At 44.4% G+C, this 48,993-nt stretch carries 40 protein-coding genes and 4 pseudogenes; 27 read left to right on the top strand and 17 right to left on the bottom strand.

What is annotated here, in order from left to right:
- Positions 1–162: 162 nt before the first annotated feature.
- On the bottom strand, positions 163–1,314 hold the full coding sequence (locus ACTXGE_RS11545; RefSeq protein WP_443543495.1) for a catalase family protein: 1,152 nt from the start codon (positions 1,312–1,314) through the stop codon (positions 163–165).
- Positions 1,315–1,717: 403 nt separating this feature from the next.
- On the opposite strand from ACTXGE_RS11545, the gene ACTXGE_RS11540 reads away from it, so the two are divergent.
- From ACTXGE_RS11540 to ACTXGE_RS11530, 3 genes are all read left to right on the top strand, one after another.
- Positions 1,718–2,377, top strand: coding sequence for a hypothetical protein (locus ACTXGE_RS11540; protein WP_443543497.1), 660 nt, complete (start codon positions 1,718–1,720; stop codon positions 2,375–2,377).
- A 91-nt stretch (positions 2,378–2,468) separates the two neighbouring features.
- Positions 2,469–3,212, top strand: a complete 744-nt coding sequence (locus tag ACTXGE_RS11535; RefSeq protein ID WP_443543499.1) for a hypothetical protein — start codon at positions 2,469–2,471, stop codon at positions 3,210–3,212.
- 132 nt (positions 3,213–3,344) lie between these two features.
- Entirely contained in the window at positions 3,345–4,274 is a 930-nt protein-coding gene (locus ACTXGE_RS11530; RefSeq protein WP_443543500.1) for a putative phage abortive infection protein, read from the top strand.
- Between the two features lie 34 nt (positions 4,275–4,308).
- Here the strand turns inward: ACTXGE_RS11530 and ACTXGE_RS11525 are convergent, their stop codons facing one another.
- From ACTXGE_RS11525 to ACTXGE_RS11515, 3 genes are all read right to left on the bottom strand, one after another.
- Positions 4,309–4,521, bottom strand: coding sequence for a DUF1289 domain-containing protein (locus ACTXGE_RS11525; RefSeq protein WP_443543502.1), 213 nt, complete (start codon positions 4,519–4,521; stop codon positions 4,309–4,311).
- A 60-nt stretch (positions 4,522–4,581) separates the two neighbouring features.
- Positions 4,582–5,475, bottom strand: a complete 894-nt coding sequence (locus ACTXGE_RS11520) for a pirin family protein (protein ID WP_443543504.1) — start codon at positions 5,473–5,475, stop codon at positions 4,582–4,584.
- A 156-nt stretch (positions 5,476–5,631) separates the two neighbouring features.
- Complete coding sequence (locus ACTXGE_RS11515; protein ID WP_435949876.1) at positions 5,632–5,892, bottom strand: DUF1289 domain-containing protein; 261 nt, start codon at positions 5,890–5,892, stop codon at positions 5,632–5,634.
- A gap of 174 nt (positions 5,893–6,066) precedes the next feature.
- Between ACTXGE_RS11515 and ACTXGE_RS11510 the strand changes: the two genes are divergently transcribed.
- From ACTXGE_RS11510 to ACTXGE_RS11500, 3 genes are all read left to right on the top strand, one after another.
- Positions 6,067–6,711, top strand: coding sequence for a YqiA/YcfP family alpha/beta fold hydrolase (locus ACTXGE_RS11510; RefSeq protein WP_435949875.1), 645 nt, complete (start codon positions 6,067–6,069; stop codon positions 6,709–6,711).
- 127 nt (positions 6,712–6,838) lie between these two features.
- Positions 6,839–8,728 (top strand): DNA topoisomerase IV subunit B, encoded by a 1,890-nt coding sequence (gene parE / locus ACTXGE_RS11505; RefSeq protein WP_435949874.1) that lies wholly within the window; start codon positions 6,839–6,841, stop codon positions 8,726–8,728.
- A 148-nt stretch (positions 8,729–8,876) separates the two neighbouring features.
- Positions 8,877–9,560 carry a lysophospholipid acyltransferase family protein gene (locus ACTXGE_RS11500; protein WP_443543506.1) on the top strand — a complete coding sequence of 228 codons (684 nt, stop codon included), beginning with the start codon at positions 8,877–8,879 and terminating at the stop codon, positions 9,558–9,560.
- Between the two features lie 79 nt (positions 9,561–9,639).
- On the opposite strand, the gene budC is transcribed toward ACTXGE_RS11500, so the two are convergent.
- Positions 9,640–10,422, bottom strand: a complete 783-nt coding sequence (gene budC, locus ACTXGE_RS11495) for a meso-2,3-butanediol dehydrogenase (RefSeq protein WP_317200782.1) — start codon at positions 10,420–10,422, stop codon at positions 9,640–9,642.
- 244 nt (positions 10,423–10,666) lie between these two features.
- Here budC and ACTXGE_RS11490 point away from each other — a divergent pair, with 244 nt between their 5' ends.
- Positions 10,667–12,148 carry a hypothetical protein gene (locus ACTXGE_RS11490; protein WP_443543508.1) on the top strand — a complete coding sequence of 494 codons (1,482 nt, stop codon included), beginning with the start codon at positions 10,667–10,669 and terminating at the stop codon, positions 12,146–12,148.
- A gap of 100 nt (positions 12,149–12,248) precedes the next feature.
- On the opposite strand, the gene ACTXGE_RS11485 is transcribed toward ACTXGE_RS11490, so the two are convergent.
- Entirely contained in the window at positions 12,249–13,994 is a 1,746-nt protein-coding gene (locus ACTXGE_RS11485) for a mechanosensitive ion channel (protein WP_443543510.1), read from the bottom strand.
- Positions 13,995–14,475: 481 nt separating this feature from the next.
- Between ACTXGE_RS11485 and ACTXGE_RS11480 the strand changes: the two genes are divergently transcribed.
- Positions 14,476–15,204, top strand: coding sequence for an FKBP-type peptidyl-prolyl cis-trans isomerase (locus ACTXGE_RS11480; protein ID WP_443543511.1), 729 nt, complete (start codon positions 14,476–14,478; stop codon positions 15,202–15,204).
- 90 nt (positions 15,205–15,294) lie between these two features.
- On the opposite strand, the gene argA is transcribed toward ACTXGE_RS11480, so the two are convergent.
- Positions 15,295–16,617, bottom strand: a complete 1,323-nt coding sequence (gene argA, locus ACTXGE_RS11475; RefSeq protein WP_317200786.1) for an amino-acid N-acetyltransferase — start codon at positions 16,615–16,617, stop codon at positions 15,295–15,297.
- Positions 16,618–16,916: 299 nt separating this feature from the next.
- Here argA and ACTXGE_RS11470 point away from each other — a divergent pair, with 299 nt between their 5' ends.
- Positions 16,917–17,489, top strand: a complete 573-nt coding sequence (locus ACTXGE_RS11470) for a hypothetical protein (RefSeq protein ID WP_435949870.1) — start codon at positions 16,917–16,919, stop codon at positions 17,487–17,489.
- Between the two features lie 101 nt (positions 17,490–17,590).
- On the opposite strand, the gene ACTXGE_RS11465 is transcribed toward ACTXGE_RS11470, so the two are convergent.
- Positions 17,591–18,586, bottom strand: a complete 996-nt coding sequence (locus tag ACTXGE_RS11465; protein ID WP_443543513.1) for a patatin-like phospholipase family protein — start codon at positions 18,584–18,586, stop codon at positions 17,591–17,593.
- A 97-nt stretch (positions 18,587–18,683) separates the two neighbouring features.
- Between ACTXGE_RS11465 and recG the strand changes: the two genes are divergently transcribed.
- A complete protein-coding gene (gene recG, locus ACTXGE_RS11460; protein WP_443543515.1) occupies positions 18,684–21,035 on the top strand; it encodes an ATP-dependent DNA helicase RecG in 2,352 nt (783 codons plus the stop codon).
- A gap of 127 nt (positions 21,036–21,162) precedes the next feature.
- Here the strand turns inward: recG and ACTXGE_RS11455 are convergent, their stop codons facing one another.
- On the bottom strand, positions 21,163–21,327 hold the full coding sequence (locus ACTXGE_RS11455; protein WP_317200790.1) for a hypothetical protein: 165 nt from the start codon (positions 21,325–21,327) through the stop codon (positions 21,163–21,165).
- A gap of 376 nt (positions 21,328–21,703) precedes the next feature.
- On the opposite strand from ACTXGE_RS11455, the gene ACTXGE_RS11450 reads away from it, so the two are divergent.
- The 4 genes from ACTXGE_RS11450 (at position 21,704) to ACTXGE_RS11435 (ending at position 28,516) form a co-directional block, all read left to right on the top strand.
- A complete protein-coding gene (locus ACTXGE_RS11450) occupies positions 21,704–23,053 on the top strand; it encodes an NAD(P)/FAD-dependent oxidoreductase (RefSeq protein ID WP_443543516.1) in 1,350 nt (449 codons plus the stop codon).
- A 287-nt stretch (positions 23,054–23,340) separates the two neighbouring features.
- On the top strand, positions 23,341–24,660 hold the full coding sequence (locus ACTXGE_RS11445) for an efflux RND transporter periplasmic adaptor subunit (protein WP_443543518.1): 1,320 nt from the start codon (positions 23,341–23,343) through the stop codon (positions 24,658–24,660).
- Positions 24,657–27,788, top strand: a complete 3,132-nt coding sequence (locus ACTXGE_RS11440; RefSeq protein ID WP_443543520.1) for an efflux RND transporter permease subunit — start codon at positions 24,657–24,659, stop codon at positions 27,786–27,788. Before ACTXGE_RS11445 ends, ACTXGE_RS11440 begins: the two co-directional genes overlap by 4 nt.
- Positions 27,789–27,895: 107 nt before the next feature.
- Positions 27,896–28,516 (top strand): YceI family protein, encoded by a 621-nt coding sequence (locus ACTXGE_RS11435; protein ID WP_443543522.1) that lies wholly within the window; start codon positions 27,896–27,898, stop codon positions 28,514–28,516.
- Positions 28,517–28,662: 146 nt separating this feature from the next.
- Here the strand turns inward: ACTXGE_RS11435 and ACTXGE_RS11430 are convergent, their stop codons facing one another.
- The gene (locus ACTXGE_RS11430; protein ID WP_443543524.1) at positions 28,663–29,268 is read right to left on the bottom strand and encodes a YceI family protein; all 606 of its coding nucleotides are present in this window, start codon (positions 29,266–29,268) and stop codon (positions 28,663–28,665) included.
- Between the two features lie 572 nt (positions 29,269–29,840).
- On the opposite strand from ACTXGE_RS11430, the gene ACTXGE_RS11425 reads away from it, so the two are divergent.
- Positions 29,841–30,773 carry a DMT family transporter gene (locus ACTXGE_RS11425; protein ID WP_443543526.1) on the top strand — a complete coding sequence of 311 codons (933 nt, stop codon included), beginning with the start codon at positions 29,841–29,843 and terminating at the stop codon, positions 30,771–30,773.
- Positions 30,774–30,820: 47 nt separating this feature from the next.
- Here ACTXGE_RS11425 and ACTXGE_RS11420 read toward each other — a convergent pair whose 3' ends face one another.
- From ACTXGE_RS11420 to ACTXGE_RS11405, 4 genes are all read right to left on the bottom strand, one after another.
- Complete coding sequence (locus tag ACTXGE_RS11420) at positions 30,821–32,086, bottom strand: amidohydrolase family protein (RefSeq protein WP_443543528.1); 1,266 nt, start codon at positions 32,084–32,086, stop codon at positions 30,821–30,823.
- Positions 32,087–32,591: 505 nt separating this feature from the next.
- Positions 32,592–33,395: an SDR family NAD(P)-dependent oxidoreductase gene (locus tag ACTXGE_RS11415; protein WP_443543530.1), complete on the bottom strand. Its 804-nt coding sequence runs from the start codon at positions 33,393–33,395 to the stop codon at positions 32,592–32,594.
- Positions 33,395–34,525 carry an MBL fold metallo-hydrolase gene (locus ACTXGE_RS11410; protein ID WP_443543531.1) on the bottom strand — a complete coding sequence of 377 codons (1,131 nt, stop codon included), beginning with the start codon at positions 34,523–34,525 and terminating at the stop codon, positions 33,395–33,397. Before ACTXGE_RS11410 ends, ACTXGE_RS11415 begins: the two co-directional genes overlap by 1 nt.
- Positions 34,526–34,625: 100 nt before the next feature.
- Positions 34,626–35,531, bottom strand: a complete 906-nt coding sequence (locus ACTXGE_RS11405) for a LysR family transcriptional regulator (protein ID WP_443543533.1) — start codon at positions 35,529–35,531, stop codon at positions 34,626–34,628.
- Between the two features lie 217 nt (positions 35,532–35,748).
- Here ACTXGE_RS11405 and ACTXGE_RS11400 point away from each other — a divergent pair, with 217 nt between their 5' ends.
- The 6 genes and pseudogenes from ACTXGE_RS11400 to ACTXGE_RS11375 form a co-directional block, all read left to right on the top strand.
- On the top strand, positions 35,749–36,150 hold the full coding sequence (locus tag ACTXGE_RS11400; protein ID WP_443543535.1) for a DoxX family protein: 402 nt from the start codon (positions 35,749–35,751) through the stop codon (positions 36,148–36,150).
- A gap of 101 nt (positions 36,151–36,251) precedes the next feature.
- Positions 36,252–36,800, top strand: a pseudogene (locus ACTXGE_RS11395) (NADPH-dependent FMN reductase).
- Positions 36,763–37,545, top strand: coding sequence for a YoaK family protein (locus tag ACTXGE_RS11390; protein ID WP_317200803.1), 783 nt, complete (start codon positions 36,763–36,765; stop codon positions 37,543–37,545). The pseudogene ACTXGE_RS11395 and the gene ACTXGE_RS11390 overlap by 38 nt, the downstream one beginning before the upstream one ends.
- Positions 37,546–38,106: 561 nt before the next feature.
- Positions 38,107–38,763, top strand: a complete 657-nt coding sequence (locus ACTXGE_RS11385; RefSeq protein ID WP_443543537.1) for a YoaK family protein — start codon at positions 38,107–38,109, stop codon at positions 38,761–38,763.
- A gap of 347 nt (positions 38,764–39,110) precedes the next feature.
- Positions 39,111–39,251 carry a hypothetical protein gene (locus tag ACTXGE_RS11380; protein WP_443543539.1) on the top strand — a complete coding sequence of 47 codons (141 nt, stop codon included), beginning with the start codon at positions 39,111–39,113 and terminating at the stop codon, positions 39,249–39,251.
- A 30-nt stretch (positions 39,252–39,281) separates the two neighbouring features.
- Positions 39,282–39,683 (top strand): annotated as a pseudogene (locus ACTXGE_RS11375) (isochorismatase family protein); the annotation flags it as partial.
- 109 nt (positions 39,684–39,792) lie between these two features.
- Here the strand turns inward: ACTXGE_RS11375 and ACTXGE_RS11370 are convergent.
- On the bottom strand, positions 39,793–40,119 hold the full coding sequence (locus ACTXGE_RS11370; RefSeq protein ID WP_443543541.1) for a GNAT family N-acetyltransferase: 327 nt from the start codon (positions 40,117–40,119) through the stop codon (positions 39,793–39,795).
- A gap of 331 nt (positions 40,120–40,450) precedes the next feature.
- On the opposite strand from ACTXGE_RS11370, the gene ACTXGE_RS11365 reads away from it, so the two are divergent.
- The 6 genes and pseudogenes from ACTXGE_RS11365 to ACTXGE_RS11340 all read left to right on the top strand — a co-directional run bounded on the left by ACTXGE_RS11365 (position 40,451) and on the right by ACTXGE_RS11340 (position 46,375).
- The gene (locus tag ACTXGE_RS11365; RefSeq protein WP_443543543.1) at positions 40,451–41,152 is read left to right on the top strand and encodes a hydrolase; all 702 of its coding nucleotides are present in this window, start codon (positions 40,451–40,453) and stop codon (positions 41,150–41,152) included.
- A gap of 120 nt (positions 41,153–41,272) precedes the next feature.
- Positions 41,273–41,434: pseudogene (locus ACTXGE_RS11360) on the top strand (DUF1427 family protein); the annotation flags it as partial.
- Positions 41,435–41,615: 181 nt separating this feature from the next.
- Positions 41,616–43,484, top strand: a pseudogene (locus ACTXGE_RS11355) (amidohydrolase).
- 190 nt (positions 43,485–43,674) lie between these two features.
- Positions 43,675–44,382 (top strand): pirin family protein, encoded by a 708-nt coding sequence (locus ACTXGE_RS11350; protein ID WP_443543544.1) that lies wholly within the window; start codon positions 43,675–43,677, stop codon positions 44,380–44,382.
- A 220-nt stretch (positions 44,383–44,602) separates the two neighbouring features.
- On the top strand, positions 44,603–45,541 hold the full coding sequence (locus ACTXGE_RS11345; RefSeq protein ID WP_435949856.1) for a pirin family protein: 939 nt from the start codon (positions 44,603–44,605) through the stop codon (positions 45,539–45,541).
- A 222-nt stretch (positions 45,542–45,763) separates the two neighbouring features.
- Positions 45,764–46,375, top strand: a complete 612-nt coding sequence (locus ACTXGE_RS11340; RefSeq protein WP_435949855.1) for a nitroreductase family protein — start codon at positions 45,764–45,766, stop codon at positions 46,373–46,375.
- A gap of 149 nt (positions 46,376–46,524) precedes the next feature.
- Here the strand turns inward: ACTXGE_RS11340 and ACTXGE_RS11335 are convergent, their stop codons facing one another.
- Together ACTXGE_RS11335 and ACTXGE_RS11330 are read right to left on the bottom strand one after the other, a co-directional pair.
- Entirely contained in the window at positions 46,525–47,925 is a 1,401-nt protein-coding gene (locus tag ACTXGE_RS11335; RefSeq protein WP_443560310.1) for a surface lipoprotein assembly modifier, read from the bottom strand.
- Positions 47,926–48,015: 90 nt separating this feature from the next.
- On the bottom strand, positions 48,016–48,993 hold a 978-nt coding region (locus tag ACTXGE_RS11330; RefSeq protein ID WP_443543549.1), incomplete at its 5' end, for a Slam-dependent surface lipoprotein.

The raw sequence follows: 48,993 nt of genomic DNA, 5'->3' as shown, positions 1-48,993 counted from the left end.
GTGAAACATCGTCGCGCCAATGGTAGTGTGGCTCCGGCCATGTGAGAGTAGGTCATCGTCAGCTCTCTATTCTAAGACTAGCCCAATCCTATTTATTCAGGATTGGGCTTTTCTTTGTCTCCTGTTTTTTTGTTTGCTCAAATTATTACTATAAACACTAAATTACTTAGTAGTTGGTTTATCGAACACCTCTTTTAAACTGCTAGGCTCTCTGCGTTTCACGTTGTTGTGCTCGTGACGGGTATCAGAAGAGGTCTTGTATGCCTGCAAACGCGAGGTTTGAATGACTCCGATAGGACGATTCTCTTCTAAGCATCTAAAGGTGGTAAAGCTCAGATTCTCTATCGCTTCAACATTGCCATCGTCTGGTACGTCCTGACAAGGTACGGTTAAAGTTGCCACGGTAACAAAAGGCGCATCAGATGCTTTCCATTCTTTGGTTAATGTCTCAATAGGTTGCTTTTTTAGATTACGGCATAACTGGATTTGCACATTGAACTGATAGTCGTGCTCTTGTATCTCTTGAATGATAGCGGGGCGGATAGCTTCATCTTCTGTAAATAAGTGAATGTCCTCTCGTTTGATTTTGGCGGTAGAGGCCTTGGTAGGCGTCACTCTAATCTTTGCCATATAGTCGCCATGACGGCACACACCTTGTGAGAAGTAATCATATAGCCAAGCGTTCTTTGGTGGAATGGTAGCCAGCTTTCTAAAGGCATTTAGAGTCTTTACGCCTTCTACATTAGGAAATGCTTTGCCGTATTTGGTCAGCCAGTCAAATACCAGTTTGCCTTTACCGAGTAAGCCATCGCCTAAGTAGCTGTTTAGCTCAAAATTTAATTTGGACAGATAAGCATAATCTTTTAGACTGTTGGTAAAGAAGATAGGCCCATTCACTAGCGCATAATCAAAGGTGGTACAGTCCTCTTCACCAGGGGTGAGCTTTTTGCCCGGCACATCAAATATCTTGATCGCTAGCCCTTGTCCTAACCCCAGCCTTCTATCTGCATCTACACCTGCCGCAGCATTTGAGAATCGAATCACCGCATCGTGAATACCTGCGTTTGCATACAGTCCTTGAGCGTACTCTTCTGGCAAATTATCTAGAATCTCAAACTTGGCCTTGAGTCCGCAGTAGGTCTTGGCATGGACGGCGCGGGTGTGATGATCAAGTTTATTGGCTTCTTTGCTCTTTTGCACGTAGTCACGGATATCAGCAGTGATCATCTTCATCGTCTGCTGATCTTCTGCACTTAGGGTGGTGTACTTTTTATCGAACTTGACATATTTTGGTTTAAACAACTTCTTCAGCATAATCAGCTACCTACTGTTGGGAATTTAAGATTTGAAATCCTAGTTATTTTACAAAAGTTTGGTCGTTAATATTGATGATAAGTATTGGTGATGTGTAAAGGTGAGCAAGGAATAACGACTGTTTGGGAAATAGTTGTCCGCAGCTACGCCTGTAGATAGCTCTTGCGCTGCTTAAAGTTGACATACAATTTTACGGCGCTTTGGTCATCGTCAGATCTCTATTACTAAAAGCCCCCTTTACTTATGTAGAGGAGGCTTTCTTTATAACCTAAATAAACCTATTATTTTTGAGTCTATAATCTTAAAGTTATATTTTCCTAAGTTTATATGAGAATCTTTGAATTAAAGTCTGCTAAAATTAGACTCTGAATGTTAATTATCTATTCTTCTATAGGGAAAGTATATGCCTAGTCCAGAACTTATTGCATGGATAACATTAGCTAAAGAGTCGCTACTTGGGTTGGCTGCGTTAGTTGCAATTGGTATAGGAATATATGGTATAAGAGCATGGAAGAGAGACCTTGTTGGTAAGGAAGTGTATACAGCGGCAAAAAATCTTGTAAAAGAGAGCCACCTTGTAAGTAGAGCTGCTTTGATGCTACGTGAACCTTTACATCCGAATGAAAAACGGCGTTTTACTAATGAAGAAATTTTCCACACTACAGAATTAGAACGTTGGTGTATACCTGAAATCGATGGCTATAAATTACGAATTAATGAATTCTCAACGGTGCAAGAAAGTTATCGTTTAGCTAAACTTGATTTAAGAGTTTTAATTGGGTCTAAAATTTATGAAGGCTTTTTACCATTTGATCTTCTTCTTATAGACTCAGTAAATCGCGTAAATAATTATCTAGAATTGCTTAATGATTATGAACATGTTGCAACTCCTGAATCGCCTGAAATAGTTAATGCGCAATTTATAATGTATCCGTCTGAAAATCTTAATGATGAGTTAACAAATGATCTTGCAGACGCGCGGGAAGAGGGAGAAAAATCAATTCTTAAGTATCTACACCGTAACAGTATCCGTGGCTACAAAGTGATTCAAGAGACGTCTTAACTATTACCTATTTTCATACTATAAAAGTCTCATTGTTTCAAACGTTCCTCAACCTAATTATTAATAATATAAGCAAAGAGATATTTATACGATGACCTTTAATATTACTACGGATTGGAAATTTTGGTCTGCCTTGATTGCTTTACTGGCATTAATACTTTCTCAACTTCCACCTATCCATGTTTTCATACGCAGGGCTAAGCTTGATTTAGAAGTGCATTCTAGGATATTTATTACTCATAAAGTTGGTAATCCTAACTTACAAATTCATCTCATATTGCGCAATGTCGGTGGACGGGTTATCCGTATAAAAAAGATGAATGCCAATATATTGAGAGATAACAAGAAAGTTATGTCTTTACCTGCCCAAACTTATGTTGCAAGTCCAAAAGATAACCAACTGATATTACTAACAAGCTTTGATTTAAAACCTCAGACCGAATGGAGTCATCTGGTAAGCTTTCTTAATTACTTTGATCGAAGTGATGAAAAATTATACCGCGAAGCAGAAATTAAACTTAAGAACGAAATCTCACGTCGAATAGATGAGTTTGGAGAAAAGAATCCTGTAGTGGCTCCTCCTGAAATAGTTGAACCGTTTAATAAATTATTAGAAAGTAATTTCAAATGGTTTGCAGGTGATTACCTTTTGGAGATTGTTATAGAAACCGATACTCTAAGAGCAAATGTATCTAGAAAATATCGATTTACTATATTTGAATCACAAACTGAAAGCCTTATGGATCATAAAAAAGGTTATCCCAGTGGTGATGCTATCTTCTGGGAATCTGCATACTATGTTGGACAATCAATAGAAGTCGAAGAAAAGACGTAGTATATGGCAAAAGTTATGTCTCACTTATATTTTTCGGCACTTAAACTTCATAATATATATCTAGTTTTATTTTTTAAGGGTTTTTTTCAAGACATTTCATCTATAATCATACAATTTTTTTAAGAGAATAAAATGGTTAGGTTAAATATTATTTTAAAATACATATTCATAATTTTCTCTATCTCTCTATTAGTGATTTTACCTTTTATAATTTTCAATAGAGCTTATTTCAATTGGAGCTTCAATGTTGATACTGATTTGGCATCTAGATTTGGCGATTTTTTTGGTGGATTTATAGGTACGCTTTTTTCTATTCTTAGCGTTCTTTTGCTTATATACACAATTACCTCCCAATACATAGAAACATCTAAGAATAAAGTGAAAGACCACTTCTTTAAAATGTTGGATTATCATACTGAAAATGTAAGAAGTACTAAGGTAGGTAGCATAGAGGCTACTAAAGCAGATATCGTTGAAGAAGGTAGACGAGCGTTTGTAGTATATAAAATACAACTCAAAAGACTTTTGCAGGCTGTTAATAGCATCAACGAAACCTTAGATCTTAATCTCAGCTCTAGTGAAAAAATCGATGTGGCATACATATGCTTCTTTTACGGTCAAAGTGAAACTTGGGTTGACTTCATAAAAGGAAAATTGTCAATTCATAGGAGTGGCTCTTTAATAGCTACTGAAATGCTGAAAAAAGTACAAGAAAATGAGAGTTTGAAATTAGGAAGAACTAATCAAACTGAATTGAGCAGTTATTTCCGAAATATGTATAATGCTATCAAGTTGGTAGATAATGATAAATATCTTTCTCAAGAAGAAAAAGTTGACCTTATAAAAATATATAGGGCACAGCTTTCTAATCCAGAGTTATATATCTTATTTTTTAACTTAGTTTCTAGGTTTGGTACTAAATGGCATATGAGTAATTATATTACAAAGTATGAGCTTCTGACTAACCTGCCTCATGACTACTGTGATGGATATGATCCAAAAGATTATTTTGACATTTCATACGAAGAAGATGAAATTGGTCTCTGGATAGAAAGTACTTAAAAATAAAGTCTATTAGATACAGTTTTTCTATCTATCAAAACAACTCCCCAACCTCAACCACCTCATCGAAATCAAATCCTAGCTGTTGACCTTTAAGCTGACGCATCTGCTCAATACGCTGTTTACGTCCTACGATTAACCTTAATACTTCTCGGCGCTGTTCGGTGTTCATACTTAACCACAATTGACGTTCGGGGCGACTGCGTAGACAACCAAAGCAATACTTTTTCCCACAAAAAAAGCCCATATTAGCGAACTAATACGGGCTTTAACATTTAATAGAGTACTTAACAAACTAGGCTAACCACTAAGCACCTTCACCAAATTTACCACTTTGGAAGTCAGTGACCGCTTGCATGATCTCGTGCTGACTGTTCATCACAAACGGACCGTATTGCACAATCGGTTCACGTAATGGACGTCCAGTGATTAAGATCACTTTGGTGTCCTCACTACTATCGGCTTTAATGGTAACGCCATCAGTATCAGTGTCGTTTTTGAGGATAGCCATGTTTTTAGTCGGTACCGTATCCCCTTCAATATCTACCGTACCGCGATACACAAAGGCAAACGCATTGTGATCAGCTGGAATGGCCTGACTAAAGCTAGTGCCTGCGGGTAGATGAATATCTAAATACGTCGGCTCAGTGATATCGCGCGTGACTGCGCCTTCTACCCCGTGCGATGTCCCCGCAATGACAGTAACATCCACGCCATCTTCTGTGGTGTATTTAGGCAAGTCCTCACTTTGGAAATCTTTATACCAAGGATCATTCATTTTATCTTTGGCAGGTAGATTGAGCCACAGCTGGAAGCCTTCCATCGCGCCATCTTCTTGCTCAGGCAGTTCTGAATGGATGACACCGCTCGCCGCCGTCATCCACTGCACACCGCCGTTTTGTAATAATCCTTCGTTGCCCGCGCTGTCGCGATGACGCATACGGCCAGTGATCATATAAGTAATCGTTTCAAAGCCGCGATGTGGATGATTGGGGAAGCCGGCGACATAATCATCTGGATTATCGCTTTTGAAGTTATCCAGCATCAAGTAAGGGTCAAGGCGCTCTTGTAATTGCTGCGTGAGCACGCGAGTCAACTTAACGCCAGCACCATCTTGGGTGTCTACCCCAGCATAGAGGTGCTCAATTTGGCGAGATTGGGTGACTGTTTCTTTTACGCTATTTGCTACCGTGTTATTCATGGTTCTCTCCCATTTTATGATTGTGAATAATGGACTTCTTTTATTCATATTCAGCCATATATTTGGGGTAAGGGGTTGTAGATTTCAATACTTTATTGTGTAGTAAATGTAAATAAGAGATTGAACTTTTTAAGTATAAGTTAATTTATTACAAGGTTAAAACAACTCACCCGTCTCAATCACTTCTTCAAAATCAAAGCCTAGTTGCTCGCCTTTACGCTGCCGCATTTGTTCAATACGCTGCCTGCGACCTACGATTAACCTTAATACTTCTCGGCGCTGCTCGGTGTTCATACTCAGCCACAACTGGCGCTCAGGACGGCTACGCAGACAGCCAAAACAGTAGCCTTTTTTATTGCTCGTGCATACGCCGACACAAGGATTGTCGATGTCAAACAGTTCGATCTGCTCACTCATGACGTCTCCTTTTATTGGGTTAGAATGCACTGATAGACTGCATTAAATCGTTTAGTTTTTGATTAAAGACTATCGCTGTGCCGTTTTGTCATTATTGCTGACAATGAAGCTGTGATAGGCTTATGATAATTGAATTATTCACTATAATAGCTGACATAACAAGAGAGACGACACGTGAACCTCGTTTATATTCATGGCTTAGACAGTACGGCAAACTCCGTTAAGGGTCAATTACTAGAGCGCTACTGCGCCAGACATCATCCTGACATTAGCGTACATCGTCCTGATCTAAACCAGTCACCTGAGCGAGTCTTTGGCTATTTGACTGATGTAGTGGCTGAGTTAAGTACGGACGCCAAAACCGTTTTGGTCGGCAGCTCCTTGGGTGGTTATTTTGCCAGTATAGTGAGTAATCATATGGGCTGCGGCGCGCTACTATTGAATCCAAGTACCCAGCCGCATGTCACTCTGCAACGTTTTCAGGATAATGCTCATGCAGATACTCTAGAGTCTGCTAGTAAAAATAACAGTGACAGTAACAGTGATGAGACGCTTTATACCACGACTGGTGGCTGGGTAATGACTCGAGCTGACTTGACGTGGTTTGCCGATCATCAGCTAACCGCTATTCATTGTCCTGACAAAGTCGCTGCGCTGATCAAAGACGGTGATGAGTTATTAGACGCTCAAATCTCCAAGCAGTTTTATCAAGCAAAAGGCGCGACTGTTATCATGCAAGAGGGCGGCGATCATCGCTTTAGTGATTTTGCGAAGCACCTGCCTTTAGTGATAGATATTGTGCAGCAACTATCATCTTAAAATACTATATTTTGCACGCGCTAGAATAAACGACATTATATGACGTAAGCCTGTAACTATCAGCCTTTAACGTGCGGTTTTTGGTTATAATAAGGACATAGAGTTTGTAGATATTAAGGAAAGCATTTTGAGTCAATATAATGCGCAATCGTTAGAGATTTTAGAAGGCCTTGAGCCTGTCCGCCGCCGTCCTGGCATGTATACCGATACCACCCGTCCCAATCATTTAGCGCAAGAAGTCATCGATAACTCGGTTGATGAAGCGCTGGCGGGCTATGCCAAAACCATAAAAGTCAGGCTTCATGAGGATGGTTCGTTATCGGTCGAAGATGATGGCCGCGGTATGCCAACAGATATCCATCCTGAATTTGGTCAGTCGGGTATTGAAATTATCTTAACTCGCTTGCACGCCGGTGGTAAGTTTTCGACCTCAAACTATGAGGTGTCAGGCGGTTTGCACGGCGTTGGCATCTCTGTCGTCAATGCCTTGTCTACACGTGTGGAAGTGACGGTGTGGCGTGATAGTACTCAATTCGACATGGCATTTGAGAACGGTGCGCCAGTGACGCCATTGACCGAATCGGTCAGTCCAAACAAGCGCAAACGTGGTACTAGAGTACGGTTTTGGTCAGATAGTACCTTCTTTGATACACCTAAGTTCAATATCAAACAGCTCAAGCACACCTTAAAGGCCAAGGCGGTGTTGGCCGCTGGACTCACTATTGAGTTCACAGATGAGATCAATGATGAAAAGATTGTTTGGCAATTTACCGATGGGGTGGTTGAGTATCTAACCGAGCAATTAGATGGGCTTGAGACCCTACCGCCAGAGCCTTTTTATTATAATTATGAAGCGACAGGTAGCGAGCGCGCCGGCATCACCTTTGCACTGTCTTGGTTACCTGAGGGCGGCGTGCCCATTCAAGAGAGTTATGTCAATCTCATTCCAACCGCTCAAGGCGGCACCCACGTAAATGGGCTGCGTACGGGTATTTTAGAAGCGCTGCGTGAGTTTTGTGATATTCACAATCTATTGCCGCGTAACGTCAAGCTTACCGGTGAGGATGTCTGGGATGGGATTAATTATATCTTGTCGCTCAAATTCTCTGAGCCGCAGTTCTCAGGTCAGACCAAAGAGCGTCTCTCAAGCCGAGAAGCGGCGGGGGCGGTACAAACGCTTGCCAAAGATGCGTTTAGCTTATGGCTCAATCAGCACGCAGATTTAGGCGCTCAGATTGCAGAATTAGCGATTAATAAAGCAGGACGCCGCCTAAAATCTGCTAAAAAAGTCGCACGTAAAAAAATCACTCAAGGTCCAGCGCTACCGGGTAAACTGGCCGACTGCCGAGGTGATCTGCGTGATGGGGCAGAGCTGTTTTTGGTAGAAGGCGACTCCGCTGGCGGTAGTGCTAAGCAAGCACGTGATCGTCACTATCAGGCGATATTGCCGCTACGTGGTAAGATTCTAAATACGTGGGAGGTCTCCTCAGATACCGTGCTCTCAAGCCAAGAGATTCATGATATTGCTATCGCTATCGGTGTCGATCCAGCATCAGATGACTTATCAGAGCTACGTTATGACAAGATATGTATCCTAGCCGATGCTGACTCTGATGGCTTGCACATTGCCACTTTGATCTGTGCACTGTTCGTCAAGCATTTTCCAGCACTTGTCGATGCAGGTCATCTGTTTGTTGCGATGCCGCCGCTTTACCGCGTCGATGTGGGTCGTGAGGTACATTACGCGTTAGATGAGTCTGAGCTTAAGCATATATTGGCGAGCGTGCAAGGTAACAAAAAAGCCCAGATTACCCGATTTAAGGGTCTAGGGGAGATGAGTGCTGAGCAGCTACGCGAGACAACAATGAACCGCGATACAAGGCGCTTGGTGCAATTAGATATGGACGATATGGCACTGACTAATAGCATTATGGATATGCTACTTGCCAAAAAACGCTCGTCTGATCGCAAGTCATGGCTTGAGGATAAAGGTAACTTGGCAGATATACCCGTTTAGTTTTGGCTGATATGCCGATTTAGCAATAGTCATTAGTCATATTAGAGCGAACTGCACAGCAACAAATATCTATAAAAGTCGGCTTATTTGGCTAAGTTTTCATAAGTTAATGGTATGATAAGGGTATCTTTTATTATGCGATGCCCCTATGAAATCTGAGACAATTGATAAATCAAAGCCCATAAAAACCAGCAGATTACCTAAGCTTAATAGAAAAGATTTAGGCGCTAAGATACCTAAACGCGGTAATAAGTTTACGCCAACGATTGCCTTAGTAATGGTAAAGGCTATGGGGTGGCGCAGCGTTGGCGAGATTCCGAACATCTCGCAAGCAGTGGTACTGGCATTGCCGCATACCTCTAATGTCGACGGTGTCTATGCTTTGCCCAATCTGTTTGCACTTGATCTAAAAATCAGCATCATGGGCAAACATACTTTATTCAAAGTACCTGTACTCTCGCAGCTGCTACGTTGGATGGGTATTATTCCTATTGATCGCGGTCAAAAAGGTTCGGTTTTGCAGGCGAGTATTGATAAGTTTAAAAGTGGTGAGCCGCTATTTTTGGGATTATCGCCTGAGGGTACACGCGACTATACCGATAAGTGGAAAACAGGATTTTATTACTTAGCAGTCGGCGCTAACGTGCCAATTCTGCCGGTAGCTTTAGATTACAAAACTAAAGAAGTGCGGTTTTTGTCGCCCGTTTATCCTACTGGTGACATCGATGCTGATTTGCCAAAGATATATGAGCAGTACCGAGGGGTGGTGCCGCGATATCCTAAGCGCTTATCTAAGCCGCTACAGGATATGAACAATAAAGAGCCTGAATAATAAAAAAATAGATAGCACCGAGCGGCGCTATCTATTTTTGTTTTACAGTGACAAATAATTCTAGGATAAGTAGTTTTAATTAAAAGTGCGGTTGTCCATTAGAGGCACTCACGCCGCCATCGACAGGTAAGTTAACGCCAGTAATCATTAAAGCATCATCACTTGCCAAAAAGGTAATGGCTCCTGCGATATCTTCAGGCGTCACAAAACGTCCTAGAGGGCAGCGCGCTAGGAATTTATCCACCTTTTCTTGATCCTCTCGCATGTCTTTAGTCATACTGGTTTTGGTCGCAGTAGGGTTGACCGCGTTAACACGGACGCCGTCTGCACCATGATCGAGCGCTAAGGTACGCGTAAGATTGGTCACGCCTGCCTTAGCTGCATTGTAAGCCGCCATATTCCAGTCGCCACCGATACCAGATAGCGATGAGACGTTGACGATATTGCCTTTGGTTTTGATTAAGTGTGGCAGGGCAGCTTGGCAAACATAAAAAGTGCCATTTAAATTGACGTCCATAGCCGATTGCCAGTCCTCGGCGGATAAGTCTATGATTTTGCCCTGCATGCCTTTGCCTGCATTGTTTACGACGATATCTAAGTGCTCAAACTTGTCTATAACGCGCTTAATCATCTCCTGTACTTGACCTTGGTCGCTAATATCGCAAACGACAACCATATAATTGTCTGAATGAATCCACGTTTTGTCCTGTGGAAATTCGCCTGCGGTCTCCTCCAAAGTCTCAGCAGTACGCCCCACTAGCACAACATTAGCACCTTCATTGGCAAAACGGATAGCGGTTGCACGCCCCATGCCTGAACCTGCACCAGTGACGATCACGGTTTTTTCTTTAAAACGTTTCATAATTTTGAATCCTTGTTATTATAAGTGGTAAGTGCGCCGTAGATATAACTGAACATGGCTAAAATAATTGACAGAACATCAGTTTGTTTGTAGCTATTTTAGTCATCATAACAACTCATCGCTATGAAAGCGATTGTGTATAATTATTCTTATGTATAGTATTTTTTATCGTACTAGAGAATAAGATTGCACTTATGCTGTTTATTTAAAGATTATTTTGATTTACCAATGAAAGGGTCAGATTTTGTCTAAAACCCCAAAGAGCACGCCGCCTTTTTTAGCAAAAGATTTAGCCTGCTACTTATCAGTACGGCCTGTTGAGGTTGCGCTTCCAGTACCACTAGGTACAAATAGCGCACAGCATCATGCCACTTTATACCGCTATCAGTTGCCTTTGGGTGGGATTAATATATTAGCATTCACCCTTTACTTGCCAGCTCACAGTAGTCGTAGCGTCATAGAAAGCGAGCGCATGGCTATGATTAAGGGAGCGTTGGCATGGCATAAACTGTTTTTGACACAGAATGCTGAGGATTTAAAAAGTCACAATCTATTAACCTTTGATATTCAGCTCCACAATCATAACGATCTAAGTCAAGCGTTTAGTCTTTTAGATATACAAAATGCTCAAAGCCACGCTTTTGAGCACAGCTTTGGCGCGCGCTACTTTATGGAGGATCTGGTCGTTGATATGAGCGAAAACGTTCAGCAGCTACAAATTTTTAGTCGACAGGACTGGCACGCTATACTTACAGCAGTACAGACGCCTTGTGAGTTATGGCGGTTTTTGGAGTATCATTTAGCGTATTTGCAGCGCTCAGCGCTTGATGACGGTGTAGACTTTGATTCAGAGCAAGAGGTGCTCGATGCCTTTATGAGTGATGATATGTTATTCACTCAAGCCATCACTATCGACAATGCTTTGATGAATTATGAGATGCAAGATAAGCCCAATTCTGCACTGATTACGATGAAGCTTGCGCAAAAAAGTAAAAGCAAAACATCGCCTATGTATCAGCGTCATATGCAACAGGCATCAACTCTATGGTCGCAGCTGATTGCACAGATGATGACGACCGTCGATACCAAGCAGCAGGCGGATAAAAGAGGCTATCGTAAGGAACCAAGATCGATACAGTGGCAAAAGCAGCTACTAGATGAGTCACTGTTCTCTCGTCATGAGCTCGTTCGTACTATATATAAGCACCCCAAACAAGAACACGCTTTGCAGCAAAGTGGCTACGTGGTGCATCAGCACTCTTATGAGCACTTGGGTCGACATTATGTTTTGGTATTCTACGGTCAAGTAAAGGGCGCTCAGCAAAGCAAGGCAGTTATTCAGCCTAAGCTTAGCGATATCGCGCAGGAGGTAGCAACGCGCTTACCGCTTGCAGAGCTGCATCATGTAATCGTAATGGGCATCGACTTTATTACAGATCAAGATGATACCTTTATCGATATCGATCTATGGATTCAGCCCATTGATGCGACGACTCAAAAAGAGCGGCAACTCACCAAACAAATTCAGCAGCTAAAACCACAAACCTCTAGGCTAAAAGAGGACAGTCAGCAAACAAGTAACCCTCAAGTCACTAGCGAAATCCGAGCTAAGAGTGCACAGGTATCTAGCGCTCCAAAGCACAAGGATATAGAAAAAGGGAAATTTAAAAAGCTGCCTAGTATGCAATTAAACTTGTCAATTCCTGCGCGCAAAGACAAGCCTTAGACAGTCTCAACTTTGCTAAGTCCTATAAGTTTAAACTCAAACAGTAGCCATAAAAAAAGACAGCCTAGGCTGTCTTTTTGGTGCTTAAGAGTAATCTAGCTTATTTGTTGTCATTATTTAGATCGTTGTTTAGACCTTGATCAGACAACAAGTTCGAGCGGGTGTTGCTTTCGACATCAGTAGTGTCAACAGACTCAGACCCAAGCTTACTCGTATCGACAGTATCTGTACTAAAGTCGTTCGTAGTAGTACTTGTGGTTGTAGGCGTAGTGGCAGTTACCGAAGTATTGGTAGCATCAGCAGTAGCAGCGCTTGGCGTGTTTTCGCGTACCGCGTCCGCAACTTTGTCCTGCGTGCTGCTATTAGGCGTCACAGCAGATTTTGCTTTTGCTTTGTCGCTTTCTTTGTCCATCTTGTCCTGCATCTTACGTAAGAAGCGAGCGGCGGCTTCTTGACCACCAAGACCGAATGAAAGGGCAAAGGCTACGGCAACAGCGCCTAGTGTTAGACCAAATGCTAGGTTAACGATAGAATCTGCAATACCCATAGCTTTTAGACCCATGGCTAATACTAAGCCCATGATCAATACGCGTACGATGTTCGCTAAGAACTGCGATCCTTGCTCAGAGCGCTCAACGACACCGGCGATGATATTGGCAAGCCAAAAACCGATGAATAGGATGATCGCGCCCAAGATGATGTTCGCACCAAATGCGATAAACATCGTGATGATCGCTGAGATAGGCTCAAAACCTAATAAGTCAGCTGCCGCAACTGCCGCAAATAACATGGCAAAGAAGATAATGGCATAGCCTACGACGTCAGATACTCGCTTGTCGCCCATCGTCTCTTGTAGACCGACTTTGGCTGGCAATTGATTGATCTGCGTGTTTTCTATCAAACCTTTGATGATGTTAGCGACCATGCGAATAACATAGAAAGTCACAATCAAGATTGCCGCTGCCATAAAGATATTTGGCAAAGCTTCCATGATTTTGTTCAGCATGTTGGTTGCTGGACGAGCGATAACGTCAATTTTTAGCGCGTTTAGAGCGGCAATTGTCGTTGGAATAATAACGATTAAAAAGGCTAAAGAACCTGCGATATTAGGCAGACTGTTCTCTTCGCTCAAACCTGCTCTTGAGGCTAATTTTTGCACATCAAAAGTAGAGACGAGGTTAGTGACGATGCCGCGTACGACTTTGGCGATGATGTAACCGACAACAAAGACAACCGCCGCAATTAAGATATTAGGGATAAAGCTAAAGATCTTATCGACCATGTTAGTGAGCGGTGCAAATAGACCATCAAGCTCTAATTGACCTAGTACCATTGTCAAAACAATAAGTAGGATGAACCAATAAACCATATCAGCAATCGTGCTGCTCATAGGTTTTACGCCAGCTTGAGCACTTAAACGCTCATCCATTGACGTCTTAGACAGTCCAGTATTGATAGCGGTACGTACTACAGTAGCAATGACCCAACCAATCACACCAACGGCGATAGCAGCAATGAGGTTTGGAATAAACGAGAGCACTTGACCGACCATATTGGCGAACGGTGCTGATACTGAATTGAGGTTTAACTGATTTAATGCCGCTGATATCGCGATGATAAAGATAAACCAAAAGACAATCTTGGAGACTATGCCTTCTATATCGTAGGTTTTACCTGTTGAGGTGTTCATACGTTGATTGACATTGACCTTTGCTAACACACCGCGCACTACTGCTGCGATACCTAAAGCAACAAGCCAGCCAATGATAAAGATAAGAATAGCGCCGATGATAGAACCGATAGGTCCACCAAGATAGCCATTAAAAGATGTAAATGTTGGGTTCATCCTGTCCTCCTTTAAACTTCACATATGAGTAGCAGAATAAAAGTCATGATATTGAAGGATGTAAACTCAAAACAATCACTTTTATAATGAAAACACATACGGACAGTTATAATAAATAGTATTTTAATTGGCATTATTCGTTGAATAATTAAGTCGCTAACTAGCTATTAAAGGCACTAAAAATAGGTGGTATATCATTCAAAATAAAGACCATATATTATCAGTAGTTTAATAAAAAGTTACCAAGAGTTACTTATCTTCTTAACCAAATTAGCTTAGCTGATATAATCGTGAATATAAAGACAGAAAGCTTAACCTGCCACTATATTTGTGTGATAAGTTGTTATGTTTATAGTAAATACTTACATAGACTGTACATTGCACCAATAATTTTGCGCTAAACATAGCTCACAAAACTAAGATTTGCTATGATATCGTCACTGTGACATCTTGCCACTATTCTTCCAATTGAGAGCAATTTATGAAAAAAATCACTACCTTAAGCATCAGTGCCCTTGCCAGCGCTATGGTATTAGTTGGCTGTAGCACTAACAATGGTAATCAAGAAGCAGCGGCGCAAAGCGTGGCTATCACTGAGCAAAGTACGGCTAATGAAAAAGTTGGCTACAGCTTAGGATTTATGATGGCTGAAGGCAATAAGGAAGCCGTTGATGATCTAAACCTAGATACATTTGAGATGGGTTTTCGTGATGGTTACGACGGCAAAGAGTCGGCTCTAACCCAAGAGCAAATGCAAGAAGTGCTCATGACGTATCAAAAAGAGCAAGAAGAGAAGTTTGTTCAAGACATGCAAAATCAAGCGGTAGAAAACAAAGCTGCAGGCGAAGCCTTTTTGACAGCCAATGCTGCAAAAGAGGGCGTGATGACCACGGATAGTGGTTTGCAATATAAAGTACTAGAGGCAGGAACGGGTCAATCGCCAAAAGCGACAGACGTGGTTGAAGTAAACTACGAAGGCAAATTGATCGATGGTACGGTATTTGACAGCTCATATGAGCGCGGCGAATCTGTTGAATTCCCACTCAATCAAGTGATCGCTGGCTGGACTGAGGGCTTGCAACTAATGAAAGAGGGCGGTAAATACGAGTTTTATATCCCAGGTGATATCGCTTATGGCGAAGCGGGTAACGCAGGTATTGAGCCTAACAGCACCCTTATCTTTGTCGTTGAACTCATAGATGTTAAGTAATATAAACACCTTATAAACAAGAAGCCCTTCAATATTTGAAGGGCTTTTTTGTTGCTAGGTATTATTAAGATAAATGCTATTAAAATGAGCCTATAGCGTTTTTTGGAACACCTTTGAGTTGCGACCATTGTGATACTGCTCTAAGCGTTCCTTGGGCAGGGCATCAGCATCAACCTCTTCAAAGCCTTGCTCTACAAACCAGTGCGCGGTACGTGTGGTTAATACAAACAGTTTATGGAGACCATGACTACGCGCTTGCTGCTCCAAAAATGCCAGCAAATCAGCGCCGCGGCTCCCATTGCGGTATTCAGAATGCACCGCAACGCAAGCAACCTCGGCTGAGTCTTTGCTTAAAGGGTAAAGGGCGGCGCAACCTAAAACCATGCCGTCACGCTCGATCACGCTGTAGTTGTCGATCTCTTGTTCTAAGCGCTCACGTGATCGGCTAACCAAGATACCTTGTTCCTCAAGTGGCGCTAGTAGTTCAGTGAGACCGATGACATCATCGATAGTCGCACGGCGAATCTCCTCGTAAGGATCATGGCTGATAAGCGTACCTGAGCCGTCACGGGTAAATAACTCTTCTAACAAAGCGCCGTTTTTGGCATAAGAGATGATATGGGTGCGATGTACCCCTTGGCGGCAGGCTTTGCTGGCGCAGTGCAAAAAGTAGCACAGCTCTTGGTTCAAATCGCGATCGCGTAAAAAGCGATCTACTTCATTAGGAATCATCTCGCTTAGCAGGCGATCATCATCGTTGATACCTGCCTCAGCACCTAACAGTATCAGCTTGTCCGCACCGAGGGCAACGGCTGCACTGAGAGCAACATCCTCAGCCAATAGATTGAACACCTCACCAGTCGCTGAATACCCCATCGAACCCAAAATAACAATATGATCGTGAAGCAAATTGTTTTTGATAGCTTCTATATCGATTGAGCGCACTTCACCTGTCATCTGATAATCTACACCGTCGCGTACCCCATAAGGGCGGGCAGTGACGAAGTTACCTGAGACGGCATCGATACGAGAGCCATACATAGGCGAGTTGGCAAGGCCCATAGACAGCTGCGCTTCAATCTGTAAGCGAATCGCGCCTACAGCTTGCAAGATAGAGGGCATCGCCTCACGCGGGGTGACACGGATATCTTGATGCAAAGGAGAGGTAATGCCGACTTCTTTGAGGTTCTTCTCAATTTGTGGACGTGCGCCGTGCACGAGTACCAGCTTAATACCTAAGCTGTGGAGCAAAGCGAAGTCATGAATAAGGGTGCTAAAATTGGGATGACGAACCGCCTCGCCGCCAAACATAATAACGAAAGTCTTGCCGCGATGGGTATTAATGTAGGGCGCAGAGTTACGAAACCAATGGACGTATTCAGGATTAATCTGTGGCATAGCGCTAGTAGTCATAATAGGAGCAGTCTAAAGAGGAAAAAGGGGTGACAAAAAGGGTTTGCCTGCAAAGATTTACCATAGCAAAAAACACCGTTATGAGCTATCTTTTTATTTGAATAGAATCAAGGTGCATTTATAGTGGAAAAGCTATATACACAACCTCAACACGGGGTTAGTATACCTACAAATACTTTTTGCTATGCTAAGCGCTATTGCACCAACACGACTCAAGAATAATCACGACTCAAGATTAATCTCGGCTACGATTTACTGACCTCGTTTTATCGATACATTAATTAGGGATAATGAACCTCATGAAAAAAATCAACTCTCTTGCCAATCCATTTACCGCTTGGAGCGGTCATCGCTTATTTCACGTCGTCGCAGGTACGCTTATCGGTGTGATGGCAGTCACTCAAGCTTCGGCGATGCTACCGACGCCTGAGCAGACTGTTGACAATCCAGCGATGATGCAGCCTAGCACCTCAAGCGTGCAAGCGGTCAATACGACAGTGACCGCAGCGCTCGTCGGCGTGGATGCCAATGGACAAGAAACTTTGATACCTGTCGATGCCAATACCCGCTTGCAATCTGGCAACATCTTAGAATATCAGGGTTATTTTACTAATAATAATGCAGATCGCGTGCGCAAGATGACAGTTACCATGAGTATCCCTGAGCAAGTAGAAATGATACGTGTGGTCGCGCCTGAGTTCCCGTATGGTAGTGTCGATGGCAATACGTTTGCTCGTATGCCGCTGCGCTCACGAGTCAATAATCAGCTGGTAGAGGTTGCACCAAAATACTATAAAGCAGTACGCTGGGATATCGAAGATGTGGGTCTCAATGACACAGTAATGGTTAAGTACCGCGCTAAAGTTAAATAGATAAATTAGCGCTACGACAGAAAACACGATGATAAAAAGCACGGCAGTTTATATCTGTCGTGCTTTTTTGTGCTTAGCCGTTTTTGTTTATATTGATAACATCAAAGGGCCGTATATTTGCTCTTGATTTTATCTTTAATGAATACTTTGATGGCATCAATTTGCGCCGTGGTAGCCTGCTCGCCTGCATCGATTAAAGCGCGGCGTTGACTGGTATCAAGCGAGCTAATATGACCGACTTTTGGGGTGATAATAATATCGGCGCGCTCGCGTTCACTGACCATAGCGGTTCGACTGCTCGAGGTAGCGGTACTACGCGCAAAGGTGTTCTCAAGTAAGCCCCAAAAGCTACTTAGAGAAGTAATAGTAGGTATTCTATCAGTAGCGCTCGTGCGCGCTTTGCTATCAGCAGCGGTAACATCGACGGCGATGACGATATCCGCGCCTAAGTCGCGCGCGCTATCAACGGGTACTAAACTGACTACGCCGCCATCGATGTATTTTTTGCCGACGCGTTCAGGAATGCGCGGTGCGATGAATATATTGGGCACACTACTTGACGCTTGTACTGCAAGGCCGGCATTGCCTGTAGTAAATGCCGTTTTCTTTAGCGTATGTTTTTCAGCGGCGACTGCTGCAAATCGAATAGGGAAGTTCTCTATAGTGCGCCCTTCAGCTTTAGCATTAATAAAGTTTCTCAGCTTTATCCCTTCAATAAACCCCTGATTTGACCAAGTAAAATCAGTCAAGTCGCTATCAGAGGTAGTCAGTGCTAGCTGCTCTAATTGCGCGGCACTATAACCGCTTGCGTACAAGCTACCGATGACGCTGCCGATACTCGTACCGACGATAAGGGTCGGCGTAATGCCATTCTCCTCCAGCACTTTTATCACTCCAACATGAGCAAAGCCTTTAGCGCCGCCGCCGCCCAAAACCAGCGCCACGCTTGGTGGTTCTACGATCGCAGCTGGCATAGTTGCAGCTGGCGTCATACTGTTACAGGCACTCATGAGGACAGTGAGCGCTATCAGCAGACTAGGCTGCATAGCTAAGCGAAAAGCTCTTAGCTTGCTAGATTGGCTATGCTTGGCAAACATAAAAATACCCTATAATTATCGTTATAATTAGCTTAGCATAATCAAACGCGTTGTCCGTTATAATAACCTACAGTATGAGACTTAATTAGGACTTTTGATGCCCTCTGCCTCTATCACATTAGATTTTTCGATACCAGAATCGTCACTCGATATGCCTGTGACCGCGCTGGCGGGTGTCGGTCCAAAAGTCGCCGAGCAGCTTGAGCAATTAGGTATCAAGCGCATATTTGATCTCTTGCTACATCTGCCGCGTGATTATGAGGATCGTAGCCGACTGGTGCCGATAGGTGAGCTGGCGCATGGGCAGTCAGCCCTAATTACAGGGCGCGTAGTCCATGTCGATAATAAGCGTAGTGGCATGACCGTAATCATTGATGATGACAGCGGCACCGTATCATTGCGATTTTTTAAGGTGTACCCTGGGCTACTTCAAACTATGAGCCTTGGTACACGGCTGCAACTGTTTGGTGAGATCAAGGTTAATCGCTATGGCAAGCAGATGCATCATCCTGAGTACCAAGTGATGAGCGCCGCCGGCACACTAATCAATACAGGTCTGCAACCCATTTATCCAACGGTAAAAGGTCTGCATCAAAATAAACTGCGCACGCTGATTAAACTGGCGCTACAAACCGTACGCACGCAAGCGCTACCGATGACGCTGTTCACGCAAGCGGACTTTGAGACGGTCGCCGATATGCCGCTTGTGCCGTTTGATCCCAAATCGCAACCTGTCGTCATTGAGGATGAGCCTGAGGATATATTCTCGGAGCTTGCGCGTAGTGTGCCTGATAAGACCAGCACAAGCGGTGTGCACAAAGCCAGTCCAGTACCTTATGAGCATACGAGTCATGAGCAGTTAGCATCAAATGACAAAACGGCTACAGCCGAGACGGCGCACGAAATGAACAGCGTCTATCATTTAACGATATTTGAAGCACTAGTTCTCTTGCATACGCCGCCCACTTATACGGATGCCCCTCAGCAGTATCGCCTATTGACTCAGCTCACGGCGCGTACGCACGCCGCCTGCCAGCGCCTAATTATCGAAGAGCTCACCGCTCATCAGCTGAGTCTACTGTATCGTCGTCAGCAATTGCATAAGCATAAAGCGCCAAAATGTGCCACTACCAGTCCACTGACGGACAAGTTATTTGGTGCTCTGCCGTTTGATCTGACGGGCGCGCAAAAACGGGTGATGACTGACATCGTCGCTGATATGGCTATATCGATTCCTATGCTTAGGCTTGTGCAAGGGGACGTTGGCGCAGGTAAGACTTTGGTCGCGGCAGGGGCAGCAGGCTATGCGCTTGATAGTGGCTGGCAGGTCGCGGTCATGGCACCGACTGAGATATTAGCCGAGCAGCATTTGGCGAATTTTAAGGCGTGGTTTGAGCCACTAGGCGTGGGTGTTGGCTGGCTTGCAGGTAAGCAAACAGCCAAACAGCGCCGCGAGGCTTTAGAAGCGGTAGCGGATAATACCGTACAAATCGTCGTCGGCACGCATGCGCTGTTTCAAGATACGGTTGAGTTTGCCAAATTGGGACTCGTCATCATCGATGAGCAGCACCGCTTTGGTGTGGAGCAGCGTATGGCGTTGACCAATAAAGGCGTGGCGAATAGTACGCCCCATCAGCTGATTATGACCGCAACACCGATTCCGCGGACGCTAGCGATGAGTGTCTACGGTGATATGGATACCTCCATTATCGATGAGCTGCCACCGGGACGTACGCCTATCACTACTGTGACGATAGATCGTAATCGCCGTGATGATGTTATCGAGCGTATTGCAATCAACTGTAGCGAGGGTCGTCAAGCCTACTGGGTGTGCTCATTAGTAGAAGAGTCTAGTGTGTTAGACGCGCAAGCTGCCGAGGCCACTTATGAGGATCTAAACGAGCGCTTAAACATCCGTATTGGTCTGGTGCATGGCAAAATGAAATCCGCTGACAAACAAGCCATTATGCATGAGTTCAAAGCAGGCAATCTGGATTTGCTCATTGCCACTACCGTTATCGAAGTCGGGGTCGATGTGCCCAATGCTTCACTCATGGTCATCGAAAATGCCGAGCGTTTGGGCTTATCACAGTTGCACCAATTGCGCGGGCGGGTCGGGCGCGGCTCGACCAAAAGTTACTGTGTGTTGCTATATCAAAAGCCATTGTCGGAAACAGGTACAGAACGCCTAAACGTGCTGCGCGATAGTACCGATGGTTTTGTCATTGCGCAAAAAGACTTGGAGCTGCGCGGTCCTGGTGAGCTACTCGGGAAACGTCAAACGGGAAACATTGGCTACTATCTTGCCGATCTGATTCGGGATGAAGAGCTGTTTGCTATTGCGCAGCGTTTGGCTAAACATCTCATAGCGGACTCTACGCGCAAATCGGATGTGAGCCAGCTTATCCACCGCTGGATGCCAGAGGCTAGTCGCTATACCAATGCTTAAGTGTATTGATGCTTAAGGATATCGATGCTAAAGGATATCAACTGCCTAAAGCTTAGCATCAATAAAAAAGAGGACAGCCAATGCTATCCTCTTTTTTTATTTATATAAATCTTAAAGGCTAAAAACCTTACTTGTCTTTTTTGGCCTTTTTTTGTTTCTTTTCAGGTTTTTCTTTTTTGGCCTTTTTAAGGTCTTTTTTGAGATCTTTAATATTTTTCTTTTGCGTTTTGATTTCAGCTTGAGCGTCTTTAATCGCCTGTTTTACCGCTTTTACTTTTTCTTTATTAGCCATGATGGGCTCCTTTTTGTTTGTTGTAGGGACTAGTGCATCAGCATCTAGGTATCGGTGCAGCGTTAATACTGTCTATAGTCGATACTAAATAAAACAGATACGTCGTATTATGGCGCGAGATTGAAATAATTTCTTGCGTACTGTGCCTACGCCGCTCGATGCTGCAAAAAAACCATTTCAATCTCGCTGTATCGGTTTTATATTGAACTGATTATAGTCAGCATCTTCATTGATGATTACCATGATGTTATTGTTGATTTCTCTATTAGAGAGTAACAAACCTACAAGACTATACTGTATGACGTATGTAAATTCTGCTAAACATACTCTATAGATTATTGTAAAAGACAGTGGTTATAAATGTCAGGAGGTAATCATGACTGCCAATCAGCACAAGATATACCAAGAGAAATCTTTTTGGTTACAAGACTATGGTCATTATAAGCCTAATCCTGCGCTTGATACGGATATAAGCGCCGACGTTTGTATCATCGGTGGCGGTTTTAGTGGTCTTAGCACCGCTTTTGAGTTCAAAAAAATCAATCCCAATGCCAGGGTCGTGGTTATTGAATCGGCGATAATCGGTTATGGGGCCAGTGGTCGCAATGGCGGCTTTAGTATGAAGCTCTTTGGTTTGGAGCCTGAGATAACGGTGCTGCGCTGGGGCGAGCAAAAGACCATTGACGCGCATCAATATATGATCAAAGCCGTCAACCATGTACAAAACTTAGTGCACGAGCATGAGTTTGAGTCTGATTATCAGCACACGGGTATGTTTCGAGTCGCCTATTCCGACAGGCAAGCCAAAAGGCTGAGCAAGACCTATGAGTTGTTTCAAAAACTAGGTTTAGATGGTGATATGTCTTGGCAGCCAAAACAGGCGCTAGCACAGGCGTTCAAAACCGATAAATTCCTCGCAGGCATGTACGAGACTCAGACGGGTCTGTTAAATCCTTGCAAACAAGTGCGGGAGTTAAAACGGATCTGTTTGCAAGTAGGGGTCGATATTTATGAGACAACGCCTGCGATAGATATCGAAGAATCTAGAACCATCAAAGTAACAACGCCTAATGGTCGTATTACCAGTGACAAATTAGTGATATGCACCAATGGCTATTCGCACAATGTGCCTAGCGTGCGCTTAAAAAACCATCAACTCCCTGTGTGGACCTATCAGGTAGTGACGCAGCCTTTGACGCCTGAGCAATGGGACGCTATCGGTTGGCACAAAAGACAAGCGTTTGAAGATAATAGGCAATTGGTGCATTACTTTCGTCCGACCGCAGATGGACGTATCACCATGGGCGGCGGGCGCGTCGCTGTCGCTTATGGCAATGATATGGATAAAGATAGCCACCCAAAAGCATGGCAGCACTGCGAGGAGCATCTCAAATGGATTTATCCACAATTACAGGACGTCAAAATCGCTTATAGATGGGGCGGCCCGACCTCAGTGAATCTAGATATGACGCCAGAGATTGGCTATCTAAATACTAACAAAATTATCTATACTTGCGGCTGTATCGGTCATGGTGTCTCTTTGACGCACTTAAATGGTAAGTTAATCGCGCAACTGCTCAGTGAACAAAACAGCGATCTGACTGACTTTTGGATCGTCAATCGCAAAGCCATTCGTCTGCCGGGAGATATTTTGAGTTGGTGTAGCGCAAAGGCCTTAACTGGTGCATTAACTTTGGTCGATAAGTTTGAAGAGCGTGGCTTATAGGGAGTACCTTACCTTTTTGAGACCCTTCTATTATTCTCAAAGCCCTATATCTTATTTAATAGTCATATTTACTTACGCCTTTCTACGTAATAGCCCTTACTATAAAATGCTTATTCCAGCTTTTGTCGATAACTTTCGCTTATGCAGTGATGGTGTAAATACAGCCGTAATTGACCTGCTAGTACGATAGACTACAAGGCTAAACGCTGATAATCATATAAACTATCTTTATAGAAAAACGAGTGTTCACCCCTTTTTTACCCTGTGCTTATCCGTAGAGACCGATTATGAGTGACCATCAAGACCCTAATCATAAGCAAGATCCTGCTACTATTTCAAATGCTACTGAGCCTGCCGCTAACACTGAGCTACCGCCTTATCGTCAGCCAGTCACGACGCAAAAGTCAGTATCCAAAACACCTGCTTGGTTGTGGCCTGTATTGATCGCGGTGCTGATTGCGGGTGTCTTATTAGGTAGGTACTGGGGAGAGGATGAGCCAGTTATTGATGAGCCAGTCGCTGCCAATAGTGCGCAAAGTGATAACGTAGGCAGCGATGCATTTGATGCCGCCCAAGCGGTCTTGTCAGTAGAAACCGTTATGCCAAGCCAAGATAGTATCGGCAACACCTTAAGCGCAGACGGTACTATTAGTGCCAAAGACACGGCTAATGTCAGCGCCAAAGTCAATGGCGTCGCTATCGAGCGTATCTTAGTCGAAGAAGGCGATCGGGTAAAAGCAGGGCAAGTGCTAGCGATATTTGATACCGACGCTATGGAGCAACAGGTATTGCAGGCCGAAGCAGATGTTGCAGAAGCGCAAGCGACCCTTGCCAATGCTATCGCCGATGCCGCGCGCGTGCTACCGCTCATCGATATCGATGCTATAAGTCGTCAAGAAGCCGATCGCTATCGCACCTCAGAGCTGCGGGCAAAAGCGGCGCTACAGGCGGCACAAGCACGTTTGAGTAGTCAGCGCTTGACCTTAGATAATGCAACCGTTACTGCGCCAGTCAGCGGTATCATCAGCGAAAAAATGATTGAAGTGGGACAAGTGACAGGCGGCGAGCCGCTATTTTCTATTATCAAAAACGGGGTCTTAGAATGGCAAGCGGATATCGATCCCAAATTGGTCGGTGAAGTGACTGTCGGCACGCCTGTTAAAGTCAGTTTACCTAATAATCAGTCGGTCATGGGACAAGTCAGTCGCATCGCACCGACTGCGGCAAATAATCGGCAAATCACTATCTATGCTAGCCTAGAGCCAAGCACTGCTGCGCGCGTGGGTATGTACCAAACAGGCGAGTTTCTGTTAGGTAGCGAGAGTATGCAAACCGTACCTAATAGCGCTATCGTCAGTAATGACGGCTACGATTACGTCATGCTGGTCACTCAAATACGTACGACTAGAGACGAGAAAAAAGTAGGCCGTATCAAGCAGCAGCGCGTGAGTCTCGGTGAGCGCATTGGTGATAGAGTGGCAGTAACCGAGCCGCTGCCAGCGGATAGTCAACTGGTCGAGCAAGGGGGTAGTTTTTTGAATGAGGGTGATCTGGTGCGTATCGTCAATACTATGCAAACCTCTAACAGTGCGCAGGCAAGCTCATGAGTTTAAATGTCTCTGCTTATTCGATAAAAAATCCGCTCGTTGCTATCTTGCTGTTTGTACTGCTCACATTGGGCGGTATTTACGGCTTTATGCAAATGAAAGTACAGCAGTTCCCTGATATCGATCTGCCAGCTGTCGTAGTTACCGTGACGCTGCCGGGCGCGGCGCCCTCTCAGCTTGAGAATGATGTCGCCAAAAAGATTGAAAACCGTATTACCAGTATCGAGGGCGTCAAGCACATTCGCACGACCTTACAGACAGGCGCTGCGACCATAGCTACTGAGTTTGTGCTCGAAAAAGATATTCAAGAAGCCGTTGATGATGTGCGCTCTGCCGTTGGCGAGGTGCGCGGCGATCTGCCCGCTGCGGCTAACGATCCCATTATTACCAAGGTATCGACGGCGGGCTTTCCTGTGGTCACTTACTCAGTTGCCGCTAGCAATATGAGCGTCGAGGATCTGTCTTGGTTCGTTGATGATACGATCACCAAGCGCCTCTCTGATATCCCAGGGGTCAGTACGGTAAGCCGTGTTGGCGGTCTGGAGCGTGAGATTACCGTAGCCGCCGATCCTATTGCACTGAGCGGTTTAGGGTTTCCAGTCTCGCAGTTATCCCAGCAACTAACAGGTATTCAACAAGACAGCTCAGGCGGTGAAGCTGAGGTCGGCAATACGACGCAGACCATCCGCGTATTAGGTGCGGTTGAGCGCGCGCGTGAGCTAAACGACTTACAGATTGCCGTACCCACTGGCGGTACGCAAGCTCTAGGACGCTTGGCACAAATCACTGATGGCCCAGCCGATCCAAATTCTATCGCCAAGCTCGATGGGCAAACGGTCGTCGCCTTTAATATCACCCGCTCGCGCGGCGCTAGTGAAGTTGAGGTTATGGAGCGCGTCGATGCTGAGCTTGCCAAGCTCACCCGCGAGATGAGCAATATCGAAGTCGAAAAGGTCTACGACCGCGCCACGCCAATCGCACAAGATTATGATGCCTCAATTAAGATGCTTATCGAAGGCGGAATTTTGGCGGTTATCGTTGTCTTCTTATTCTTAAAAAATGTACGCGCCACTTTTGTAGCAGCAGTCGCTTTACCGTTATCCGTCATTCCAACGTTTTTGGCAATGTATCTGTTTGATTTTAGCTTAAACATCATCTCCTTATTGGCTTTGTCGTTGGTTATCGGGGTCTTGGTCGATGACGCCATCGTCGAGGTTGAAAACATTATTCGTCACTTGCGTATGGGTAAGACCCCCTATGAAGCGGCGATGGAGGCGGCGGATGAGATTGGTCTAGCCGTCGTCGCGACTACCTTTACTTTAATAGCGGTGTTTTTGCCAACGGCTTTTATGGGCGGCGTGGTTGGGCAGTTTTTCCGTCAGTTTGGCTGGACGGCAGCCTTGGCGATTTTTGCCTCACTTATGGTCGCGCGTCTCATTACTCCAATGATGGCCGCATATATCTTGCGACCTGAAAAACATCGCGTTGAAGTACAAAGCGGTACGATGACGCGCTATCTTAAGATCGTCTCATGGACGCTGAATCATCGCTGGCTGACGATGGGTGCAACCTTAGTGCTGTTCGTTGCTTCGTTAGCTTTAGTTAAGCTGCTGCCGACTTCTTTTATCCCTGACAACGATATCGATCAGACGCGGGTGGCGATTGAGCTGACCCCCGATGTCGCCTTAGAGGATACTGCGCGCGTCGCTGAAATGGCGAGTACGCGTATCTTGGCAATGCCTGAAGTGACCAATATCTTTACCTCCGTAGGCGAGGCGCAGGCATCGATGGACTCAGACTCTGGCGGCAATAAGGCTGAGAATATCGCAGGACTCGATATCGTACTTGCGCCGCGCGCTGAGCGTGGCTCAAAGCAAGCCATTGAGCGCAAGATAAGCCAATTACTATCCGAGGTGCCAGGTGCGCGCTTTACCGTTGGGTTATCGAGCGGCGGCGAGACCGGTTACAACTTCTCTTTGACCAGTACCAATCCTGAGGTGTTAGAGCAGACGGTTCAGCAGATTATGACTGATATTCGCGCCTTGCCGAGCGCAGGCTCAGTGACTAGCGATCGCAGTCTGCCGCGTCAAGAGCTGACGGTGACCCCAGATAGGTTAGCGATGGCGGACAAAGGCGTGACCACCCAAGATATCGCCACGACCTTGCGTATCGCCACCGTTGGCGATTATGAGCAGCGTCTATCTAAGCTTAATTTAGATACGCGGCAGATCCCTATTGTCGTGCGCCTGCCTGATATTGCCAAAGAAAACGTCAATCAGTTAGAAGGGCTGTACGTGCCTAGTATGAGTCCAGCAGGTCAGGGCGTACGCGTCGGCGAGGTGGCGGATCTAAACTTTGGCACCGGTCCTGCGCAGATCAAGCGTTTGGATCGCGAGCGCGCTATTAGTATCACCGTACAGCCCGCTAATGGCGAGCTTGGCGAGTTGGTACAGGCAGTCAAAAACACTCAGACGATGCAAAACCTGCCAGCGTCGATTACGATCATCGATCAAGGACAGGCTGAAAACATGGCCGAGCTGTTTAGTGGCTTTGTCATCGCCATGTCAGTCGGTATCATCTGTATTTTGGGCGTACTGATTCTGCTGTTCGGCAAATTGCTTCAGCCCTTTACTATCCTAATGGCGCTACCGCTATCGATAGGCGGCGCTTTTGTCGGCTTAGTTATCACTAACAGCAGCTTGTCGATGCCATCGATGATTGGCTTCATTATGCTTATGGGTATCGCAACCAAGAACTCAATCTTACTTGTCGATTACGCCATCATCGCGCAAAATCGCGGTTTGGCGCGTTTTGAAGCTATCATTGATGCGTGTCGTAAACGCGCGCGCCCGATTATCATGACGACGATCGCGATGGGCGCTGGCATGTTGCCATTAGTATTTGGTTGGGGTGATGCTGATCCGACCTTTAGGCGTCCGATGGCGGCAGCGGTATTGGGCGGGCTGGTGACCTCTACTTTACTTAGCCTAGTTGTCATCCCTGTGGTATATACGCTTATGGATGATTTATCGAACTGGTTTGCCAGATGGCTTAGGCCGCATGGTAAAACCGATGACAGTGCAAATATGCTAAAGCAGGATACACAGGTGACGTCGAATGAGATATGAGTAGAATCAACATAGTAATACAAGCATATCTATACGAGTCATGGAGCTAAATCGTGCTATTGTTTCAACTAGCAATGGAATAACTCTATATGACAAGGAAGGCCGCTATGAAATTTCTTTTATTTCCTCAAATACAAGCGTACTTTGGCAAGCCAATAGCTGCTTTGTTATTAGCGGCTGCTGGCATCGGCATCAGCAGTATAAGCTACGCCGCCACCTATAATATCGATCCCACGCATGCCAATGTCCGCTTCGCTATCGATCATTTTGGTACGTCAACCAATACGGGCGGGTTTTATAATCTAACCGGTCAACTCGAGTACAGCCCGCAGGCCAAAACAGGGGATATCGCCCTCATTATTCCGATGAATACGTTAATGACAGGCAATACCGCCTTTGATATTGTACTTAAAAGTGATGAATTTTTCGATATCGACAAGTATCCAGCAGCGTATTTTAAGTCGAGTAAATGGTACTTTAGTGATGCCAGCTCGCCACAAGTCACTCGCGTAGATGGTAATCTGACCCTACGCGGGCAGACCCATCCGGTAACTTTGACGGCGACCAAATTTAATTGTTATCTGAGTCCTATTCTAAAAGCGCGTGTTTGCGGTGGCGACTTTACCACGACCATCGATCGCACCAAATGGGGCATTAGCAAATACACCTTGCTTGGGATGACTGAAAAAGTAGATTTGATGATTCAAATAGAAGCGGCAAGGCAGTAGGGCGTTTTATAGGTTCATTAACAGGCAAAAAGCTGGCAATAAAAAAGGTATCAAGCAAATTGATACCTTTTTATTAAAATAGCGCGTTTTTTATAACTGGTCGCTAAAGAGCGCAATCATAAAAAGCGTATTAGTAGACATTTAGGTTACGAGTTACCATCTTTTAGACTCGCTTCTACTTGTATAACGAGCTTAATGTCTTTCATCATACCGCCATCGGTATAGGTGGTAAGACCCCACTTAGTGCGATCAATAGTAGTCTCAAAATCGCCGCCACATACTTGAGTCTCAAGTGCTGGACTGTCATAGCAGTTGAATTTGGTCGCGGTGAGCGTGATAGGGTGCGTCTGACCATGCAGCGTTAGATCGCCTTTTACTGTCTGTACCTCTTCACCATCAAACTGCCATGATGTTGACTTAAAATAAGCGGTAGGGTACTTGGCAACATCAAAAAAATCAGCAGATTTGAGATGCTTATCAAAGCCTTTGATTCCTGTGCTCAAGCTACCCATAGGAATAGTGATACCTACAAAGCCCTTTTGAGCCTCTGGCTGATAATCAATCATACCTGTCAAACCATAAAATCCACCAGCATTGGTAGAGGTGCCAAAATGATCAACAGTAAAACGGGCTGCGGTATGGCTTGGGTCAAGCTCATATATGGCGCTATGACCTAGTACGCTAAGCATGCCAAGACTACTGACCGCAGTGATAGCAATAGTACGTTTTAATGTTTTAATTGATAAATTCATAATAAGTTATCCTTGTATACTGTAAGAGGTTATTAATGAGCATTCGAAGACTATAATTTCGTTATTCATTTTGGTATAAAAGCCAAAATAACTAAAATCTTTATCGTTTAGCTTATCTTACCGAAATGCGTTATTAGTTTAGCAAATATTTAGCAATCTTGTTGATTACTAGAATAGATGATTGTGTGGTGTTGTTATATTTTGGTTACTGTATTCCCTTTTACTGGTTTAAGCTGTCATGTTCTAAGATCGATACCCAATAAAACAGAGACGTCTTATAGTTAGTTGAATGCAAAACGGTTATAGATTTGAACGCGCTGCTGGTATAAATTTTACTTGCGTGCTGCGTCCCCAGAGGCTGCGCAAAATTCATACCAGCAGCGCTATAACATTTTTACAGTATATCGACTATATTACAGGGCAAAATTAAAACAATTTTTTCTTGCGTACTGTGCCTACGCTACCTGATACTGCAAAAACATATCTCAATTTCCCTGTATCGCCTTCAGATTAAACGGACTATATTTATTGGTTTTATATTTAAAACGGCTTTTAGACGGTGACTATCCTTTATGAGTGAACCGATTAAACAGTCTTTTATCAAAAATAATGCTTGGCTCATAGCGCTGACCTGTCTGCTTTTGGGCGGGGCATTGCTTGGTATCTCAACCAACTTAGCCAAGTACGCAGATGAGATTGGACTAACACCACTGGCTTTTTTATTTTGGTCAATTGCGGGCGCGGCCATTATCTTGCTTGTCGTCGCCTATATGAGAGGCGAGCTATTAGCGCCAAGCAAGCGTAGTTTTGAGTATTACATCGTTGCCGCTTTGGTCAGCGTCGCAGGCTCAAACTTGATATTTTTCTCCGCTATTCCACACGTAGGCGCAGGTTTTGTGGCGCTGATAATCTCCTTGCCGCCGCTGCTGACTTATTTGGGCGCGCTTATGCTGAGTATCGAGCGCTTTAGCACAGTGCGCGCGCTCGGTGTCGCCGCTGCGCTTATAGGCATTGGTGTACTGGCAGCGCGTAAATTTGCGACGCCAGATACCAGCGTCTTTTGGATCTTAATCGCGCTTTGTGGCCCTGTGCTGCTAGCGATTGGTAATATTTATCGCACGCTTCGCTGGCCGGATGATGCCTCACCTATTGCACTCGCGCCTGGCATGCTGATCGCCGCGGCTACTATGCTCGGCCTAGTAGGGGTACTGCCTAGTTTTTCACTTATAGTCTCGTTAGACAATACTCACTCAATACTATTAATCCTTGTGCAAGCTATCATCTTTGCGGTGCAGTTTGTCCTGCTATTTGTACTACAAAAAACGGGCGGGCCTGTGCTACTAAGCCTACTTGGCGCTGTCGGTGCTATCGTTGGCGTGCCCGTCGCTGTTCTCTTGCAAGGCGAAGCGCCGCCTGAGGGGTTAATCTTAGGCGGCTCTTTGATCGCCCTCGGTGTGATGCTAGTCACTTGGGGCGGTATGAAGATGGCTAGGCTATCAAAGTAAGCTTTATGCTGACTTATCAATAAGCGCTTTTTTTAAATCCTTTAAAATCATTCTAAAAAATAAATCTCAGCGGCCGCGTTGTTGAAGGTTTGCTTACCGTTTTTAAAGCCCGCTAGCGCTTGCGCATTGGTACGGATGGCTTCGATCTCGTCTTTGGCTTCTAGTATTACCAGCGTTGCTGGCGCGCCAACCACTATCTGGCTCTGCATAGATAATAGTTTGGCGGCGTTTTGAGTGATCATATCAAAGGCATCTGCAATCTCATCATCGGTAGATAATTGCGCGATATTGGCGTACATATTCGCCATGCGTATGAGCGACGCATCGCCAAAAGGGGTAAAGGCATTTAATATGTTGTTGCTTGAGATCATGGTTTTAACGCCCAACTCTGCGAACGGATTGGCATTGACCGTGCCTCTAGGGATAAGCGCTTCGTAATTACTGCCATTGATGTAGATATCAGTAGCAGGCAGCACAATTAGGGCAATATCCGCCTGTTTGAGTAGTCCTGCCATCTCACCGCGCTTCATCTTGTCCATCGCCGCAAGCTTGGTCACATGTCCGATAGAGACGCGGCCTTGATAACCACGTTTGATGGTCTCCTCTACCACTTTTGGAATGCTAGAGTCTTTAGGATCCAAATCAAAATCTAAATGAAAGTCAACATCGACGTCATACTCTTGAGCGATATCGAATATCAGTTCGATATGCTCGTCTGGATTGTCGTCTTTGTAAGGGCAGCCCCCTATCAGATCCGCGCCTTGCTCCAGCGCTTGTTTGAGTAGCTTAAGGGTTTTGGGTTTGGTCGTTAGTCCTGACTGGGCAAAGACGCATATCTCAACATCGATGGCAAAGGCATATTTATCGCGCGCCTTTTTGATAGCGTCAAAAGCACGCATTTCAGTCTTTTCATCAGTCTCTACAAAGGTGCGCAGACCGACGGTACCTTTTTTTATCGCCATCTCTAAAACTCTTGAGGCGCGCTCGAATACATCTTGGGTAGTAAAGTTCTCTTTGGCCTTGCCCGTCTGTTCGACGGCCTCATCAAGCGTGCCTTTTTCTACGCTACAACGGTCTAAAATACAGGCTTTATCCAGATGAATATGACTCTCAAAAAACCCTGAACAGACAAAGTTGCCTTTTGCGTCGTAATCAGTAGCTTCGTCGTTATTAGGCTCAGAAGTCGCGATTTTCTCAGTAGTAGCATCGTCTTTGACGACGTCTATACTAGCAATGAGTCCATCTTTTATATGGATATCAACAGGATATTGATAGGCTCGAAGCATGGCATTTTTTATAGTGAAGTCGGTCATTATTATTATCCCATTTTAGAGTTATCGTTTTATTTTAAGTATGTAGTGATCAGTAGATTCTAAGTAAAAGTATTATGTGCTCTATTTACTAGCAAGGCTGATAAAGATTTTCTAGCTTGGGGTGCCTATGCAGACAGGGGCTGCAAAAATTTTTATCAGTCTTGCTATAACATTTATAGTGAACCGACTATAGGTCATTAAAGCGTAAAATATTTAGCAAATAGCTGCTATCTCTTATTGTCATGGTTCGGTGGCAATTGTGTAGGCAGGAATGGATTGATTAGGGAGATATGACAAATAGGCAATAAAAAGCTGAGCATTACGCTCAGCTAATAATAAGTAAATAAAATAGAAATGCTATACGGACACGCGGAATGGATATAAATTTTTTTGCGTGCTGTGCCTACGCAGACAGAGGCTGCAAAAATTCATATCCATCCCGCTACATCTTACTTACATTAACTTAATCAGGATTTTTGAGGTTTTAATCTAAAACAAAAACTGCTTATTTCTTCATCGACATTGCAACCGCTTTGTCACCGATCCAATTGACCCAGCTGACAGGAAAGAGGCGTAGTTGCAAGCGGATGAGATTGGCCATCACGCCTGGCACAACCAAGAACTCACGGTTTTTGACGCCTTTTAGCATAGCTTTGACCGCATCTTCAATTTTGAGCTCGCCTGCTAGCTTTTTCATACCGACGCCTGCGGCTGCCATGACTCCGACCTCAGCTTGGGTAAGCGGGGTATCGATAGGCGGCGGGGCAAATACAGTAATATCGATCCCCAAAGGCTGCCATTCATAATGAAGCGATTGCATCATGCCCCAAATGGCAAATTTGGAGGCGCTATAAGAGCTATAGCCATAACTACCTGTAAACGATGCCATCGACGCCGTCACCATCACTTGCTTGCCGCGCGATAAAAAGGGACGTACCGCTGCCAGCACGTTGCGCGTACCAAACACATTGATACTTATGACTCGCTCAAACTGCTCTTGCGTCATCTCATCAAAAGTCCAAGGCCCTGTGACGCCAACGAAATGCATTAAGATATCGGGCGGCGTATGACTCGCGGCCTCAGCGATCTGTTTGGTAGTCATCTGGGCGTCGGTCGCATCAAGCTCATAGGTGCTAATTGAGGTGTTGAGTTTGTTCATGCCTTTGAGCGTTGACAAGGTCTCATCGAGCGTTTGCACATCAAATAGTACTAGATGCGCGCCTTGATTGATCAATTGCTTGGCCGTCTCAAAGCCAATACCAGAGGCTGCACCCGTGATATAAACCGTTTTGTCTTTATAGTAACTCATCAAGCACCTACCTGTTGCGCTTTACTATTTTGAGGTGCAGCGCTACGGGTACGCAGCGAGCCAAACTTAGCTTCGCCAATGAGATGACTGACCTTTTGACCTGGCAAGAGCCAATAAGGGGTGGCTTCACTACTTGAGGCGCAATTAGGAAAGTCAGGATTGCTAGACGGTCCTGCGATGGTTTTCTCAACGACCATAGAGATATATTGGTCGGTGCTGTCCTCTAGGGTGTTACCATTTAAGATAACCTCCATGCCTGTATTTTTGGCATAGCGGCGAATGGCGTTGACCTTGGAGTTCATCGGGGCATAAGCATCAGCGCCCACGCCATTCTCTGAGGTGACGCGGATACCGTCAGGGACGCGCGCGACCAAAGAGTGATTGCCCTCAGTGTGACCAGGCGTATGCACAAGCGCTAAGCCTTCGCCCAACTGTAGGCTACTGGTAAAGGTAATCACCTTTTCAGGATCGACGCCTTCGATGCCATTAGGGCAGTACCATTCTGCTTGTACTGGCAGTAGCCCCTGCGCGCTTTGCCATTCTTTTTCGTGGACGAGGAGCTTGGCATTTGGGAAGTAGGCAGGTCTGTCCTCAGTAGCGGTCTTGCTACCGAGCCATTGACGTACATCTTGCGTATGCAGATGGTCGTAGCTGATGTAATCGACGTCCTCTGGCATTAGATTAATCTCTTTTAGAGCCTCAGTGACATCGCGAAAGATAGGCGCAACCACGTTTTCAAGCGGCGACCAGTTGGGCATTTTATCAGTTAGGCGTTTAAAGAATGGCGTTTCACGGTCAGCATCGATATCTGATGGTGAGAACAACAAGGTTTTAAGCTCACCTAAGGCGTTGCGAAACTGCACAATAAATAGACGGTTTAAAATATGCAAATACGGAAACTTGTAGGTGCTTTGCGTATAGACGCCGCTATAAGCGTACCATGTCGGGTAGGGGACGCGCACTAGATTGACGCTTTGATAGTAGGCGACCTCCGGCTCCTCCATAAAGCGCTCGCGAAACGCTTCGGCCTGTTTGCGCGCCGCACTTAGGCGCTCTTGTGGCAATGGACTTTGGCGTACTTCATTAAAGTCGTGCAAGGTTTTCATACCTAATGATTGCAAATCCATCATATATCCTTATAAGTGTTTGGTTGTCAATGAGCTTTAAATCATAAGCTGTACTTGATAATAGCAATAGTATTTCGGCAGTGATAGTACTTTTAGCGTACGCTTAAGTCTTATCCCAATACGGATCATCACCGAAGCGTTCTGCAATAAAATCAATCAGATAACGACAGCGCTGTGACAAAAATCGGTTTTTGGGATAGACGGCATAAGCATTTAAAGAGGGCAGCTTATACTGCTCAAGGATAGGAATAAGTGCGCCGCGCGCTACGGTCTGATAGGTAATAAAAGTAGGCAAAAACGCAATACCTTGACCCCTTACTGCCATATCGAGCAAAAAATCACCGTTATTGGCTTTTATTTTCGATTGTGTCACCACGTTATGCGTTTTGCCTTGCTCATCTGTCAGCGCTATCGAGCCATATTTGCCAAGGCCATATTGCAAGAACTCATGCTCTGTCAGATCATCAGCCGTCTGCGGCGTGCCCATTTTGCTTAGATAGTCGGGACTTGCGCACAGCGAGTATCGAATTCGCGCCAAACGCTTGGCTTGGTGCGTTGAGTCTTGTAATTCTCTAATGCGAATAGCAAGCTCGTAGCCTTCTTCAACCAGATCTATGTGCCGATCTGAGAAGTCCAACTCAAACTTTAGATTGGGGTACTCTTTTGAGTAGTCATCTATCACTTCACTTAAATGCATCAGACCAAAGGTTAATGGCGCGGTCATCTTAAGCGTACCCTCAATACGCGTGGGTGCGCCAGTTGCTTGCTCATTGATAGCCTCTACCTCGCTCAAGATATTGTTCGCTTGGCGATAATAATACTCACCCGCTTCAGTCAGATTCGATTGGCGCGTGGTGCGGCTGATCAACTGATTGCCCAAACGCGTCTCCAAGTCTTTTAGACGACGACTCACCGCAGATTTGGCGACATTTAACTGCTCAGCGGCTTTGGTAATGCTACCCGCTTCAACCACGCGTACGAACATGGCCATATCTTCTAGTTGTCCCACCTTACTCTCCTGTTTTTCGTCGATAAAATCTATCTTATATAAAGGGCGCTCAAAATAATAAAGTCAGCATTTAAGTTACTATAGCATTGTTCTGATAATAAGAACTTATATTTGTGATTCGTGCGGTTTATCGCTCATCCATCAGCCTTTACAATAGTGCTATTATGCAACTCAACGAAAATACCTTAAATAAAAACTCAACTTTTGGAGAAACAAAATGGATAAACTACAAGAATTAAGCGCCCCAATCGGTCGCCTATTTTTATCAATGATCTTTATCTTTTCAGGATTTAGCAAGATTACAGGTTATGCAGGTACAGCGGCTTATATGGAGTCAGTAGGCGTCCCTAGTATGCTATTGCCGTTAGTAATCGCCCTTGAAATCTTAGGCGGTATCGCGGTACTTGTCGGTTTTAAAGCGCGCTTAGTATCGTTATTGATTGCTGGTTTTAGTATTGTTTCTGCTATTTTGTTTCATCAGTTTTGGAACGATGAGTCGCAGATGAACCCCTTTATGAAAAACATCGCTATGGCAGGTGGGTTTTTGATGATATTTGCGCATGGTCTAGGCGCTTATTCTATTGATAAAGACCAGACACCAAAGACAAGATTGCACTAAGTTTTAATAAGCTAAGTTTTGATAAGCTAAGTTCTGTTAAGCTAGGCTCTGCTAATATGAACAGCACCACAGTAATAAATGCAGAGTATTAGGAGATCACTATGAGTACGACTATAGCTTTAATTATAGGCAGCTTGCGTAAAGCCTCTATCAACCGTAAGTTTGCAGAATATATCGTGTCGCAGCTACCTGATGACATCAAGGTAGAAGAAGTTATCATCGATGACTTGCCGCTTTATAATTAAGACTATGATGATCAGAGTATCGATAGTTATGATCGCGTTCGCCAGCAGATTAAGACGGCTGATGCGGTCTTAATTGTTACCCCAGAGCATAATCGTACTATGCCCGCAGCGCTCAAAAACGTCATCGATATCGGCTCGCGTCCTCATGGTGACAGCGTATGGACTGCTAAGAGAGTCGCTGTCGTGACCGCTTCTCCTGGTACCTATGGCGGCAGATCTAGTGGCCTTGATGTACGCAAAAGCATGCAAATGCTCTCAGCTCAAATGATGATTAGCCCTGAGGTCTATTTAGGCCATGCAACTGACAGCTTAGATGACGCAGGTCAGGTCAGCGAGCGCACACAAAAATTCCTCAAAAAGTTCACAGATGAGCTCGCTACATTCGCAGGACGTACTGGTGTCTGATAGCGCATCTAACAGTGTAGCGTCAAATAGTCATCACAGTGGCGCTCAAAACGATCAGCCACCAAGTTTTTGGCAGCGCTACCGTGCCCCTGTGTTGTTGACTGTCGTCGGCGGCGCTATTGACACTATTGGCTTTATCACCCTATTTGGGTTTTTCACCGCTCATGTCACAGGTAACTTGGTATTGGCAGGGAGCGGACTTGTCAAAGGCGAGGACGGTCTGTGGATCAAGCTAGCTTCTGTGCCACTGTTCATCTTGACGGTCGTTGTGACCAAAATCTATATCGATAATAGCCGCAAACAGCAGCTGATACTGACGCATTTGCTATTAGCAGAAGCGGTATTTCTCACCGCGTTTATGATAGCGGGATTATCTTTTGGGCCTTTTACCGATGGCAATAGCATCACGGTGGCGATAACTGGCGGCTTAGGTTTGACGGCTTTAGCGATTCGTAACACAGCGAGCAAAACTGTCATCAAGCACATGAGCCCCACGGTGCTCATGACTGGCAATACGACCCAACTCGGTATCAATTTGTCTGACTATTTAGCCCATAGGACGCTAGATAATGCCAAAAAGCTCGGTCATAGCTCAGCGCTGGTGATCAGCTTTGTTGTTGGGGCACTATTGGGTGCAGTGCTTTACGTTAAGCTTGGCTACTGGGCTGTGGGTTTGTTTGTATTGCCAGTGCTGTACTTAGCTTGGCTGGCCCGTGACAAAAGCTTTTTACAGAACATCGGCTAGCGACCAATATCCTAAATCCTTGTATAACGCCATGCAACGATATTCTCTTGCAACATCACCCGACAAAATTCTCTTACATAGCTTATTTTAAATAACATCATACCTATTACTGTACAGGCAACTGGGGTAGATCCTATTGTTATGTCTGCAATCTTTGATATGGCGTAAAACCCCTTGTTAGCAGCACTGCATTTATCTTTGAGTAAATGAATCCTTCTAATGATGTCATGCAACCTTGCTGCCTTAAAAAGGCTGTACTTTTATTGTTCTTACTTTTATTGTTCTTACTTTTATTGTTCTTACTTTTATTGTTCTTACTTTTATTGTTCTTACTTTTATTGTTCTTTAAACATGAACTTAGTGTTGTTTTTATTAGTGTTTATCTAATTATAGTCAACAATTATACTGATCGAAGTAGTAAACGTACTTGGCATTTGCGATATAAATTCACCAACATATAAATAGGGGAGTGAAGTGGCTCATATAGAAAAAACAAAAAATGAGAGCGACAACGCGCCTTCATCTAACCTGACTTTTTGGCAGCGCTATCAGATACCAGTCATGTTAACTACGGTGGGCGGCGCTATTGATACCATAGGTTTTATCGGGTTACTTGGCTTCTTTACCAACCACGTCACTGGTAACTTGGTGATGGCGGGTGGCGGACTGGTTAAAGGTGGCGATGGGCTGTGGGTCAAGCTTGGCGCATTGCCTGTGTTCTTGCTGACGGTCATTATCACCAAACGTATGATCAATATTACGAGTGCTAACAAACCTATTCTCAGTAATTTATTATTTGCTGAAGTTGTGTTTTTGCTGGCGTTTTTGGCATCGGCTATCTATTTTGGCCCTTTTGAGCAGGCGGGCACGTTAGAAGTGGCATTTACAGGATTTTTGGGTTTGACCGCTTTTGCTATTCGTAACACCGCAGGCAAAACGATTATGGGCAAAATGAAGCCAACGCTACTGATGACGGGTAATACCACGCAGCTCGGTATTGATCTATCAGACTATGTGTTTGATCGCAAAAATTGCAACATGAGTAGCCTAAAGCATAGCTTTACGCTAGTTGCCAGCTTTACTATTGGCGCTTTTGTGGGTGCGGTATTGTTCATCTACATCGGTTTATGGGCAATTGCTCCGTTTATCTTGCCCGTGCTTTACGCGGCGATAAAAATGCGTGATAAGCAAGCGCTAAAAAATGCTACGGGCGCTTAGTGCTTTATTGAGCTTACTTGCAACAATCAACAAACTATAAATTTGATTTACCAGATATTAACAAACATTGTACTAGTCTACTAATGTAAGTTAAAAAGGTACGCTAGTATACTGTGAAGGACTATTACCTAGTGTGTAATGTACATTAAATCCTTCTTAAGGGTTTGGTGCACATCATTATAAATAGTTCTTCTATAACAATAACACTAGAGCACTTCAACTATAAACAAAATCAAAGGAAGATAATTATGTCTAATTTTAATATTGATCAAGTAAAAGCTGATCCTAGCGATAAGCTCATCACCCCTGACAATACAGTATTTATGTTCATTGACCAGCAGCCATAAATGTATTTTGGGCTAGGTAGTCATGACACAAAAGATGTGCTCAATGCGATCGTCGCTTTATCTAAAACGAGAAAAATCTGGGATATCCCAACGGTCTTGACGACGTTGACTACCGATACCTTTACCGGTGAGATTCCTTAGCAGCAAAAAAGAGAGTTTGAAAACGATACGCCAATCGATCGTACTTTACTTAACGCTTGGGAAGATCAACGCGTTGTCGATGCAGTCAAAAAGACGGGTCGCAAAAAGATTATTATGTCAGGCCTATGGACTGAAATCTGTGTGCTATTGCCAGCAATATCAGCAGCCGATCAAGGCTATGATGTCTACGTTGTAACTGACGCATGTGGCGGAATCGATAAAGAAGCCCACGATATGGCCGTCATTCGTATGACAGAAGCGGGCGTCATTCCGATGACTTGGGTTCAGGTCTTGTGTGAGTTGCAGCGTGACTGGGCACGTGAAGAGACTTATCAGCCGGTCATGGATGTCGTGATGGAGCACGCAGGTGCTTACGGTGTTGGGGTACAGTATTACAACAACCCACCAAAAGAGATCGTCAAGAATGTCTAAAGTGTAAACCTGAAGCTTTAAGCTGAAAAGTTTCATAAATAAAGAACGCCGTGCTCATAGCATGGCGTTTTTTTATTTTAGAGTTATTTTTATTCTAAGATTATGAGGTTTAGGGCGCTGCGTTATGAAATACAGAGTTGTCTTGGTACTCAGGGTGCTTGTCGATATAGGATTTGACATAAGGACAGGTGGGTTTAACTCGCAGGCCTTTTGCTGCGGCATCATCCAAGATATATTTGACTAGATAACCTGCGATACCTTGACCGCCTAATTCTTTTGGCACCTCGGTATGCTTGTACTCAATGCCTTTTTCACCTGTACTTGTGGTAAAGAACTCGTAGTCCTCCAGTGCAATTTGATCATCGATATGAATCTCAAAACGTTGTTTGTCTTTATTATCGATAACGTCATAGTTTAATGGTTGTTTGTCAGACATAGGGTGACTCCTTTTATTAATAAATGATAAGACCTAGATGGTGCTCTAGATTGTAGCTTTAATATGCTAGCAGCTTACAGGGGATGGTTTGTTAGCATTATATTACTGAATATAGGGTTCTGATAAACGGTTATTGTTCTGATAAACAGAATGGTGAGTTGCAATTGCTCTGGTTTATCTTTTATTTGCTAACAATTATTATAATTACATCGTTTAGAGTTGGTTTGAGGCGTCATTGATTAGAGCCTTATTACATTGAGCCAGCTCTGACGTTTAGATTTTGTAGTAGTAACGACTTTTGAATACTCATCTCACTATTAGGAATACGACTATGTCTAACAAGCTTTTAGAACTACTAACGCCGCAAAACAGCCAAATTATCTTTATTGATCAGCAGCCACAGATGGCTTTTTGTGTACAGTCTATCGATCGTCAAACTCTAAAAAACAATGTGGTCGGTCTAGCAAAAGCGGCTAAAACTTTTGGTATCCCAACGACTATCACTGCGGTTGAAACCGCGGCGTTCTCTGGCAATACCTTTCCAGAGCTACTAAGCGTATTCCCAGACAACGATACGCTAGAGCGCACTTCAATGAACTCTTGGGATGATCAAAACGTCCGTGATGCGCTCGCTGAGCATGCCAAAAATGGCCGCAAAAAGATCGTCGTATCTGGCCTTTGGACTGAGGTTTGTAACTTATCTTTTGCGCTATCTGCTATGCATGACACCGATTATGAGATCTATATGGTCGCTGATGCCTCTGGTGGCACGACTCTTGAGGCGCATCAGTACGCTATGGATCGTATGGTGCAAGCAGGCGTGATCCCAGTCACGTGGCAACAAGTGCTCCTAGAGTGGCAATGTGATTGGGCTAATAAAGACACTTATGATGCGGTTATGGATATCGTCAGAGAGCACTCTGGCGCTTATGGTATGGGTGTTGATTATGCCTATACGATGGTACATAAAGCCCCTGCACGCGCGATGGCAAGAGGCAGCATTGGACCTAATCCTGCCCTTAAAACGGGCTAATATATTATTGAGTATCGTGCGGTTAAATACAATATTTAGCCGCAGCTACTGTCTTATAGCATCAATTGAGTTTGCAAATCTTTAGAGCTTGGTTGATGCTTTTTTTATGGCGATAAAAATATGAAACTGTATCTTATCTCACTCGCGGTCGGCATTCTGGCAGGTCTGTTATATGGCGTATTGAACGTGCGCTCGCCTGCGCCTCCTGTGGTCGCACTTATTGGACTACTTGGTATGCTCATCGGTGAGCAAATGGTGCCTTATGGTAAGCAGTTTATCGCCAGTTACTCATCAAAAGATGAGGCGGCACAAGTACTTGAACCCTCTACATCAGCGCCCAGCACCTCAAGTGTCAATAATGGCGCAGTGTTAGACCCAAAAACCACTTCTCAGCCGCGCTTAGACGCTTAATTCACTTAAATGCACGCCCGATAAGTGCATTCCATACATTAAGGATAATATTATGGCAACTCCCGATATCATCTACTACAACGGCAAGATGACGACTCTTGACCACAGCAAACCTAGTGCAAGCGCTGTCGCCATCAAAGACGATAGATTCGTCGCGGTCGGCAATGACAAAGACGTACGAGAGCTGGCGGGCGAGAATACCAAGATTATTAATCTAAACGGTCGTAGCGTCATCCCAGGTCTTTTTGATAACCACACTCATGTCATCCGCGGCGGGCTCAATTACAATATGGAGCTGCGTTGGGATGGGGTAAGATCGCTTGCCGATGCGATGTCTATGCTCAAAGCGCAAGTGGATAAGACACCATCTCCGCAGTGGGTACGGGTCGTTGGCGGCTTTACCGATCAGCAGTTCGCTGAGAAGCGCTTGCCGACGATTGATGAGATCAATGCTATCTCCCCAGATACGCCAGTATTTATCCTGCATCTATATGATCGCGCGCTATTGAACGCGGCAGCTCTGCGTACGGTAGGCTATACCAAAGACACGCCTGAACCACTGGGTGGCGAGATTACTCGTGATGCTAATGGCAATCCGACAGGTCTGCTCATTGCTCAGCCCAATGCGACTATCTTGTATGCCACCCTTGCCAAAGGGCCAAAACTGCCTTTTGACTATCAAGTGAACTCAACCCGTCACTTTATGCGCGAGCTTAACCGTTTAGGGGTCACGGGCATTATCGATGCAGGCGGCGGCTCACAGAACTTCCCTGATGATTATGAAGTCGTGCAAAAGCTTAACGATGAGAATTTGCTGACTGTGCGCATAGCGTATAACTTATTTACCCAAAAGCCAAAAGAGGAAAAAGAGGACTTTTTACGCTGGACGCAAACGACTGACTATAAGCAAGGCGATGACTACTTCCGTCATAATGGTGCAGGTGAGATGCTGGTATTCTCAGCCGCTGACTTTGAGGATTTCAGACAGCCGCGCCCTGAGATGGAAGGCGAGCTTGAGGACGTTATCCGTATTTTGGTACAGAATAAATGGCCTTGGCGTATGCATGCGACTTATGATGAGACCATTGAGCGCTCGCTAAACGTGTTCGAAAAGGTCAATCGCGACCGACTTATGATGAGACCATTGAGCGCTCGCTAAACGTGTTCGAAAAGGTCAATCGCGACATGCCAATTGACGGTCTCAACTGGTTCTTTGATCATGCTGAAACTATCTCACAGCGCAATATTGATCGTATCGCCGAGATGGGCGGCGGCAGCAGCAAATACGCCGCCCGTAAAGCAAATGCTCGATAGCGGCGTCAATGTCTCAGCAGGTACGGATGCCACCCGCGTGGCCTCTTATAACCCATGGGTATCACTCGCTTGGCTCATTACAGGCAAAACCGTTGGCGGCATGAAACTCTACGATCAAGACAATCTCGTTGACCGTGAAACCGCGCTACGTATGTGGACGGAAAAGGTCGCTTGGTTCTCTAATCAAGAAGGCGAGCGCGGTCGTATTGAAGTGGGTCATCTAGCCGACTTTATCGTGCCGAGCAAAGACTTCTTTAGTGTCCCTGACAATGAGATTCCGTTCTTGACCTCGAACCTGACGGTTGTCGGCGGCAAGGTCGTGTACGGTGATGGCGAGTTCTCAGATTATGACACGCCGATCCCGCCCGCTATGCCAGACTGGTCCCCTGCCAATCAGTACGGAGGCTACGGCGCTTGGGGCGAGCCTGAAGGCGCAGGCAAAAACTCCTTAGAGCCACTGATGAATCAAGCGGCGATGGCTTGCGGCTGTGCTAGCGCTTGTACTTTGCATGGACATAATCATGCCAAAGCATGGAAATCCAACGCACCGGTCTCGAACTTTAAAGACTTCTTTGGTGCTTTCGGGTGCTCTTGCTGGGCAGTTTAATAGTTAATTAGATAAATGATATAAAACCCCGCTAATCTTAGGCTTAGCGGGGTTTTTTGATGGATTCACATGTTTTTATTGTTCTAAAATGAAGAATAGTTAATTGCGATTAGTACTGTTTATCGTGCCTAATACAACGGTTATAATAGACCCATAGTTCAAACATACCATTATAAATAAAGGATAACTTATGAAAACTATCTATCATGCAGCAGACTCTCGCGGTAATGCCGATCACGGCTGGCTCAAAAGCCGTCACACTTTTAGCTTCGCTAACTACCATAATCCTGAGCGTATGGGCTTTGGTGCGCTACGTGTCATCAACGATGACTTTGTAACAGGCGGTCAAGGCTTTGGTAAGCACTCACACCGCGACATGGAAATCATCAGCATTCCGTTGTCAGGTAAGCTCGGTCATGGCGATAACATCGGTAACAATGGCATCATTGAGACCGGCGAGATTCAGGTCATGTCAGCAGGTACGGGTATCACGCATAGCGAGATGAATGGCGATGACAATGAGCCTGTTAAATTCTTACAGATTTGGGTCATTCCAAACAAAGGCGGCGTCGCTCCGCGCTATCAACAAGTGCGCATGGATGAAGACGCTAAGCACAATGCTTTTAACCAAGTACTCTCGCCAAACCCCGATGATGCTGGTGTCTGGATTCATCAAAACGCTTGGTTCCATATCGGCAGCTTTGATAAAGGCGTTACCGAAACCTATGACTTAAAAGAGGCTAACAATGGTGTTTATGTACTAGTGCTAGAAGGTCAAGTGACCATCAATGGTAGCACTTTAGATACTCGTGATGGCCTCGGTATTTGGAATACTAAGAGCTTCACGATGGATGCTGATGAGGACGCTCGCGTATTGCTAATGGAAGTACCTATGTAGTAAGTTGGCAGTAAAGCGGCAGTAAGTCAGCAATAAAACGGTATTAGATAACGAGTATATCTATACCGTTAGCGCCATTGTAGAATTTATAGTATGAATAAAGTTAACCGAGCAGAGTGATGTGTCAATAATAAGCTTAAAAGTAAATACGCAAAAATAGACGCCGCCATTCTGCTTTTGGCTGTATTCCTATCCGTCATTCGATAATAAGAGGTGAGTTATGAGTATTCAAACCCTAGAGCCGAGACTGGCAGACGTCGGCGGCATTCCTATCGCTAGATTACTACCTAATAAAGGCAAGCAGCCAATTGGTGCATGGTGCTTTTTGGATCATGCTGGCCCCGCTGATTTCGGTCCAGATGAAGCTGGTATGCAGGTCGGTCGTCACCCGCATATCAACTTGCAGACCTTTAGCTGGATGCTTGACGGCGAAGTCTTGCACAAAGACAGCTTGGGTAACGAGCAAGTCATTACCAAAAACCAAGTCAACGTCATGACCGCAGGGACAGGGCCTACTCGTGGCATCAGTCATACTGAACAAAGCGTATTCCCTGATACGGGTGGATCGCCTGATGCGTCGCGTGCGCTGAGCATGGTACAGCTGTGGATCGCGCTACCCACGGATCAAGAGATTGAGCCAAGCTTTCATCACTATCCAGAATTGCCGACGTGGACCGAAGACAGCGTCGAGATGATCCTTACGACGGGCAGCTATACGTCGGTGACGGGTGAGCGTTTCGAGGCGCCAACGATTCAGTACTCAAAAATGGTTGGTATCGATGTGTACTGGCAGGAAGATGGCGAAGTTACCTTGACGCTAGAGCCAGGATTTGAGTACGGTATCTTAGTCAACGAAGGCGAGATTGAATCTGAGGGCAAAGTCTGCCCACAAGATCAACTGCTGCGCTTTCACGATCATGATGTCGCCAATAATGAAAGTATCAAATTAGTCGCCAAAAAAGGTACGCGGGTGATGTTCATCGGTGGTGAGCCTCTCAATAACCAAGTGCTGCTATGGTGGAATTTTGTCGCAGATAATAAAGAAGAGATTGAGCTTGCGATCAAAGACTGGAACAACGGTCACGAGCGTTTTGGTAATGTTGACTCAGATATGAAGCGTCTATCCGCACCAGAGTTGCCAGAAGGTTTTCAAGGCTAGTAGCAAAGGCAATTATAGAAGCGAGACAGTAAAGTAATCGGTAAGGCGAGACAAACTTATTGATTACCTTAGCTTTACAATTATAGTTACTGTTAAGTTATTTTACAAAAAGAGAGTACGGATATCATTACCGCTCTCTTATAATAGGCACGTTATTAACTTGTATGGGTTGTTCAATGATCAACCATACTTTTTTATTCACATAAATTTTGGAGACAAATTATGTCAGACCTACAAACTCTACAACAGCTTATGGAAAAGCGTCGTTCTATTTACGGCCTAAGCGATCAGTTACCTGTCTCAAACGACGACGTTGTCAAATTGGTTGAGCATGCACTATTGCACGTACCCTCAGCGTTTAACTCGCAATCAGCACGTTTGGTTGTACTATTTGGCGAAGACCATAAAAAACTATGGGACATCACCGAAGAGACACTAAGAGTGATCGTCAATAACGAAGAGCAGTTTAAAGGTACTAAAGATAAAATCGCAGGCTTTAGAGCAGGCGCAGGTACAGTATTGTTCTTTGAAGACAAAGGCGTTGTCAGAGGCATGCAAGAAGCCGCTCCATTATATGCAGACAAGTTCCCAATATGGGCGCATCAAACCAGCGCGATGCATCAGTATGCGATCTGGACTGCGCTTGCGAGCATCGAGATTGGCGCAAACTTACAGCATTACAATCCTGTGATTGATCAAAGAGTTGCACAAGAGTGGAACATCGCTGAGGACTGGGAATTGAATGCACAATTGGTGTTCGGTGCTATTGAACAGCCAGCTGGCGAAAAAGAGTTCAAGCCATTAGATGAGCGCATGAAAGTATTTGGCGCATAAGCCGCTATTATAAGTACAATAATGGCCAGTACCAAAAATAAAACCCCGCTATCGTAATGATAGCGGGGTTTAGATATTAAATAAAACTCAAGTTCCATAAAAAATTGGTGTTCTTACAAAGTTTAACTATGCCGGTTATTCTTTAAATATTAAAAATATTTATCTACTTTTACGAAAAAGGTGCTATTACTACGCTCATATAACGATAAGTTACTTTCAATTTTCTGATACTCGTAGTTTAACTTTGGTGTAAAACCTTGCCAACTAAGTCTTTTATGTCCTAGAGTTGTGCTAAATTGGTATTCATCGTCTTTACGCTTTTGCCCATAAAAAAAATTTTCAGCTTCAAAATCTCGCTGAGCGTAACGGAGACTACTTCTCACGCTAATCTTTTCTCCAGAGAAAGCCATTCCTCCACGTATACCTTGACGATCTGATGATTCAGCCTGATCTGCTAGGTCATCACGCATAAAATCAGCACCAGCATAAACCAACCATCTAGGTTTAGGTTGATAAAGCAAAATCCATGCAATACTATTGGCATGACCATCGTAGTAACTCGCTAAATCATCATCTGTATAGCGTTTCTGTATGTGAGAAAGATTACCAGAAATTTGCCATTCATCTGAAATTTTTCGATTGTATTCTAATGTCAAACCGTAATTTTGATTATACTGACTTCCGCCTAATAGATTTTGCCCTGCAATTGCTACAGCGCCCCATGACCGTTTGATATTTTTGTGGCGATACCCTAAATTTGCTTGCAGTGTTAATTCACTATAGTCACTATTATCCCAATAATTTACACCTTCCGTATCTATGCTCGTATAAGCGTAATGATTGCCTACTATATTTTTCTCTTTTGCAGCGCCAACGTTGTATCGTATTCCATGCGCCTCTTGTGGCAATGAATCGTCACTACGAATAAACGTAGCTTCACCAACTACTAACTCTCTTATATCGGATGCTTGATTAACGTTATCAGTAGACTCATAACTAAGGTTAAAATTAGGCTGCCATTCTTGAGATTTTTTTATACTAGCCAAAACCTGACCAACTAAAGACTGTAACGGAGGTGCAAGATGAGGCGCAGCTGTTACTAATTCAGTTTTTGCTTCAGCATAGCGCTTGTCTTCATACAGCATCATTGCCAAATCAAATCTTGGGTAATGTAAATCTGATTGACGAGTTAATATCTTTCGGTACAAGGTGATAGCTTCTTTTTGACGACCTTGATGCCGATACAATGCTCCTAATCCATAATCATATAGCGTTGGATCAAAGTTTGTAGCGGTACGATATTGACTCAATAACTTTTCTAGCTCTAGCCACTCTTTATTGATAATAGCAAAATTGATTCTTTCTTCCAGGCTGCTATTTTCTTTTGTTGGTGCAGGAGTCGGTGTATCAATGTTAGGTTGATTCAGTAATAATTCTGGTTGTACTTGTGGAGTATTCTGAAAAAACACGTTTTGGGCAGGAGGTACTTCCTGCGCGAGAACTGATGTAGATAAAGTGATACAACAGAATATATAGAGCTTCATTTTCATTAACTTTTACCGATATCATAAAAAACCGTTTGAAATATATGTTAAATACTTCAAACGGTTTAATTTACTTATTTGAGGATGAATTTTCTATTATTTAGAGATTTCACCACGAGTACCGCCAAAGCCAATAGTATCATTGCCATTAAATACAACCTTACCAGCGATTTCTTCAGCTTTTTTACCAAAGAAGTCTAGTGAATAACTACCGTTTCTAAAGCCTTGTTCAACTGTTGAATTAATACCTGTTCCTGCTATCGAACCTTGTTGCAAATCAACTGTATCGCCTAAGCCAGTAATTGAACCAGAACCAGTACGATCAGTAAAATTCACATTATAAGATAATATTCCTTCTTCATATAGACCTGAAGTCGAAGCAAATATAGGGTTTTTCTCGCTACTAAATGCTTTACCAGAATAATTCGCTGTACCTAAAGATGGAATCGCATTAGCTTCAGTTTTTAAACCTCCGATAGTAATATTTGAGTCTATGCCAGAATCAAAAATACGTGAGCCTACTCCCTCTGTCCAGGCTGAATAATTTCCTAAGACAACAGAATAAGGTTGATTGTAAACTACGTCATACTTTCTTTCGATTCTTCTATCACCATTTGTAGTTGTATCCCTACTAGATGTCATTTGCGCGCTAATTCGACCTACAGGATATGCACCATTATTGTGATACTTACCTTTAGCTTGGGAGAGAGCATTGTCTAAAGCAACTCTTTCGTTTTCAGCAACGATAGAGTCCAATGCAGATTGTGCATTTGTTGCACTAGCTTCTTTGTTCTCTTCAGCATAGGCAGTTGCCTGTTGATCAGTTAGTCCAGCTGTTTTAGCTTTTGCTAATAAGGTTACACGGTTAGTTTCAATTTTTTGCAGACGTTCTGCTTCAGCTTTCTCAGCAGCAATTCTATCTGCTTCAGCTTTTTCAGCAGCGATTCTATCGGCTTCGGCTTTTTCGGCAGCGATTCTATCGGCTTCGGCTTTTTCGGCAGCAATTCTATCTGCTTCAGCTTTTTCAGCAGCGATTCTATCGGCTTCGGCTTTTTCGGCAGCGATTCTATCGGC

The organism is Psychrobacter sp. T6-4 (genome assembly GCF_052258425.1).
Lineage (GTDB): Bacteria > Pseudomonadota > Gammaproteobacteria > Pseudomonadales > Moraxellaceae > Psychrobacter.
Note: the sequence above shows the minus strand (reverse complement) of the source record. Positions and strands in the feature narration are given on the sequence as shown.

Coding starts and splice junctions, on each gene's coding strand:
- ACTXGE_RS11390 (WP_317200803.1), top strand. CDS start 36,763: ATGAGCTCGCTACATTCGCAGGACGTACTGGTGTCTGATAGCGCATCT.
- ACTXGE_RS11435 (WP_443543522.1), top strand. CDS start 27,896: ATGAAATTTCTTTTATTTCCTCAAATACAAGCGTACTTTGGCAAGCCA.
- ACTXGE_RS11430 (WP_443543524.1), bottom strand. CDS start 29,268: ATGAATTTATCAATTAAAACATTAAAACGTACTATTGCTATCACTGCG.
- ACTXGE_RS11545 (WP_443543495.1), bottom strand. CDS start 1,314: ATGCTGAAGAAGTTGTTTAAACCAAAATATGTCAAGTTCGATAAAAAG.
- ACTXGE_RS11370 (WP_443543541.1), bottom strand. CDS start 40,119: ATGTCTGACAAACAACCATTAAACTATGACGTTATCGATAATAAAGAC.
- ACTXGE_RS11385 (WP_443543537.1), top strand. CDS start 38,107: ATGTTAACTACGGTGGGCGGCGCTATTGATACCATAGGTTTTATCGGG.
- ACTXGE_RS11425 (WP_443543526.1), top strand. CDS start 29,841: ATGAGTGAACCGATTAAACAGTCTTTTATCAAAAATAATGCTTGGCTC.
- ACTXGE_RS11530 (WP_443543500.1), top strand. CDS start 3,345: ATGGTTAGGTTAAATATTATTTTAAAATACATATTCATAATTTTCTCT.
- ACTXGE_RS11365 (WP_443543543.1), top strand. CDS start 40,451: ATGTCTAACAAGCTTTTAGAACTACTAACGCCGCAAAACAGCCAAATT.
- ACTXGE_RS11485 (WP_443543510.1), bottom strand. CDS start 13,994: ATGAACCCAACATTTACATCTTTTAATGGCTATCTTGGTGGACCTATC.
- argA (WP_317200786.1), bottom strand. CDS start 16,617: ATGACTACTAGCGCTATGCCACAGATTAATCCTGAATACGTCCATTGG.
- ACTXGE_RS11440 (WP_443543520.1), top strand. CDS start 24,657: ATGAGTTTAAATGTCTCTGCTTATTCGATAAAAAATCCGCTCGTTGCT.
- ACTXGE_RS11520 (WP_443543504.1), bottom strand. CDS start 5,475: ATGAATAACACGGTAGCAAATAGCGTAAAAGAAACAGTCACCCAATCT.
- ACTXGE_RS11515 (WP_435949876.1), bottom strand. CDS start 5,892: ATGAGTGAGCAGATCGAACTGTTTGACATCGACAATCCTTGTGTCGGC.
- ACTXGE_RS11415 (WP_443543530.1), bottom strand. CDS start 33,395: ATGAGTTACTATAAAGACAAAACGGTTTATATCACGGGTGCAGCCTCT.
- ACTXGE_RS11540 (WP_443543497.1), top strand. CDS start 1,718: ATGCCTAGTCCAGAACTTATTGCATGGATAACATTAGCTAAAGAGTCG.
- ACTXGE_RS11500 (WP_443543506.1), top strand. CDS start 8,877: ATGAAATCTGAGACAATTGATAAATCAAAGCCCATAAAAACCAGCAGA.
- ACTXGE_RS11445 (WP_443543518.1), top strand. CDS start 23,341: ATGAGTGACCATCAAGACCCTAATCATAAGCAAGATCCTGCTACTATT.
- ACTXGE_RS11400 (WP_443543535.1), top strand. CDS start 35,749: ATGGATAAACTACAAGAATTAAGCGCCCCAATCGGTCGCCTATTTTTA.
- ACTXGE_RS11455 (WP_317200790.1), bottom strand. CDS start 21,327: ATGGCTAATAAAGAAAAAGTAAAAGCGGTAAAACAGGCGATTAAAGAC.
- ACTXGE_RS11410 (WP_443543531.1), bottom strand. CDS start 34,525: ATGATGGATTTGCAATCATTAGGTATGAAAACCTTGCACGACTTTAAT.
- ACTXGE_RS11535 (WP_443543499.1), top strand. CDS start 2,469: ATGACCTTTAATATTACTACGGATTGGAAATTTTGGTCTGCCTTGATT.
- budC (WP_317200782.1), bottom strand. CDS start 10,422: ATGAAACGTTTTAAAGAAAAAACCGTGATCGTCACTGGTGCAGGTTCA.
- ACTXGE_RS11465 (WP_443543513.1), bottom strand. CDS start 18,586: ATGTTTGCCAAGCATAGCCAATCTAGCAAGCTAAGAGCTTTTCGCTTA.
- ACTXGE_RS11340 (WP_435949855.1), top strand. CDS start 45,764: ATGTCAGACCTACAAACTCTACAACAGCTTATGGAAAAGCGTCGTTCT.
- recG (WP_443543515.1), top strand. CDS start 18,684: ATGCCCTCTGCCTCTATCACATTAGATTTTTCGATACCAGAATCGTCA.
- ACTXGE_RS11450 (WP_443543516.1), top strand. CDS start 21,704: ATGACTGCCAATCAGCACAAGATATACCAAGAGAAATCTTTTTGGTTA.
- ACTXGE_RS11420 (WP_443543528.1), bottom strand. CDS start 32,086: ATGACCGACTTCACTATAAAAAATGCCATGCTTCGAGCCTATCAATAT.
- ACTXGE_RS11470 (WP_435949870.1), top strand. CDS start 16,917: ATGAAAAAAATCAACTCTCTTGCCAATCCATTTACCGCTTGGAGCGGT.
- ACTXGE_RS11525 (WP_443543502.1), bottom strand. CDS start 4,521: ATGGGCTTTTTTTGTGGGAAAAAGTATTGCTTTGGTTGTCTACGCAGT.
- ACTXGE_RS11345 (WP_435949856.1), top strand. CDS start 44,603: ATGAGTATTCAAACCCTAGAGCCGAGACTGGCAGACGTCGGCGGCATT.
- ACTXGE_RS11380 (WP_443543539.1), top strand. CDS start 39,111: ATGTATTTTGGGCTAGGTAGTCATGACACAAAAGATGTGCTCAATGCG.
- ACTXGE_RS11480 (WP_443543511.1), top strand. CDS start 14,476: ATGAAAAAAATCACTACCTTAAGCATCAGTGCCCTTGCCAGCGCTATG.
- ACTXGE_RS11350 (WP_443543544.1), top strand. CDS start 43,675: ATGAAAACTATCTATCATGCAGCAGACTCTCGCGGTAATGCCGATCAC.
- ACTXGE_RS11335 (WP_443560310.1), bottom strand. CDS start 47,925: ATGAAAATGAAGCTCTATATATTCTGTTGTATCACTTTATCTACATCA.